This is a genomic window from Demequina sediminicola, assembly GCF_000975055.1.
In the GTDB taxonomy this organism is placed as follows: Bacteria; Actinomycetota; Actinomycetes; order Actinomycetales; family Demequinaceae; genus Demequina; species Demequina sediminicola.
The window spans coordinates 168,525-225,790 of the sequence record NZ_BBRB01000003.1; the positions used below are offsets into that span (position 1 = coordinate 168,525).

A 57,266-nucleotide genomic window follows, 5' to 3' on the forward strand; every position below is an offset into this window, starting at 1 on the left:
TCGGTGTAGGTGTGAGTCGGGTTGGCCTCGTTGGAGACGGCCGAACCGTCTCCGAAGTTCCATTCGTAGGTGAACGGAAGTGCCGCGGGGTGACGGCTGCCCTCTGACGAGAACTGCACCATCATGGGCGCGTCTGCGCCGTGAGTCACATCGGCCGATGCCTTGGCGATTGGCGATGGGTTCGCCGCTACGTAGTCGATGCGGTACACGCCGGAGGTGGCGTTGTTTCCGCCGAAACCTGCACCCCAGTCGATGACATAGAGCGAGCCGTCGGGGCCCCATTCGGCGTCCATCACACGGTTGAAGCCAGAGTCCTCACCAATGAGTGAAGGCAGCATCGGTGCAACATTCAGGATTTCTGTACCCGGGTTGTCGCCGTCACGGTTGAGCTGGAATCCGTATGCGGAACCGGCGTTCCAGTCTCCGAAGAAGGCCTTGCCGTCCCAGTACTCGGGCCACTTGGTTTCGACGTCCAGGTCGGGGTCGAACTGGTAGACAGGTCCGCCCATGGGTGCACCGGTGTAGCCACCGTCACCGACGATGGGCCAGGGGTTGTCGGTGGCACGTCGTTCACCGTGGTATTCAGGTTCGATGATGGGCGGGAGGTTGGTCAGTCCCGTGTTGTTGGGGCTGTCATTGACGATGTTGTTGGGATCAAACTCTGCACCGGCACTACCGGCCCCGAAGTCGTAGTCGTGATAGCACTCGTCTCCGGCGCAGTACGGCCAGCCGTAGTTACCCGGCTCGTCCACAATGTTCCACTCGGTGGTGGCAGCCGGGCCACGTGAGGCGTTGTCGTTTCCGGCATCCGGGCCGTAGTCAGCGACCAAGATGGCGCCACTGATCGGGTCCAGGCCGATGCGGAATGGGTTGCGGAAACCCATCGCGTAGATCTCTGGGCGAGTGAGGTCGCCGGTGGCGGCATCCTCGTCGAACAGGTTGCCCTCAGGGATCGTGTAGGTGCCGTCGTCTTGTGGCGTGATGCGCAGCACCTTGCCGCGGAGATCGTTCGTGTTGCCAGAGGACTTTTGTGCGTCCCACGCGGAGCGACCTGGCTCCTCGTCGATGGGTGTGTACCCGTTGGAAGCGAAGGGGTTGGTGTTGTCTCCTGTTGCCAGCACAAGGTTGCCTTCGTTGTCGAAGATCATGTCACCACCGGCGTGGCAGCACTGTGTGCGTTGCGTCTCGACCTCGAGCACCACAATCTCAGAGCCGGGATCGAAGGTATGGGTGCTGGGGTTATAGGTGAAGCGTGAGATTTGGTTGTATCCCATTCCCGCTTCGGTACCTGCCCGAACGGTTTCGGGCGAGTAGTAGATGTAGGCCCAGTTGTTCGTGGCGAAGTCGGGGTCGAGGACCATGCCGAGTAGACCGTCCTCTTGCCCCAGTGAGACCTCAAGATCGAGGCCCGTGGTGGTTCCGGGCGTGTCAGCGTCGATCACCCGCACGCGACCGTCACGTTCGAGGTAGAACACGGTGCCGTCGTCTGCGACGTTGAGCGACATGGGATTTCCGGTGTCTGCGTCAAGCGTCGCGAGTTCATAGGCAACGCCGTCGGTGGCGTTGCACTGCGAGTGCACGGTTCCGGATGCGGTGCGAATACCTTCAAGGAGGTGCTCGAGGAAGTCTGCGTCGGCGTAGGACTCATTGGTGTGTCCGCCGCCGGTGTACCAGGAACGACCACCGTCGTAGAGCTGGCACCAAGCGATGGGGTGGTCTCCGCCCATCTGAACTCCGCCGTAGGTGGACTCGTCCAGAGAAGCCAGGACGTGGACGTCGCTGCGGGGGTTGTCCTTGAAGTTGTACCACTCGTCGTAGCGGGTCCATACCTCGTCGAGGTGCTCTGTCGAGGCGTGGGAGTGGTCCTCGACGATGACATCTGCTGTCTGCTGTGCGGGGTGGCTATCGAAGTAGGCACCCACAAGGTCGCCGTACCACTCCCATTCGTATTCGGTGTCGGAGGCTGCGTGGACGCCGGCGTATCCGCCGCCGCCCTGGATGTAGTCCTCGAAAGCCTCCTGCTGCGTCGCGTCGAGCACGTTGCCCGTCGTGGAGACCCACACCACGACGTCGTACTGCTCGAGGTTTTCTTCGGTGAAGGCGCCGGCGTCTTCAGTTGCGTCGACGTGGAAGTTATTCGCGTCTCCGAGATCCCTGATGGCCTGGACCGCGGTGGGGATCGAATTGTGCCGGAATCCGGCTGTCTTCGAGAATACGAGCGCCTTGAAATCGGCGGTTTCTGGCTCGACCTCGGCGGGGACCAAGGTGGCGGCGGCATTGGCTGGAAGAGCCGATGCTGTTGCTGTGGTGGCGGCTACGCCCACGAGCGGCACGGACAGCGCCACACTCGCCAGGGCGGCGACCCATCGTTGAGGCCGAAGATGTACGTCCTTGTACAAGGTTTTCCTCCTGGTATTCGCTTCATTGCGAAGTTATGTCGATACACACACGGAAGTCGCGAGTGTTCTCACCTAACGGGAGCAAAAGTAATCGACCATATGTTGGAAGTCAAACCAAATTACTGAAATGTTTGATCACAAATCGGACACAACACGGGTTCGCGCCCTCCACGTCGCCCGCGCCGTCGCCGATCGCGGTGCGCTCAGCTCCCACGTCGAGCAGCCCCACGCGGACTGCATGCGCGCACGACGACAACGCCCCCCATGCGGGGTCATCCCAAGGGAGAAAACCGTACCTAGCAGGACCTAGCCACGGAAAGACTGAGCACGCTTCTGCGTCGCCCACGCCACAATCTGTGTCCGTCGACGCAAGCCCATCTTGGCGAGAATCGACGTCACGTGGTTCTTGACAGTCTTCTCAGCGATGCCAAGATCGTCAGCGATCTCGCGGTTGGCCTTGCCCTCCCCCACGAGCTTCAGCACGCGACGCTCGGTAGGAGTCAGGCTCGACGTAATCTCGTCCTCGCCCACTGCGATGTGCTGGCCGTGCTCGCGTCCAGTGGCGCTATCAAGCACCGCCTTGACGACCTCTGCGGAACCAGCAGTCTTTGCCACAAAGGCATCCGCCCCAGCTTGGTGAGCAGCCGTCCGCGCCTCTTCGTCGTCATAACTGGTCAGCACCACAATGTGTGTGTCAGGGAGCGTGCCCCGCACGTGGGCAATGACGTCCAGGCCGGTGCCGTCGGGCAGGCGAAGGTCTGAGAGGATCACGTCCGGCCGCACCGCATCAGCGCGGCGGATGGCCTGGGCTACCGAAGCCGCCTCGGCCACCACTTCCACTCCGTCAGCGCGGTCCAAAATGTCACAGATGCCGCGCCTCACGACTTCATGGTCGTCCAGAACGAGCACTCTCACGTCTCCCATACCCTGCATCGTAGAGGCACTACCCATGCATGACCTAGCGGGCACGCCCTCAGCGCGACTTCACGCCAAGGCGCCCGCGCGTCAACGAGAGACACGTCTGGGTGCCCACCGGCGCTGACACCGGGCACACCAGTGGGTCGCGCGCCCGCCCACTGTCGCGCGACGCATGGTCGAGCCGCACCGCGAACACGCCAATCCCCCACGCCCGTAGGCCTCGAGACCGCGTTCAAAGTAGCCCGACTCGCCGTTGACATTCACATACAGCGCATCAAAGCTCGTGCCACCTGCCACGAGCGCATCAGACATCACTGTGCGTGCAGCATCGAGCAGTGCTCGGGACTGGGGCGCACTCAAGGCGCTGGCCGGTCGCTCAGGATGAATACGCGCATGCCACAACGCCTCGTCGGCGTAGATGTTGCCGATGCCGGATGCCACCGTCTGGTCGAGAAGCACCTGTTTGATCGCGCGCTGACCCCGCCGCCATCCGCGCAGGATCGTGGGATCGTCGCACGCCGGATCTAACGGATCTCGACCAATGTGGGCCACGCTCGAGGGAACCGCAGCGAGGTCGCTTCCCTGCCCACCCGGGGATGCATCGGCCGTCGGAACCAAGGGCTCGACGTTGAGGTATCCAAAGGTGCGTTGATCGAGGAAGTCGAGAACGTGAACACGCCCCTCGCGGCGCAGCGAGAGGCGTGCGCGGCAATGCGGATGCGGCGCTGGGACCTCGTCCGCCGCATGGACACGAAATTGTCCCGACATGCCCAAATGCGCGGACAACGACTCCACCGCGAGCTCCGGGTGTGGAGGGACGCTCGGGAACGCCACCGGCATCCACAAGAACTTGCCGCGCCTGACCGCCCCCATGATGGTTGCGCCAAGGAGTCGAGACTGAAACTCCTCCGGACCTCCGGGGAGTAGGCGCACGCAGGAGTCGCGGAAGACCTCAACATCGGCCACCGTGGCACCCACGACGAAAGGCTCAAGTCCCGCTCGGACCGTCTCGACTTCGGGGAGTTCAGGCATGGGCGTGCAGTAGGGGTAGCGGTCTACGCCTGTGCAACAACAGCGCGATACGCCTCGGCGGCAGCAGCTTGCTCGGCATGCTTCTTCGCGGATCCCACACCGGTACCCAAGGCCACACCATCGACGGTCACGGTCGCGGTGAACGTGCGGGCATGGTCCGGTCCCTCACCCTCGCAGGTGTAGACCGGAGCGGGCCTGCCATGCTCGGAGCAGGCCTCTTGCAGCGACGTCTTCCAATCGAGTGCCACGCCAGAGGTGGCGGCCGCCTTGAGGTGCCCGTCCACCAAGCGCAACACCATGTCGCGCGCTTCGTCAATTCCGTGGGTCAGATACACCGCGCCAATGAGCGCCTCGACGGCATCACACAGGATGGAGTCTTTGTCTGCGCCACCCGTGGTGCGCTCGCCCTTGCCCAACAAAATGCAGGGTCCAAGGTCGATTTCACGCGCTATTTCAGATAGCGCCTTCTGAGAAACCGTGGCGGCACGCATCTTCGCGAGGTCGCCTTCCGGCAAATCAGGGTGATCGCGGTAGAGGCGATCGGTGACCACGATGCCGAGCACGGAGTCACCTAGGAACTCGAGGCGCTCATTCGTGGGAAGCCCACCCGCCTCGTAGGCGAAAGAGCGATGAGTAAGCGCGAGGACAAGTAGTTCGGGGTCGATAGTGACACCGAGGCGCGCCACCAGGGCATCGGCTGCTGCCTGGCCCGGAATGGTCACCTTGTACTTGTCCTCGCGCTGAAAACTCTTTACAGCTCGTTAACGGTGCGCAGCGCCTCAGCGTACTGGCGACCGTTGTACGCACCGCATGACGGGCATGCGGTGTGAGCGAGCTTGTCCGCCTTGCAAGACGGGCACGTCGCGAGGTTCGCAGCGGTGGTCTTCCACTGTGAGCGGCGGGCACGCGTGTTGCTGCGCGACATCTTGCGCTTGGGAACTGCCACGGCTAACTCTCTTTCTGTTCAGTCAAACTCTGCAATGTCGACCACCGGGGGTCGATCACCTCGTGGGCGTGGTCTGGGTCATCCACGAGCCGTGCACCACATTGGTCGCACAAGCCCGGGCAATCCGGACGGCACAGCGGAGTGAACGGTAGTTGTGTCACTACCGCATCCCGCACCACGTCCTCAAGATCAAGGTTTTCACCATCAAACTCAAAGACGTCCTCGGGTTCCTCGTCGTCCTCGCCGACCTCGATCTTACCGACTGTGAACAATCCCTGGACCACGGCATCGACATCCTGCCGCACCTCGTCCAAACAACGTCCACACTCGCCGATCGCTTCGGCTTGCACGGTTCCGGATACCCAGATGCCTTCCGCTACAGACTCGAGGCTCGCGGTGAGCTCCAACTCTGCACCTTCAGGCACACTGATGACACTTGTACCCAGGGCCTGCGGCACGGGAAACGACTCCTGAACCTCGCGGTGCGAGCCCGGACTCCGCGCAATGTCCCGTACGTGGAACATCAGCGGAGAGGTGTTGGGTCGGTGCGACATGTTCTGCGCCTCCCATCGTTTCCAGTCCCGCAGGACCTGGTCCACACATCATCAGCAGGACCGACGCACTACTTTACGCGAAAAGGGGCCGCATACTCAACTTCAGCGGGACAGCGCCGATGCGATCGCCGCAGATACTCCCTGTGGAACGTACGCTGAGACATCCCCACCATGGCGCGCCACGTCGCGTACCAGGGACGATGCGACGTGACTGAGGGCGTTGTCTCCCACAATAAAGACGGTCTCAATCTCAGACAGTGACCTGTTCATCAGGGCCATCGGCCGCTCGGCGTCGAAGTCAGCGCCGCCGCGCAGTCCCTTCACGATGGTGTCCGCGCCTTCAGCAGCGCAGAAATCCACCAGCAGTCCGTCCGTTTGCGTCACCCGGACATTGGCCAGATCCGCAGTCGCGTGAGCCGCCAGGTCGACCCGGACGCCTGCATCGAGCAGGGGCGTCTTGGTGGAGTTATGGGCGACCGCGATGATCAGTTCGTCAAAAAGGCGCGAGGCACGGCGCGCAATGTCGACATGACCCACCGTGATGGGATCAAAGGTGCCGGGGAGTACCGCGATGGTCATAGCCCTGACGCTACCTGGCAGGTGCGGGTGCGTGCGACTCGCAACGTCAAGCGCTCAACTACGTTCGGCGTACATCAGCCGTGTCTCGCCGTAATCCTTAGAAGTCAGGACCTCCAACGCCGCTGGCCACTGCGGCGCGCGAGCGCGCGTGGAACCTTCCAACACCACCATCGCCTGCGGCGCGAGCAGCGCCGGCAGCACCTCCAGGAATGCGTCCACGTCATCCGGGTTCAAGTCGTAAGGCGGATCGATCACGACCAGCGTGTAGCCCGGTGCGGTCGCGGCCGAGCGGGCCACAAACGGGGCAACCTTTTCCCGCACCACGCGGGCCTGCCCCTGCACGCCCAGCTCGCGCACATTCGCCTGGAGAACTCGGACAGCTGGGGCGCCAGACTCCACGAGAGTGACGTCACTGGCGCCACGGCTCAACGCCTCAAAACCCAGCGCGCCGGAACCAGCGAACAAGTCCAGCACCTTCGCCCCCGTCAGCACACCAGCATGATCGAGCCGCGAGAACAACGCTTCCCGTACGCGGTCCGTCGTGGGACGTGTGCCCTTGGCTGGCACCTGAAGACGCCGGCCGCCCAACTGTCCCGCAATGATTCGTGTCACGGCTCCAGAGTAACGACATGCTTCAGGCAAAAAGAAAACGGCCCCACGAGGGAGCCGTCTCATCTTGTGGAGTCCTGATCCAACAAGTTTCTCCTTGTTAGCGGCAGAGCCCATTTCCCAGAGCGATAGGTTGTGATGACTTTTATACACGCAGTGTCAGAGGGTGTCAATACCCTCAAGTTTGGCGGATTCACGCCGATAACACGAACATACATTAGGGGGAGCATTACATGACTGGCACTGACGCCACAGCACACTCGCACACGCCGTACCGCCTCGGGCTCGATGTAGGGACAGGATCTTTGGGTTGGGCCGTCGTTGAACTCGATACCGACGGCAATCCTGTCCGCATCGTGCGCACCGGCTCGCGGATCTATGGGAGCGGGCGCAAACCCAAGGACTTTTCATCGTTAGCGGCCGACCGGCGTGCCGCACGTCAGATGCGCAAGCAACGCGACCGCTATCTTCAACGCCGCACGCGCCTCATGCATGAACTGGTGGCCGCCGGTCTGATGCCCGAGGCCGAGGTGGAGCGGCAGAAGCTCAAGGATCTCAACCCCTACCTGCTACGCGCTCGTGGGGTTAAAGAGGAACTGACCGCCCACGAACTTGGCAGGGCTCTCTTTCATCTCCAGCAGCGCCGTGGCTTCAAGTCAAATCGCAAGACAGACCGCAAGGACGACGACCGCAGCGCGATGAAGAGCGCCATCGCATCGCTCCAATCCGACTTGGGCGACGACACCCTTGGCACGTACATGTGGAAGCGGATCCAGAACGGCGAATCTGTGCGGTCCCGTCCGCGAAAGGTCGGGTCAAAGAACGAGTACGACTTTTACGTGAACCGCGCGATGGTCGAGGATGAGTTCAATCAGTTGTGGGACTACCAAAGCCAGTCCCACGGCGACCTCCTCACGGACGAAGCCCGCATCCGCGTTCATGACGCCATCTTTAGCCAACGTCCGCTCAAGCCGGTGGACCCGGGGCGCTGCACGTTCGAAACAGATCAGCGACGCGCACCGAAGGCACTCCCGAGCTCTCAACTGTTCCGCATCTACCAAGAACTTAACGCGATCAGAGTGATCGATCCGTTCTCATCAGACCAAGCAGATCGACCCCTGACGCGTCAGGAGCGCGATGCCGGCGCATCGTTCCTCCTGGGCAGGGTGAAGGCCACCTTCCCTCAACTCAAGAAGGCGATGTTTGGGCCCACAAAGCTCCAACTCTCACTTGAGTACGGAGAACGCAAGAACATCCTGGGTGACGTCGTAGGAAGCGAGTTGCGCAAAGCGCAGCACATCGGCCCAGACTGGGAGACGTATGACCTCGCCACCCAGGACCTCATCGTGACGATCCTGCTCGAGGCAGACACTGACGATGAAGTGATCGAGCGGCTTCAGGCTGAGTCGTCGCTATCGCTCGATCAGGTCCACGGCGCGCTTGAGGCACCACTCCCGGACGACTACCTACGGCTGAGCCATCGTGCGATTGGCAAGATCCTGCCTCATCTCAAGGATGAATGGAATGAAGAGGGCAATGCACCGGTGATGTATGACGCGGCCGTCCGTGCCGCGGGATACCAATCGCACTCAGAGTTCCACAGCGGTGTTCTTGAAGACACGCTCCCCTATTACGGGAAGGTGCTGAAGCGATACACGCAAGAGGTCTCCGGGAGCAGCCAAGCTGCTACGAACCCTGACGAATGGGAGTTCGGCAAGATCGCCAATCCGACCGTGCACATCGGCCTCAATCAGATCCGCACCGTCGTGAACTCACTGATTGACCGCTACGGCCTGCCCACACAGATTCATGTCGAGGTAGCCCGCGACTTGGGCCAGTCGGCTGAGGGAAGGCGTGAAGCAGCGTCCAACCGTGCCAAGAATGAACGAGCAAACGAAGCGCTCAACGCCCGCCTGACCGAACTGGGACAACGCACCAACTTTGCCAATCGGGAGCGGCTGCGCCTCTACGATGAGATCTCAGTCCTCAATCACAGGTGTGTCCTGACAGGCATCCCCATCGAGATGTCGCGACTGTTCACCAATGACTATCAGGTTGACCACATCCTGCCGTTCTCCCGGACCCTGGACGACTCGCGCGGAAACAAGATTCTGGTTCACCACACGGCCAATCAGTTCAAGGGCGCCCGGAGCCCCTTCGAGGCATACTCGGAGACGGCAGACTGGGATCACATCCTTCAACGCGCAAGCGATGCCTTTGGCGCTACGAGCCCCAAGTTCAAGCGCTTTTCTGCCGACGCCATGGACAGGTACTCGAACGGCGAGCAAGACTTCATCGCCCGCCAACTCAACGACACCAGCTACCTGGCACGAGTGACACGCGAGTATCTAGGGAGCATCGTGGATCCCGACCGGATCCTAGCCACACCGGGCAGACTTACTTCGCTCTTGCGCCACCACTGGGGGCTCAATGGCCTGCTATCCGATGCCGCGGAGAAGAACCGCTCAGATCACCGGCACCACGCCATCGATGCCCTTGTCGTTGCACTCAGTGAGCGAGTAACTCTAAAGGCCGTCACCGACGCCAACCGTCGTGCCGGTGACCAAGGCATCGAACGCTTGCTAGTCGACCTCCCCCAGCCGTGGGAGGGCTTTGCGGATCATGCCCGTGAGTCTGTTGATCGCATTGTGGTGTCTCACAAGCCAGATCACAATGAGAAAGGCCAGCTCCACGAAGAGACCGCCTATGGAGTCCTGGAAGGGCCCGACAAAAAGGGCAGGTTCCTCACCCGCAAGCGCATCACGGACCCTGCCAAAGGTGTGGTAGGCAGTTGGGAGCAACCCAAGTGGCGTGACGTCATTCCGCTGTACAGGCGCGGCGAGGGGCCAGACTCGACCCTTCCCTACAAGGCTTACATTGGCGGCTCCAACTACTGCATCGAGATCGTCCGAACTGCCAAGGGGAAATGGGCTGGGGAGGTAGTCTCCACGCACACCGCCAACACGGCCGAGTATCGCGCTTTCATGGCAGAGCCGGGCGCGTATCGCGCCCAGAGTTACGCCGGTGGTGACCTCGTCATGCGGCTCATCGCCAATGACACCATCGCAATCGAAGTCGGCGATGCGGGTCGCCAGATCATGAGGCTGTGCCAGTTGGAGACGGTCGGAGCTATGTACTTCGCAAATGTGCGTGAAGGCAACGTCGCAGCACGTTCACGGGCTCGAGACAACGACTTTTCGTTGCTCAAGAAGGCGGCAAGCACACTTCAGCCACTCAAGGCTCGGAGAGTCTTTGTTGATCCCATTGGCAGGGTTTTTGACCCTGATTTCAAGGAGTAGGCGATGATCGGGCGAGTAGTCGAGGTCGTCGAGGCTGACCGTCGCATAACGGTCGAATACGGGAATCTCATCATCTGCTCGTCCACCTTGAGGATTGGGCAAGTCGCCTTGGATGACATCCAATCGGTTGTCCTCAATCCCCACGGCGCCACGATCTCGGCGGGTGCGATTGCCGCGCTCGCCGAGCGTGGTGTGCCCGTAGTAGTGGTAGGTAGGAACTTTGCACCAATCGCAACAGTCTTGCCTATGTTTGGCCACCACGAGATCTCACGTCGCATCGAGATTCAGTCCGCTATCTCTCAACCAGCGAGGAAGCAGGCATGGAGGCAAATCGTCAGAGCCAAGATCGGAATGCAAGCCCTTGCCCTCGAGGCCTACGGCATCGACTCGGCGCCAGTGAGAAACCTAGTTGCACGGGTGAGGTCAGGAGATCCGGAGAACCTCGAGGCCCAAGCTGCCAGGCTGTACTGGCGGCGGCTCTTCGGTCCGGACTTTCGACGGGATCACGACCTACCTGGCGTGAACGCCTTGCTGAACTATGGCTACGCAATCATCCGATCTGCGACGGCACGATCGATCGTTGCGGTCGGGCTGCATCCGAGTCTGGGCGTTCATCATCGGAACACAGGCAACCCGATGTGTTTGGTTGATGATCTGATGGAGCCGTTCCGTCCCCTAGTAGATGTACGGGTCCGTGCAATCGTCGAAGAGGACCCTGATGCGTGCGTGGAGCCATCAACCAAGAAGATGCTCGTGGCGATCCTCAGCACTGACGTTTCGCTGGCGACAGGGTCCTCCCCTGTCTCCCTTGTGATCCACAAGGCTGCACATTCGTTGGTGCAGTACCACCTTGGCGAGTCCAAGCGACTCGCGTTCCCGGACCGTGCTTGTGAAGAGACTATGCAAGCGCTCTCTGAGGCATACCAATGAGCGAGCTATCGGGGTACAGACTCATGTGGCTAGTTGCACTGTTTGATCTACCGGTCAGGACCAAGGCTGAGCGTCGTGAAGCGACTCTCTACAGGAAGCGCCTACTCGAGCAAGGATTCTCGATGGCACAGCTCTCGGTATACATGAAGTTCTGTCGCGACAAGGAGCAGTCGGAGATCATCATCAGGAAACTCTCTCAAGATGTTCCTGAGGGCGGGCGGGTCGACATACTCATGATCACTGACAGGCAGTACGCTGGGATCGTCACAGTACGTGACAACGAGCGAGTCAGACGGAAGAACCCGTCGCAACTCTCGTTGTTCTGACACCTGGAGGACGGTTTTGAGCGCTGAGATGGCGGCGAACCTCCCGTTCTACCAGGAGTTTCACCGCCATCTAGCCTATCGCTCTGGGAAATGAGCTCTGGCCGCAACTTCATGCACGAAGTCCTCCGCCGCATGTCCAGCCTATCGCTCTGGGAAATGAGCTCTGGCCGCAACAGGGACTCCATCGCATCCAAAGACCTAGAGAGCCTATCGCTCTGGGAAATGAGCTCTGGCCGCAACTGGGAGCCGAGACCCCCTGGGGTATGGCTAAGCCTATCGCTCTGGGAAATGAGCTCTGGCCGCAACGCAATGGTGGTCGTGTCCTTGAAAGCCAAGAGCCTATCGCTCTGGGAAATGAGCTCTGGCCGCAACGCTTCGCGCTCCAGCCGTTCGGCTTCGTCAGCCTATCGCTCTGGGAAATGAGCTCTGGCCGCAACCCGCATTGCACGCGGGGCGTGAACGTCTCGAGCCTATCGCTCTGGGAAATGAGCTCTGGCCGCAACTCCAACGCACTGCGCCGCATCGTCGTGTCAAGCCTATCGCTCTGGGAAATGAGCTCTGGCCGCAACCGAGAATCCCTGGTAGCGCTTCTGGTGAAGAGCCTATCGCTCTGGGAAATGAGCTCTGGCCGCAACATCCGTAACCTCGTACAGACCGCGAGCGAGAGCCTATCGCTCTGGGAAATGAGCTCTGGCCGCAACTAGCCGGTGCCGTTGGGTTCAATCGTGAAAAGCCTATCGCTCTGGGAAATGAGCTCTGGCCGCAACCTCAAGGACCACTACGAAAGCCCCGTGTAGAGCCTATCGCTCTGGGAAATGAGCTCTGGCCGCAACGCTATCGTGGTCGGCATCAAGTGGCTGCGTAGCCTATCGCTCTGGGAAATGAGCTCTGGCCGCAACATCAACGAGTCCGGCTACAACGCAATGGTCAGCCTATCGCTCTGGGAAATGAGCTCTGGCCGCAACGTGTTGGCTCGAGGCGTGCGCGGGCCTGGAGCCTATCGCTCTGGGAAATGAGCTCTGGCCGCAACGTTCTCGAGGGACGCTGGGGGTGGCGTGGAGCCTATCGCTCTGGGAAATGAGCTCTGGCCGCAACCGGTCCTTTCACTTCCTTGTGGACCTGGTAAGCCTATCGCTCTGGGAAATGAGCTCTGGCCGCAACCACCACCGTGACCTAGCGCGAGGTGGAGCAAGCCTATCGCTCTGGGAAATGAGCTCTGGCCGCAACTGCAGATAGCCACGCGAAGATCACGGTCATAGCCTATCGCTCTGGGAAATGAGCTCTGGCCGCAACCTATGCGGGCGTTGCCGATTGGAAGCCAAAAGCCTATCGCTCTGGGAAATGAGCTCTGGCCGCAACAGCGCCCACTAGGTGCCATTGCCGGTTCTCAGCCTATCGCTCTGGGAAATGAGCTCTGGCCGCAACCGATCCATCTCCGCTCGCACGTCGGCGCTAAGCCTATCGCTCTGGGAAATGAGCTCTGGCCGCAACGCCGGTCCGCATGCGCAGTCGTCGCCTTCGAGCCTATCGCTCTGGGAAATGAGCTCTGGCCGCAACAAGGTGAGTAGCAAGAAGCGCCCGATTGGAAGCCTATCGCTCTGGGAAATGAGCTCTGGCCGCAACACGGTGACGGTTGCCGTGTTGAAGTCGTCGAGCCTATCGCTCTGGGAAATGAGCTCTGGCCGCAACGACCGACTCGCAGCACTCGAAGTTAGCGCCAGCCTATCGCTCTGGGAAATGAGCTCTGGCCGCAACCGTCCCGCCATCGACCTTGCCGCCGCAGTAAGCCTATCGCTCTGGGAAATGAGCTCTGGCCGCAACTGGAGCCACGCGCGCCCACAATGGAGTGGGAGCCTATCGCTCTGGGAAATGAGCTCTGGCCGCAACCGCGGCGGCATCAGTCACGGGGATGACGTCAGCCTATCGCTTTGGGAAATGAGCTCTGGCCGCAACAAGGCCGCGAAGGTTGAGGCGTTGCTGGGTAGCCTATCGCTCTGGGAAATGAGCTCTGGCCGCAACCGCGGCGGCATCAGTCACGGGGATGACGTCAGCCTATCGCTCTGGGAAATGAGCTCTGGCCGCAACTTGATTCCAGACACGGGCATGCTTCCGTGAAGCCTATCGCTCTGGGAAATGAGCTCTGGCCGCAACTGCGACGAGCGTGTTGAGTAGCGCGTCCACAGCCTATCGCTCTGGGAAATGAGCTCTGGCCGCAACTTAGAGTCTGACGTGCTCGATGATCTGGTGAGCCTAGCGCTCTGGGAAATGAGCCCTAGCTACATCCATCAGCTCAGTCATGCCGGAGGCGTCATCAGTGAGACGGTTTGGAAAGCCGGGAAGGCGGAGTGCCGCAAACCCTGAGATGATTCTGGCCACTCCCCCAGCCGATGGCCCGCTGAGGGGTGTGAGTCAGTCGGTGCGGTGCGGATCTCCGTGTGTCATTCGCCACACGGGCTCTACCAGGCATACCTGACAACCGTAGGGTGGCCTTGCAGCCTGAGAATCCGAGGGGAACACCGTTGAGTGAGAGCGACACAACCGAGTGGTGGCGACAGCCCCGCGTCATCATCCCTGGCGCTGCAGGAGCCGCGCTGCTGCTTGTCGCCGGCGGGTGGTTTCTTGGCCGGGTCATGAACTCGGAGAGCGACGGAGAGACACGTGCCGTTGATGCGTCTCCAAGTGCCGCCGTGAGCTCAGAGCCAACGTCATCGCCGACGCTCGTGCCGGCCTGTAGCGCGAAGGTTGACGTGACGGCGGAATGGGACGGTGGCTACCAAGCTGACATCACTGTGAAGGCCGAGGGGATTGATATTCCGGACTGGGAAGTCGCGTTCGACCTTGGGGACTCGTCCGTCACCGGAGCGTGGAACAGCACGCTGAAGGTGGGAACCACCGGTACAGCCACGGCCGCCAATGTGAGCTATAACGGCACCCTCACCGCTGATGAGACGACCGTGTTCGGGTTCACAGCAGACGGCGAGCCGACCATCGGCGATGCCACATGCGCGTCATCGGTCCAAGCAGAGGCTGAACCGAACGATAGCGCCGACGCGGCAGCGGACCCAGCCGATGTCTCCGCCCCCGTCAATGCCGCCAGTGGCGACGATTGGCTGAGCGTCGACGGCAACTCCCTCGTCGACGCGCAGGGCAACCACGTCTGGCTGACCGGGGCGAACTGGTTTGGTTTCAATACCTCCGAGCGGGTGTTGCATGGCCTGTGGTCAGTGAACCTTGAGGACACGATGGCTGCCTATGCCCAGCACGGCCTGAACGTCATCCGCATTCCTATCTCGACAGAGGTGTTGATGGAATGGCGGGCGGGGAACGCTGAGACCACCACCAACGTCAACACGTCCGCCAACCCTGAACTCGAGGGCTTCACCACCCTTGAGGTCTTCGACGAGTTTCTTGCAATCTCGAAGAAGTACGGCGTGAAGGTCATCCTCGACGTGCACTCCGCTGAGGCAGACAACGCCGGGCACATTGCACCTCTATGGCACACCGCTTCCGTCTCTGAAGACGACTTCTTTGTCGCGTGGGAGTGGGTTGCCGAGCGCTATCGCAACGATGACACGATCATCGCCTTCGACCTTCAGAACGAGCCGCACGGTAAGCCGCCAGAGGCCGACCGTGCGACGTGGGGCGACGGCGGAGCCAACGACTGGCGGGCCGTGGCGACTGAGGCTGCTGAACGCATCCACGCGATCCACCCGGACATTCTGCTGCTGGTCGAGGGCATCGAAGCCACTCCGTCGAGCGGATCATCGTGGTCGAGCAATGATCCTGGCGACTATGACATCACTTGGTGGGGCGGGAATCTCCGTCTCGCCGGCGAGCAGCCTGTCACAGGCGCACCCGGCAAGATCATGTACTCGCCCCATGACTACGGACCGCTGGTGTACGAACAGCCGTGGTTCCAGGGATCCTTTAGCGCTGCGAGCCTCGAAAAGGACGTGTGGGACCCCACCTGGCTGTACTTGCACGATGAGGAAATCTCTCCGCTCCTCATCGGTGAGTGGGGTGGACGCATGGGTGATGACGACCGCCAGGACCGCTGGCTAGTCGCTCTTCGGGACCTCATTGAAGACCGCGAACTCCACCACACCTTCTGGTCACTGAACCCCAACTCTGGAGATACCGGCGGGCTGTTGCTTGATGACTGGACCACGTGGGACGCCGACAAGATGGACCTTCTTGAGCCGGTGCTGTGGCGCGATGCCTCGGGGGCAGGTGTCAGCCTCGATCACCAGATCCCACTGGGGTCCTCGGGAGTTTCTCTGGGCGAGTACTACTCGTAACCGAAGCCTTCGAGCGCTGATCTAGCCGCGTTCCAGGAACGCTTCACGCTCGGGGTCCAGCCATTCGCTGACGGCCGATGCCAGGGCTGGGTGTGCGCTCAGTTCGGGATCCGCGTCTATCACCGCACCGGCGGCAACGCGCGCCGCATCAATGACATCGGCGTCGCGCACTGCACGCAGCAGACGCAACGACGAGCGCCCACCCGACTGCGCCGCGCCAAGCACATCGCCTTCACGGCGCAGTTCGAGGTCCTTCTCGGCCAGAACAAAGCCGTCCGCGGTATCCGCGAGCGCCTGCAATCGCTCCTGTGCAACAGTGCCGTCCTCGGCGCGCGTCACCAGTAAGCACAACGAAGCAAGATCTGAGCGTCCCACTCGGCCACGCAACTGGTGGAGTTGCGAGATACCGAAGCGTTCGGCATCTAGCACGACCATCATGGTCGCCTCGGGAACGTCGACGCCGACCTCAATCACCGTGGTCGAGACGAGGACAGGTGTATCCCCTCGCGCAAAAGCCGACATCGCGGCTTCCTTGTCGTCTGCGGCAAGTCGTCCGTGCATGGTCCCGATGCTGATGCCTTCGAGTTCTGGTCGTTGTCTCAGCATCTCCACGGTGCCGGTGACAGAAGCCAACGGGACATCAGGCTCGTTCGCGACCACCGCATCGGCGATGTCCAAGGTGATCTCGCCGTCCACGGAAGTCTCGACCTCCGCGTCATCGGAGACCACAGCGTCATCGGAGACCACAGCGGCATCGTCATCGATGCGCGGGCACACCACGTAGACCCTGCGACCAGCCTCGACCTCTTCCCGCACTCGCTGCCACGTGCGCGCCATCCACGGGGCATTGTCTGCAGGCACAAGATGCGTGGTGATCTCGGCACGTCCCGCAGGGCGCTGAGCAAGGACTGAGGTTTCCAGATCACCGAACACGGTCATCGCCACCGTGCGAGGAATCGGAGTAGCCGTCATAACGAGGGTGTGTGGAGGCTTCTCCCCGCGTTCTCTCAAAGCGTCCCGCTGCTCGACGCCAAACCGGTGCTGTTCGTCCACCACGACGAGCCCGAGATCCGCGTACTGCACACCCTCCGACAGCAGCGCATGCGTGCCCACGATGATTCCAGCGGCACCTGAGGCGGCCTCGCCAAGTGCTTGACGGCGCGCCTTGGTCCCCAACGAGCCGGTCAACAACGTGATGCGTGTCGCACCATCCGCTCCGCCGAGCATGCCTCCGTCTGCCAGTGAGCCCATCAGGTGACGCAATGACCTCACGTGCTGCGCGGCGAGGACCTCGGTGGGCGCCAACAAAGCCGCCTGTCCCCCGGCATCAATCACCTGGGCCATGGCCCGCAACGCCACCACCGTTTTTCCTGCGCCCACATCACCTTGTAGCAACCGGAGCATCGGCCGGTCGCGTTCAAGGTCAGCCGCGATTTCTTTGCCCACCGCTACCTGTGCGTCCGTAAGTGGAAACGGAAGCTGCGCATCGAGGGCGGCTGCCAATCCATCAGAGCGCGCAGCACGTGGGGTGGCTCGCAACTCGGCGTGGGATGCGCGACGCCGGGCAAGCGCAGTTTGAAGCACGAAGGCTTCCTCAAACCTCAGACGGTCACGACCACGCTTCCAGTCATCGTCCGTGTCTGGCACATGAACCAACTGCAGCGCCTCGCGCAGGCCAGGAAGGTTGCGCTCGGCGAGCAAAGCATCCGGGATCGGGTCGGCGACGTCCGTGGCCGTCAAGGGGTCAAGCACTGTCCGCACAGACCGGCCGATGCGCCACGTCGGCACCGCCGCCGATGCCGGATAGATCGGGATCGGACGTGAGGCTTCAAGCACGGCCTCATCTTCGCTCGCCGCATCGACGCCCACGATCAAGTAGTCCGGATGGGTGAGCTGACGTCGTCCCCGATACTCGCCCACCGTGCCAGTGAACAGGCCAGTCCGCCCAGCACGGAGCTTGTCCTCATGCATCCGCAGCACACCAGCACGCTTAGCGAAGAACGTCAGTTGCAACGTCGCCGAGCCATCCGTGACGATGGCCTCCAGCATCGCCCCGCCGCGCGATCGCATTGTGCGCACCTGAGACGACCGCACCTGAGCCATCACGGTGACGTGCTCGCCTACACGCAGAGCGCCGATGTCCGTCATCTCGCCGGGAGCGCCATAGCGGCGAGGGTAATGCCGGACGAGATCGCCGACACTCTCCAAGCCGAGCTTGCGTAGCCCACCCGCAGTCCGCGCACCCAGCACAGCCTTGAGCGGCTCCGCTAGCCGAGGCGAGTTCATGCAGCGCCTTCGGGGCCGCTCTCCACACCGATCAGCACCCCTGGGAAGTGATGCCCGCCGCGATACACATGCACATCCGCAAAGGGAGCCACCCCCGCCACTGACGTGCGAGCCGAGTCCGTCACCGCCTCCGCGACACCGTCCGCCAAGATCAGCGACACCACTTCTGTCTGGGAGGACACCAGAGAATCGATGTCCTCATCCAGCGCGTCACCCGTGCTGGAACCCACCACAGTTCGCTCGATCGCGGCAGCCATTTCTTCCTCAAGGTCCTGGCCAGGGGTCACAAGAGCGGCTGCCGCCACTGCAGACACGACATGAGCCTCATGCTGCGCATCGAGCACCGTGATGAACGGCTTCTTGCGGCGCTTCTGCGCCAGCTCAGCGGCTTCAGCACGGAGTCGCGGGTCGCCCGCAACGATGATCGCTGCAGCACCCGACGCATCCTTCACCGCGCGCTTCAACGCTCGCCGACTGATGGACTCCGGATCCGGCACCACCAGCACCACAGCACCCGCGTCAGCCAGCGGCTCCGCCAACCCTGGGCATGCCGTCAGCGCCACCACTCCCGTCGATGCGCGGTCAGCGTCATGTCCCATCGTGATGTTGCGCACAATGATCTGACGAGCATGCGCCTCGATGCCCCGCACCACTGCATCATGCGGCACATCCGTGTGCACGTGTGCCTGCCACAACTCGTGTGCACCGGTAACGGCTACCGAGTCTCCGATAGTCTCAAGTTCGCCCGTCAAAGCATCGCGGATGTCATGCTCGTCACGAGCAACAAACATGACCTCATAGGCGCCACCGTGATGCTCGCGCAGGTCATCAGCCGACACGGTGAGGCCCTGATCGCGAACCTCCCACCGCACCTCGTCCACTCCAGCCAACGCATCCGGGCCCGCAATCGTCTCGGCGAGCATCTCCAACTGGAGCACCAGGCCGGCCGCACCGGCATCGACAACCCCGGCTTCATGCGCACTCGGCAACTGCTCATGGGTGCGCATGAGCGCCTCTCGCGCCGCCTCCACAGCCGCCACGACCGTCCTGTCGCGCGACGCACCCCCCGCAGCCTCGGCACGGGCATAGTTCGCAGCGCTACGTGCCACGGTCAGGATGGTGCCCTCAACAGGGCTGCCGACCGCTCCATACGCCGAGTCTGCGGCTGCCTCCAAAGCGTCCGCAATGTGCGACGAAGAGGCCTTGGCCATCCCTCCGCGTGCATCAATCTTCGACAAAAAAGTGGTGAGGTACTGACTCAAAATGACACCCGAGTTGCCCCGTGCACCCAAGAGCGCCCCTCGAGTGAAAGCGGCAACGACTTCGCGGTGAGTAGCCGTTGCGGGGAGCTTCGCTACAGCACGATTACCCTCGCGTACCGTCAGGTACAGATTGGTGCCCGTATCGGCATCTGCCACGGGAAATACATTGATCGAGTCGAGCCGATCTCGCGCGCCCTTCATCGCCGCCGCACCGGTGGTCAGCCAGTGTCGCAAGTCGGTAGATTCGGCCATCGCTCCCCAAGAGTTAGTCGCGTCCCCTGCGTGACGCACATGAATCTATGGTGTCATGGTGCTCTGACGAAGTGCGCTCTCCCACACGGGGTTTGCTGTGGGTGGGTCAAGTCAGATACTCTAGTGCGGTTGCCCGAACACCCGGGCTCGTAAATGTGGCGCTCCGCACAAGACGTGGACGCGCAAGACACCAAGGAGAACTATCGTGGCTGCCAACTGCGACGTCTGCGGCAAGGGACCTTCGTTTGGTCACTCCATCTCGCACTCGCACCGCCGCACCAAGCGTCGTTGGAACCCCAACATCCAGCGCGTTCGTGCAGTGGTTGCCGGAACCCCCAAGCGGGTCAACGTCTGCACCTCGTGCCTCAAGGCCGGTAAGGTGCAGCGCGCCGTCTAAGACGCACTGAACGAGAACAGCGGGCGATCCCTCACGGGACGCCCGCTTTTTCGTTGCCCCGACGCGAGTAGCAACCGCTATGACGAGAAATGGTCCCATCCTGCATCGGCTGGCGCACGACCGTCAATCAGCAGCTCGCCATCTCCAGCCTCCACAGCACCGATGACGGTCCAGCCCGCAGGGACCGCAGACTCACGGGTGAAGCACGCAAGCATGTGGTGATCTTCACCGCCGCCGATCGCCCAGGACAAGGCATCCGCACCAAGCACCTGGGCGGTGAATGCGGCCGCCTCGTGCACCGGAATCAAGGCAGAATCCACCGAGAACCGCGCCTCAGAAGCGTGTGCCATCCGAACGCCATCGCGCCCCAGCCCGTCGGACAGATCCATCATGGCCGTCGCGCCATGCAGGGCCGCCTCCAAGCCAGCCCCAATGCGCGGCTGCGGCCGCAAGAACAAGCTGATCGCATCCGGCGCATCGTTGCGGCCAGCGTCAAGCAATGCAAGCCCAGCCCGAGCCGCACCCAGCGCACCCGACACCGCGATGACATCCCCGGGAACGGCATCGGCTCGGGTCACCGGTTCAGTGCCATGAGTCTCCCCCAAGGCCGTCACCGCCACCACGATCTCCGACCCACCGGACAAGTCACCCCCCACAACACCCACGCCGTGCGGTTCACACGCTTCCCGAAGCCCGTCAGCGAGACCCATGACCCACTCGACATCCAAATCTTCCGGCATAGACAGGCATACCTCGAGCGCGGTGGGCACAGCGCCCATCGCATCAATGTCGGCAAGGTTCTGCATCGCAGCCCGCCAACCCACATCCTTGCCGGTGGACCATTGACGCTTGAAATGACGGTTCTCGACCAGCATGTCCGAGGAGACCACCAAGAACCCGTCGACGGCCAGAACCGCAGAGTCATCTCCCGGGCCCAAGATGGTGGCATCGGTGTGGGGTAGCCGAGGTGCGAACAGCGCAATCAGCTCGTCTTCAGATAGGTCGCTCACACGAGTCATGGGAAGAGACTAACGACCATTACGCTTGAGCGTATGCGCCGCCCCCTTTTGTCCACAGCACTGTGCACAATCGCCGCGCTGGGACTGTCTGGATGCACCCACGCGCTCGTCGTTGACCCCGCTACCTACGCCTCGGACCCCACGTGCGCCGAAGTCATGCTCGCAATTCCGGAGATCGTCGGCGGGCTTGAACAACGTGGCACCACCTCCCAAGCGACCCAGGCGTGGGGCGACGAATACCCGATCGTGGCGCGCTGCGGCGTCGAGCCACCCGGGCCCACCACAGAGCCGTGTCTGTCGATTGCAACAGCATCCGCTGACGTCGATTGGCTCGTGAGCGAAGACCCCGAGCAGTGGACAGCAGTGACATTTGGCCGCTCCCCCGCACTCGAACTCACCGTTCCCAAGGTCAGAGCCGACGACGCGGTCTCAGAAGTCCTCGCAGCGATCTCCACCGCGGCAGCTCGGGCGCCCGTCAACAACCTCGAATGCAGTTGACGGACCCCACCTCAGTCGCTGCGAGCTAGTGGCGGCACGGATCCCGGCGAGCACGGCACCACTCCGCCCGAGCACAGCAACTCTCGACCCGAGCACGACACCGCGAGAACTGACGAGACCTAGCGCAGACCCAAAGGACGGTTCAGGGCTGTTTCCAGAAGGGTCTCGACCAGTTCTTCAAACTCAACTCCCCCAGCAGCCCACATGCGCGGGTACTGACTGGTGGGCGTGAAGCCTGGCATCGTGTTGATCTCGTTCACAGTGACGGTGCCGTCAGAGGCAAGGAACACATCGACACGGGCAAGCCCCTCGGCCCCCACAGCTCGGAACGCACGCAGCGAGATCCAACCAATCAGTGCGGTGGTCTCAGCATCGAGATCGTCTGCCATGCGCAGTTCGACCGATGCCGCATCAAGGTACTTCGCCTCAAAGTCATAGAACTCGTGGTCACCGTGCGTGACGATTTCACTGGGCTGGGAAGCCACGACGGTGTCGGTACGCTCGAGCACCGCCGTTTCAATCTCGCGACCCACCATGGCCTGCTCAATCAGAACCTTGGGGTCATGCTTGATGGCTTCCGCGATCGCTGCGGGAAGGTCAGCAAGATCCGCGACCTTAGAAATGCCCATGGAGGAGCCAGCACGAGCGGGCTTCACAAACACTGGCAGTCCCAGCGCACGCACGTCATCCATGCGCGCTTCAAGGCTGTCGCCACGCATCAGCGTGACGTCTGCGGCAACGGGCAACCCCGCATCGCGGAATGCGGCCTTCATGAACTGCTTGTCCATCCCCGCAGCGGACGCCAGCACACCCGATCCCACGTAGCGGACATCGACGAGTTCAAGTGCCCCCTGGACAGTGCCATCCTCACCCCACGGGCCATGCAGCACAGGGAACACCACGTCAACGTGAGCCAGATCGTTGACCTGCCCTGCTTCAGTGATGACCCGCCACTGCGACTCGCCTGCATGGCGAGGCGGAAGCACCGTCTCACCGGCGTCAGAAACCACCGGCATCTTGCCGTCGCGGATCTGCCACGCTTCAGGATCATCGCTCACATGGACCCAGCGACCCGCACCGGTGATGCCCACGGCCACAACGTTCCACTTGTCGCGATCAATCGCCCCAAGAACACCGCCTGCGGTGACGCACGAGACACCGTGCTCCGATGAGCGCCCTCCAAAGAGCACGACGACGGTGCGCAACACTTACACCACCTCGGCTTTGCGGGGGCGTGACAGCAGGCTTGCGATCACTTCCGCAATGGGCTCCCCGTCGTGCAGCATGCGCACCACAGCGTCACAGATCGGCACGTCAACGCCGTGCTTGCGCGCCAGATCCTGGATCGACAGTGAAGTCTTGACGCCCTCAGACGTACCGCCTGTACGTTCAAGTGCCTGGTCCAGTGTGAGGCCACGGCCGATGTGCGCGCCAAGCGTATGGTTGCGCGACAACGGCGAGGCACAGGTAGCGATCAAGTCACCCATGCCGGCGAGCCCGGAGAACGTGTCGGGGTTAGCACCGAGTGCAGTGCCCAAGCGGGTGATTTCTGCCAGGCCGCGCGTGATGACGGTGGCCGTGGTGTTGTGACCGAAGCCAAGGCCATCGGTGGCTCCCACGCCCACAGCAATGACATTCTTGAATGCGCCACACAGCTCCACGCCCACGACATCGGTGTTCGTGTAGGGACGGAAATACGAGGACGCTGTCGCGTTCGCTACCAGCTCTGTGGCACGCGTGTCCACACCCGCGACAACCGTCGCGCACGGCTGCTTGGCCGCGATCTCGCGAGCCAGGTTGGGACCCGACACCACGGTCATACGTTCGGCAGGGATGTCCCACAACTCGGCCAACACATCGCTCATGCGTTCGTGTGACCCGACCTCGATGCCCTTCATCAGCGACACCACCACGGCAGCGGCCGGAATCAAGTGCTTCCACTGCGCAACGATTCCGCGCAACTTCTGCGCCGGCAACGCCACGACAACGATCTGTGCACCCTCAAGTGCCGCCTCAACATCGGTCGTGGCGCGAATGCCCTCCGGCAAGTCAAACCCAGGGAGGAACCGCTCATTGCGGTGCTCAGAGTTGATCTGCTGCGCCACGTCGGCATCGCGACCCCACAACGTGACATCGGTGCCAGCGTCGGTCATGACCGCGGCGAACGTTGTTCCCCACGCGCCAGCACCAAGAACGGTGGCCTTCATCATGAATCTTCCTTACTTGTCCGTGTGCGGGGGTCGAACGGGGTGGCAGGAGGCTCTTCTCCCCTGATGTCCGCGACCATCGAGATCAGCGTATCCATGATGCGGTCGGTGGCGCCGCGGAGCGTCTCGATATCGATAGGGCGATTGCGGAACTCATCAAGATTGATGGGAGGACCGGCACGCACCACAATCTTCTTGCGCGGCCACGGGTGCAACTTCTTCCCGTGAGGGGCCAACAGTTCATGCGCTCCCCACTGCGCGACGGGCACCACGGGCACATGGTGTTCGAGTGCCATCCGTGCGGCGCCGGTGCGGCCCTTCATTGGCCACAGGTCGGGATCCTTGGTGAGGGTGCCCTCCGGAAAGATCGCGATCGAGTCGCCTCGCTGAAGGAGTTTGACGGCAGCGTCCACGGCGTCCTGAGCCTGCGCGGAGCCACGATGCACGGGCACCTGGTCGAGTTTGGTCAGCATCTTTCCTGCGACAGGGAGATCGAACAGTGACGCTTTCGCGAGGAAGTGCGGTGCATGGCCGTTGTCATACAGAAAGTGCGCAAACGTGAACGGATCTACGTATGTCGCGTGATTCGACACCGCGATAAAACCTTGATCCTGCGGCAGGTGCTCGCTTCCGGCCCAGTCACGCTTGGTGACGGCCAACATCAAAGGCTTGACGAGCGCCGCCGTGGCGCGCATGCCCGTGGGGATACGGGGCGCCACGTCAGTCGATCACCGCACCCAGGTCAGTCAACTTGGCGCGGAAATTCTCGTATCCGCGGTCAATGATGCCGATGTTGGTCACCGTTGACGTGCCCTCGGCCGCGAGCGCCGCGATGAGGTAGGAGAATCCTCCGCGCAGGTCAGGAACCTCGATCTCAGCAGCCTTCAGGGGCGTGGGACCAGAGATGACTGCGGAGTGTTTGAAGTTCAGCTGACCAAAGCGGCACTGCTTGTCTCCTAGGCATTCGCGGAACAGCTGGACTTGGGCGCCCATCTGATTCAGCGCGGCGGTGAAGCCGAGCCGGTTCTCGTAGACCGTCTCGTGGACGATGCTCAGGCCAGTTGCCTGCGTGAGCGCCACCACAAGCGGCTGCTGCCAGTCGGTCATGAACCCGGGGTGGACGTCCGTCTGGAGCGCAATGGGCTTCAGTGGGCCACCCGGGTGGAAGAAGCGGATGCCGTCGGGCTTGACCTCAAATCCGCCGCCAACCTTGCGGAACGTGTTGAGGAATGACCCCATGTGGCGTTGCTGGGCGCCGCGCGCGAAGATGTCGCCACCTGTGGCGAGCGCTGCAGAGGCCCAGGACCCCACTTCGATGCGGTCAGCCAGCGAGACGTGGTCGTAGCCCACCAGCGATGAGACACCCTCGATGGTGATAGAGCGGTCCGTATCCACGGAGATGATTGCGCCCATCTTTTGGAGGGTGTCGATCAAGTCCTTGATCTCCGGCTCCACTGCGGCATTGTGCAGCGTGGTGATGCCGTCTGCCATGACGGCAGTGAGCAACAACTGTTCGGTCGCACCGACGGACGGATAGCTCAGCTCGTGCTTGATGCCACGTAGTCCGTTGGGAGCACTCAGGTGCAGACCATCGGGCCCCTCCTCGACGACGGCACCAAACTTCTTGAGAATCTCAAGGTGGAAGTCGATGGGGCGGTCCCCGATGCGACATCCACCAAGGTCAGGAATCACGGCCGTACCGAGGCGGTGCAGCAGTGGGCCGCACAGCAGGATGGGGATACGCGACGAGCCTGCGTGCTTCGCGATGTCCACAGCATCCGCAGGAGTGAGGTCCGACGTGTCCATGACGACGACCCCTGAGTCGACGTCGTAGTTCACCTTCACACCGTGAAGAGAGAGCAGTGACGCGACGATGTCGACGTCGAGGATTTTGGGTACGTTGCGGAGCGTTGAGGTGGTGGACCCCAGGAGTGCCGCCACCATGGCTTTGGAAACAAAGTTCTTGGCTCCACGCACGTGGACTTCGCCCTGAAGAGCACGCCCACCTGTCACACGAATCGAATCGGTCATGCACCTATCGTGCCTCATGTGCGCGAGGTCATGGAGCATCAGCCACCTCTTTCCACAGCGGTCACAGCGGAGAATCACGCATGTGAGCCGCCCTATTCTCCTCAAGGCGAACGGGCAGCACCGCCCATCAATGCAAGGATCGCTCTATGGTTCCTTCCGCTCCCACTGTGATCTGCGCAGGTTTGTCAACGCTTGACGTGGTGCACCTCGTCGACGCAGTGCCGAGCGCCAATCAGAAGGCCGTCGCCCGAGAGTCCTTCATCGCGGCGGGCGGTCCGGCCACGAATGCTGCTGTTGCCGCGGCCCGCTGTGGCTCAGCGACTGCCCTCATCACCGCAGCACCAGAGGGTCCACTCACCGATATGGTGCGCACGGACCTGGCTGCTCACCACGTTGATCTCCGAGTGGAAGACGAATCGAGAGCCCTGCCGGTGGCAGCAATCATGGTGACGCGCGCGACGGGCGAACGTGCGGTGGTCTCGCCCACGGCATCGGCCGTCGACGTGCCTGTCACTCCCCCGGCCTTTGACCCGGAGTCTCACTTACATGGGGCGCGAGCCGTGCTGATCGATGGCTATCACCGTCACCTCTCCTTGCCACTCGCGTGGGCGGCCCGCGACGCGGGAATTCCCGTCATCCTTGACGCTGGCTCGTACAAGGCCCACACTCCGGAACTTCTGGACTCGGTGGACATCGCAGTGGTCTCGCACGACTTCACGTTCCCGGGGTCGTCAGGAGACGACCCCGACACGATTGAGCGATTGCTCGACGCGGGTGCGTCTGCCGCGGTGGTCACGCGCGGCGGAGGGCCGATGCTCGCAGCCGTCAAGGATGCCGGTGACGGCGGGACGGCTCTCACGGAAGTTCCAGTCGCTGCCGTCGAGGTCGTCGACACTCTGGGGGCTGGCGATTTCCTTCACGGCGCGCTCGCACACCGCATTGCGCTGCTCGGTTGGGAACCGGCGCGCCTCGTTGTTGATCTGGCGTGGGCAAGCCGAGTGGTGGGCGTGTCCTTGAGGTCGTTCGGGACTCGCGCGTGGCTTGAGGAGGCCCTCCCGCCAGATGTGCCGGAGGGGCTCGATGCGCCCGCTGCACCCAACGCGCCCAAAGCACCCCCCGCCCGCTGAGACAGTTTGAACCAAAGGTTCCCGGGACACGCCGCGTACATCCCGGCCGATGCTGACTCCACCGGCGCGTCGCAGCTCCCACCGGTTCGTAGTGTGAGGGCGCGGAGCCTGGCGCTGGCGATGGAGGGCGCGGGGCTTGGCAGTGTGTGGATCGCCGGCGCGAGGCTGGGGCGAGACCTGCCGCTACTACGGTGTTGTGACGAAAATGTCGAACAGGTGCGGATGGCGCGCATGCACCAGCGCCGCGAACACGACCGCATCGAACAGCAGGTGTACGGCGATGACATACGACAGTGACGTCCATCGCGCGAACAGCCACCCTTGAACGAGCGCAAACGGGACCGTGAACAGGGGTGCCCATTCGCGGTAGCCGAGCTCCCACAGGAACGATACAAACACCAGCGTCTGCAAGATGTTTGCGGGCCACAGCGAGAAGTGCCGACGCAACAGCGCAAACACGACGCAGATGAAGAAAAGCTCATCCCAGATGCCCACCGCGTTCACGCCGACAAACAGTCGAGCAATGTCGGTGTCGCCTGACAGGTCAGGCCAGTTCAAGTAGGCACCCGAGCTCAGGAAGTAGAACGGCAGCAGGAGGTACCCCACAAGCACCACGACGCCCAAGTAAATCCACTGCGCGCGCGTCCAGGACCGTCCCGTGCGCACCGGGAACTTGACTCCACCATGGCCGAAGACCCACCGTGCCAACGCCCACGGCACCAGCACCGCCAGCGAGAGCGCCACAGTGAATCGAGCGATCCCTGCGTTCGAGAGGTCCGCTTCCAGAGAAATCATCGAAATGATGATTTGACCCAGTGCAATGGCACTGAGGTCCTTCGCCAGTGAACGGTCAACGACGATCGCCAGGACTACGCCCAAAACCAGGGGAATGTACCCCTCGGGCCGCATGTGCACCGCAAACAGCAAAATCGCAGCGCCGCAGACCAAAGCCGCTGCCGCCAAGCGAGCCCAGTCCCGCCCGGCGCGGAGGTCCAAAGAGGGGGTGACCTGAGCATCGGCCGTCGGTGTCATGGCCCCAAGCATGTCACGACGACCTTGCACCTAAGTCCCAGCAGCGACCTTACGGGTGAGGCGCGGGTATGCCAAGCCGAGCGTGATCTGTCTCACAACGTTGAGTGCCAAGAAACTTGACCACACCACGCCGTTGGTCAGACCGCCGGCATAAAAGGCGGCAATGAGGAGCACGGGGACAAACACTCCGAGCACCGAGACTGCCATTGCGGCGAACATCATTCCCGCCTGGCCTGCGCCCAAGAACACTCCGTCCAGCCAGTAGGCACCCCACGAGAGCAACGGCAACAGGGCAATCCATGGCCAGTACTCAAGCGCGGTCGCTCTGACCTCCGGCAGGTCCGTCAGCAAGGTCAGGATTACTCCCCTGCCGAACCAATACACGAGTGTCATAGCGATGCCGATGGCTGCCATGGGAAGCGCCGTCGCGATCACGGCTGCATGAAATTGCGGAACGTCTCCAGCTCCCGCGGCATGAGATACGAGCGCCTCGGCAGCGTTGGCGTAGCCATCTAACGCGTATGACGCCAGATTCATCAACTGCAGCATGATGGCGTTGGCTGCCAGCACTTCAGGGCCAAAGTAGGAACCCACTGACGCAACAAAAGTCACCACTCCAGTGAGCAGCGCCGTACGACCCATGAGGGCGCCGTTGAAGCGAAGCAAGACTCCCCAGCCATGACGCAGAGTGTGGTCGCGCCAGTCGCGGAAGGTCGCACGCTGAGAAGCATTGAGGCTGCGCCACAGCAGTGTCACCGCGAGCGCCGCGCCGATGATCTCGGAGCCAAAAGTTCCCCACGCCGCACCCGTGGCGCCCAGACCCGCACCGCCCACCAGAATCAGGTCCAGGACGATGTTGGCCACGGCTTGGGTGGTGGCGATCACGAGCGGGATTCGGGTGTTCTTGGCGCCGATGAAATAGCCCGAGACCACCAATGTCATGAGCAACGCGGGCAAGCTCAGTCCACGGATCAAGGTGTAGGCGATTGCCGCGTCTCGCGCGTCGCCGGGCGGAGCGAGGATACTCAAGATCCCGGGAACCACAACCCACATGACGATCAGCCACAACGCAGCCAGCGCCAAAGCCAGCCCAAACGCACGCTGGACGTGACGCACGGCGCCTTGAGCGTCGTTCCGGCCGAGCGCCCGGCCTACGAGCGAGGTAGTGCCGGTACGCAGGAAAGCAAAGATCCAGAACAGCGTCGAGACCACGGCTGCACCGAGGCCCACCGCGCCGATGTCGGTGGCTGTCGCGAAGTGGCCAAGCGCGGCGGTGTCCACAAGTCCCGCGATGGGGACGGCAATGTTGGACGCAATGGCCGGTAAAGCAAGCGACGCCGCGGCCCGATGCGGTAGCGGTCGGGCGACACGGCGTCGCTTCATAGAGTCAATCCTTAGTTCACGGGGCGTGCAGCCTCAATGTGCTCCTTGGGCTCCGTCTTAGCAGGCAGCGTCTTGGGGCGCCATGCGTCACGGGTGCCTTCGAAGGCAGTGATGTCTTCTTCGTGCTTCAGCGTAAGGCCAATGTCATCCAGGCCCTCCATCAGACGCCAGCGCACATAGTCGTCGACCTCGAAGGAGACAGTGATGTCGCCACAGGTGACGGTGCGGTCCTCGAGGGACACCGTCAATTCCTTGCCAGGCTCGGCTTCGAGAGCCTTCCACAGCAGCTCGATGTCCGACTGCTCCACCACGGCTGCGAGGAGACCCTGCTTGCCCGAGTTGCCGCGGAAAATGTCAGCGAAGCGCGATGCGATAACGACCTTGAAGCCGTAGTCCTTGAGCGCCCACACTGCGTGCTCACGCGACGAGCCGGTGCCGAAGTCGGGACCAGTGACGAGAACGGTGCCGTTCTTGTACGCCTCCTGGTTGAGGATGAAGTTCTCATCACCGCGCCAGGCGGCAAAGAGCGCGTCCTCAAAGCCCGTGCGCGTCACGCGCTTGAGGTAGACAGCGGGGATGATCTGGTCAGTGTCGACGTTGGAGCGACGCAGCGGAACGCCGGCGCCGGTGTGAGTCGTGAACTTTTCCATGACGTATCTCCTTTACGCGGAGGCGCCGACGAGGACGTCAGCGTCTTCCAGGTCAGCGGGGCTGGACAGGGTTCCGCGTACTGCGGTGGCAGCTGCGACGAGAGGGCTGACCAGGTGCGTACGGCCACCCTTACCCTGACGTCCCTCAAAGTTGCGGTTCGAGGTGGAGGCGCTGCGCTCCTCGGGCTTGAGCTGGTCGGGGTTCATACCCAGGCACATTGAGCAACCCGCGTTGCGCCACTCAGCACCGAAGTCGATGAAGACCTTGTCCAGGCCTTCAGCCTCGGCCTGCAGGCGGACACGTGCCGACCCCGGCACCACCAGGAAGCGCGTGTTGGGCGCCTTGGTGCGACCCTGAATGATCTCTGCAGCGGCGCGCAGGTCCTCAATACGGCCGTTGGTGCACGAGCCCAGGAACACCGTGTCGATGTCGAGCGTGCGCAGCGGCTGACCGGGGGTGAGGCCCATGTACTTCAGCGCGTTCTCTGCAGCTTCGCGCTGGTCGGCGTCTGCGATGTCCTCGGGATTCGGAACGTTGGCGCTCAGGGGAAGACCCTGTCCGGGGTTGGTACCCCAGGTCACGAAGGGTTCCAGATCGGAGGCCTCGAGCGTTACCTCGGTGTCGAAGGTCGCGTCCTCGTCGGTGACCAGGCCCTTCCAGTTCTCGACAGCTGCGTCCCAGTCCGCACCCTCGGGGGCGTGGGGACGGCCCTTGACGTACTCGAAGGTGGTCTCGTCGGGCGCAATCAGACCGGCACGAGCGCCCGCCTCGATCGACATGTTGCACACGGTCATGCGCGCTTCCATCGACAGCGACTTGATGGCTTCGCCGCGGTACTCGAGGACGTAGCCCTGGCCGCCACCAGTACCGATCTTCGCGATGACCGCGAGGATGATGTCCTTGGCGGTGGTGCCCTCCGGCAGTTCGCCGTTGACGTTGATGGCCATGGTCTTGAATGGCTTGAGGGGCAGGGTCTGGGTGGCGAGCACGTGCTCGACCTCAGAGGTGCCGATGCCGAAGGCCAGGGCGCCGAACGCGCCGTGGGTGGAGGTGTGCGAGTCGCCGCAGACCACGGTCATGCCGGGCATCGTCAGTCCCAGTTGGGGGCCGACGACGTGCACGACGCCTTGGTCGGCGTCGCCCAGCGAGTGCAGACGGATGCCGAATTCCTTGGCGTTGTTGCGCAAGGTGTCGATCTGCGTGCGGCTGGTGAGGTCCGCGATTGGCTTGTCGATGTCGAGGGTGGGGGTGTTGTGGTCCTCGGTCGCGATCGTGAGGTCGGGGCGACGCACCTGACGTCCTGCGAGACGGAGGCCTTCAAAGGCCTGGGGGCTGGTGACCTCGTGGCACATGTGCAGGTCGATGTAGATGAGGTCGGGCGCGCCGTCCTCACCTTGACGGACCAGGTGGCTGGCCCACAACTTCTCCGCGAGCGTGGTTCCCATGTCTACCTCTCGATTCTGCGAGTTCTGCATCTCACCATCTGAGACGCTAGTATCAACTTATGGACAATCATAGCGGCGTTGGCGTCGTTGACAAGACCGCAGCGATTCTTGCGGCGCTCGAAAAGGGCCCCGCCACACTTGCGGAACTCGTCTCGACTACCCACCTGGCCCGGCCCACTGTGCACCGCCTTGCCCTTGCACTCGAGCACCACCACCTCGTGGGGCGCGATGGCTCCGGGGCGTTCGTGCTGGGACGACGCTTCTCGCAGCTAGCGGCTTCCGTTGGCGAGGACCGCCTCGTGTCGGCTGCACTCCCAGTGCTCACCACGTTGCGTGACCGCACCGGCGAGTCCAGCCAGCTCTACCGCCCCCACGGGGACCAGCGCATTTGCATTGCGGCGGTCGATCGCCCCGTGGGCCTGCGTGACTCCATTCCCGTGGGCACCACGATGACCATGCACGCCGGATCCGCCGCGCAGGTTTTGCTTGCCTGGGCAGAACCTGAGCGCATGCACGCCGCCCTGGAGGGCTCTGCGTTTACCGCGCACGACCTGGAGCGGGTCCGCGGGCGCGGCTTCGCCGAATCGGCGGGAGAGCGCGAGGCTGGCGTGTCCTCGGTTTCCGCGCCCGTGTGGGGAACCGCCGGAACAGTCATTGCGGCCGTCTCGATCTCAGGACCCATCGAGCGCCTCAGCTCACATCCCGCTGGGGAGCACGCCGATGCGGTGGTCGACGCTGCCCGTCAACTCAGCGATGTCCTGCGAAGGACGGAGTCCTAGCGACTAGCTGGCGCGAGTCCCGACAGCGCGCGAAGGTGCTCCGCCTCTACGCGCACAGTGTTCATCACGGACGCGCCCGTGGCGTCGACCGTCGGCTCAACCACGAGGGCCAAGAGGTGGCCGGCATCCACCGGTGCCACGACGAGCGTCCCAAGCTCGCCGCGCAGCACGGAAACCTCCGCGGCACCAAGACCGAATCCGTTCGTGGCCGTCGCTGCGAGTCCCAGCGTCGCGGCAGTCAGGGCCGCAGCACCGTCGCGGGCAGCGAACTGCACATCGTCGTAGAGCGCCAGACCATCGGTGCGAGCAATGATGACGCGCTGTGTGCCGGGAATGCACTTCTTCAAGCGAGCAGCCGACATCATTCCGTGCTTTTCCAAGATCATGCGCGCCCCCCGTTGGAGTGACCCATGCGGCGATGCCCGTGGCTCCCTGGACTCTCCGCGTTTGTGCGCGCGTCGGCAAGTTCCAAAGTGTGCGCCAGCACTGCCTTGGATTCCTCACTGTCGCGCGGGTCGCAGTGCACAAGTGCCGAGCTGTCCACGCCAATGAAGCGGGCCAGATCTGGCGCCGAGATGGCGGTGCGGCTCCACCTGTTGGCCGCGACAACGAAGGGAACCTGGGGCGCAAAGTACGCGAACCGCTTCATGATCCCCTTGAGTTGCGCCTGCGACTGCAACCGACTGACGTCCACCATCAGGATGTAGGCGACCATTCCCAGCCCCAGAATCGGCCACATGAAGCTGAAACGCTCTTGCCCAGGAGTGCCAAACAGTGTGACTGCTCGCTGTCCCCCGCGAGTCGGCACCTGGGCCGTGCCGTGGTCGAGTGCGACGGTGGTCTGCTCTTTGACCCTCGAGGTTTTGTCGGAGACGACTTGCTCAGCTCCCAGGGCATTTGCACACACTGTCGACACAAAGGTGGTCTTGCCGGCCCCAAATGGCCCGGAGACGACGATCTTGTGGACCGGCACCGCGCTCACGGGCACGGCGTGCGGCGTTCCGTTGAGTTGCGGGGTCGATTGCACCTGGTGCGCAGCATCCTGCATTTGCCTCCGCTGCTCTGCCTCGCCGTGTGGCCGAAATCGCACCGGGTTGACCATCTACTTCCCTCCCAGGAAATCGCAGGCATAGTCCATGCCTAGACCGTGGTGTGTGGTGCACGCTGCAGCGCGTGCGTTCATCGCCACCGTTCCCCCGGTGAGTAGCGACGTCTCACGTGGACTGGGCCCGCGAGAACGCTGGTGAGCCTACGGTATTGAGCCCTATACCTGCCACGATGGTTATACGCCCTGTGGACAACTCAGACAAATACGACACACGGCGGCGCACACTGCACAGTCGAGACCGCTGAGCACCGTGAGGGCACATAGGCGGACCACATGTAAGCCCGGAGCATCGCAAAACCGCACTCTGATAGGCCTTTGGGTAGCCCTCGAGCAAAACTGAGCACTGGTATCCCGCCAGGTAATTCAGGAATCGAAACGCTATTAGTCAAAAGCCCTTCCCGCATCGAATCGTTTCGTGTTACTTTCGCCACACGCCTCCTCCGGCAACGGTGCCGAGGGGGTGAGCAGCAGTTCCCCACCGAAGGCTCAAAGGAGAGCAACACGTGAAACGCGCATCCCTCACCAGACTCGCTGGCGCCGCAGCCGGCGGACTATTCATTACCACCCTCACTCTCACCCCGGCCCAAGCTGACCTGGCTGAACACGACTTCTCGACCCCTGGAGACGTCGGCAGTTTCTGGCAGTGGGGCACCTCCGACGGCATTTCCACCAATGAAGACGGCCAACTGTGCGGTACCTCGACCGGCGACGGCATCGGCTCTGGCGGCATTGGCGCCAGCTTCCCCCTGAGCGCCGGCGACAATGTCGCATCGCTCGACCTCATCACCACCGGCGAGGTCCAGGTGAAAGTTGTGTCGGGGGTCAATGACTCCGTCGAACACGCACTAGAGATCATTGATGCTGACGCCACTAGCGAAGTGACGATCCCCTTCACTGTGGCGGAAGACGCCGATCCGGCGAAACTCATCATTGATGTGAGCAACAACGCCGACGGCTCAGCCCGCACCGTATGCATCGACAACGCGTCCGTCTCCGCGCAGGTCAACCAGATCAGCAACGGCGGATTCGACAATGGACTCGAGGGCTGGGGCCACTACGGCTTTGTTGAAGGAAGCGCCCGTGTCGAGGATGGCGTGTTCTGCGCCACCGTGCCGGCGGGAACCGCCAATCCCTGGGATGCCGCCCTTTATCAGGACCTTTCGTTCGCCGCTGGCGACTACACCTTCAGTTTTGACACCTCCGGAGCGGGCCCCATTCGCGGTCACGTGCAACAAGAGGGCGGCTCGTACACGCCCTACGGAGTGATCGAGGCAGCGGGGACAGACGAACTCACCTCGCATTCCGTCGACGTCTCCGTCACTGATGACCCCGTTGACCCACGGATGGCCTTCCAGGTGGGCGGGAATCCCGAGAGTTGGGAGTTTTGTGCCGACAACGTCGCCTACACCGGGGGTGTAGAGCGCGAGCCGTACGTGCCAGAGACGGGACCGCGGGTTCGCGTCAACCAGGTGGGCTACCTCACCGCCGGCCCTAAGAACGCGACGCTCGTGACAGGCTCCGAGACGCCCATACCGTGGTCGCTCACATCGGACGGCACTGAAGTGGCCTCCGGGTCCACCACGGTGCTGGGAACCGATGACTCCGCCGGGCTGCACGTCCACGACATTGACTTCTCTGCGGTCACCACTCCTGGCGACTACACCCTCGCCGCGGACGGTGAGACGTCCTACGAGTTCACCATCGGCACCGAGGCCTATGAGGACCTCCGCACGGACGCCTTGAACTACTTCTATCTGGCTCGTTCAGGAATCGACATTGACGGCGAGATTGTGGGTGAGGAGTACGCCCGCGAGGCGGGACACGTGTCCGAGGCTGGCGGTGACGCCACCAATCAGGGAGACCTCAATGTCCCGTGCCAAAACGCCTCTGATGCCGCCAAGGTTTACACCGATGAGTACGGCTGGAACTCGTGTGACTACACGTTAGACGTGGTGGGCGGCTGGTACGACGCCGGTGATCACGGCAAGTACGTCGTGAACGGAGGCATCGCGACCGCACAGCTCTTGGGAACCTACGAACGTTCCAAGACAGCGGCATCGGCCGATCTTGGAGCCCTGGCCGACGGCACGCTCAATGTGCCCGAGTCCTCCAACGGCATTCCTGATGTGCTGGACGAAGCCCGCTGGGAACTCGAGTTCATGATGGACATGCGCGTGCCTGAAGGTGCACAGTTCGCCGGGCTCGTCCACCACAAGATTCACGATGACGGCTGGACTGGACTCCCGTTGGCACCGGCCGACGACCCTCAGGTACGCGAACTGCACCGACCCTCGACGGCGGCAACGCTGAACCTTGCGGCCACCGCGGCCCAAGGAGCACGACTGTTCGCACCATACGATGCGGAATTTGCCGCGGAACTCCTCACTGCCGCCCGCGAGACTTTTGTCGCGGCACAGGGAACCCCCGACCTCTATGCACCGGCATCCGACGGCGCCGATGGCGGCGGACCCTACGATGACGACGAGGTCGCAGATGAGTTCTACTGGGCCGCAGCCGAACTGTTCCTCACGACCGGAGAGCAGCAATACGAGGACTTCCTCCTCTCCTCACCCGTCAACACGGAGGACTCTTTCCCCACGGCAGGCTTCAGTTGGGACCAGTTGGACGGCATCGCGAAACTTAACCTCGCCACGGTGCCCAACGGCTTCTCCGACCGCGATGCCATCCTCGCTCAAGTACTCGGAGGCGCCGATGCTTTGGTCGCCACCCAGTCTGGACAGGAGTTTGGAGTGGCACTCCCCGATGATGGCTTCGTGTGGGGTTCCAACAGCCAAGTGCTCAATAACCAGGTGGTCCTGGGCACAGCATTCGACCTGACAGCGGACGAACGTTACGCCGACGCGCTCGTCGAGTCGATGGACTATCTACTGGGACGCAACGCCCTGAACTGGTCGTACATCACGGACTACGGCACCGTGACAAGCCAAAACCAGCACAGCCGATGGTTCACACACCAACTGGACGAGTCGCTGCCCAACCCACCCGCCGGTTCCGTAGCAGGTGGCCCCAACGCGGATGTGGGTACGTGGGATCCAGTGATCACGTCGACCTACCCTGACAAGGACTGTGCCGCGCAGCTGTGCTACATCGACCACATCGAGTCATGGTCGACGAATGAGATCACAGTGAACTGGAACTCCGCGCTGTCGTGGGTCGCCTCGTGGCTGGCGGACTACGACCAAGGCGCCCCCGTCACGCAGCAGTGCGAAGCGCACTACATCGTGCATGGGTCATGGGCAACCGGGTTCAATACTCAGGTGTGGGTCAAGAACGTCTCCGACGAGACCATCAAGAACTGGGAATTGACCTGGGCGTTCCCGTCCGATGCGACGGTGTCACACCAAGCGTGGAGCGCGCGCTGGTCACAGGACGGAGCCTGGGTGAGCGCAAAGTCGATGCCGTGGAATGCTCAGTTGAGGCCAGGCGCACGTGTCACGCTGGGCTTCATCGGTGAGCCGGGATCTCTGGCAAACGCGGCACCCGAACAGTTCTGGATCAACGGCCAACCCTGCACCATGGCTGGCTAGTCACATCAACACAACAGTGAGGCCCGGCTGGACACGTTCCGGCCGGGCCTGACTCGTTGCATGATGTGCCTACGATGGGCGCCATGGCCACGTCTCCCCGACCCATCGTGATCTTCGACGGCGACTGCGGCCTGTGCAACGGGTTTGTGGCATGGCTCATCCGCCACGACCCTCACGAACAGTTCACGATCACCGGAAGCGCTGGGGACGTGGGGCGCGCTGCGCTGGCCGCGATGGGACTGCCGCAAGACATCGCCGCCTCTACCCTCGTCATCGCAACAGCACAAGGTCCGTTGACTCAATCCGATGCCGTCCTGGGGGTAGCGCGGCGGCTCGGCTGGCCATGGAAGGTGCTCGGAGCGGGCGCGATCGTGCCTCGGACGTGGCGCAACGGCCTCTACAACTCTGTTGCTGCGCGGCGCTCCCGGCGCCCCGCCGAAGACTCGGCCTGCGGCACCCCGCCCCCAGACTTGGTCCGCAGTTGGCGCAGACGCCTTGCCACTTTCGACAACGTGAAACAGCTGACTGGCGGGGAAAGCGACACGACCGATGCCACGGCACCCAGCTAAGCGATCTGGGCGCTAGTTCTCCCGTGGCACGGCGGAGGCTATGCGGCCTACAGCGGCCTGGACCTCGCGGTAGAGCGATGCCTGATCACGGGAGCGGCGCGTCACGACTACCAGAAGGACTCGATCGTTCACTGTCTGAGCGATGATCTCGGTATCGACGCCGTGGATGACCGCACCCTGGAGGCCGTCAACGCCTAGACCCTGGGCGGTGAGTTCGACCACTCCCATCAAGGCCGCCACGGATGCGGCACCACGCTCGCGGTCGCCCAGCGTCGAGTCATCGACGTAAGGCAAGCCGTCGGCACCCGCGACAATAACGCGAGTCACGCCATCGCATGCGCGGATAGGCTCGACGGCCCGGCTCAGAAATGTGCGGTCCATCAGACGCCTTGGGTCGCCATTCCCGAGAATGATCGCAGCCACTCGGCCTCGGCGCGCACGACGCGAGCGATCTGGTCGTCGGAGTAGCCCGAGTCGGCGTCAACGACCACCGCAAGGAGATGCCCTGAATCGATCGGCGCCATTGCGAGCGCGCCGCTCTCGCCGTGAATGACCGCCAGTCGGGCCGCACCCATCCCAAAACTGGCAGTCGCGGTGGCGGCGAGCCCCACGGTCGCGGCCGTTACTGCGGCCGCGCCATCCCGTGCAGCCAGCGGCACGTCGTCATAGAGAGCAATGCCATCGGTCCGCGCCACAATGACACGCTCGACACCAGGGAGAGCCTGCTTCACGCGAGCCGCCACGAGCATCCCGTGCTTCGCCACAATCATTCGGATCCTTCCACCGTTCCGGAAAGGCGTCTCAACACCTTGATGACATCGCCGCGTTCGCGGGGGTCGCACGACTCGATGGTGGCCTCTGGCACTCCGAGGAACTGAGCGAGTTGCGCTGCTGGCAGCTCGTCGCGATTCCAACGATTTGCGGCCACCACGAAGGGCACACCCGGTGCGAACTGAGCGAAGCTTCGTACGATGCTCTTCAGTTGGGCCTGTGCCTGGAGCCGACTTGCATCGACAAGGAGGACATATCCGGCCATGCCGCGCGCAAGTACCGGCCACATAAACCGGAACCTTTCCTGCCCAGGTGTACCGAAGAGTGTCACGATCGCATCGCCATCGCGACCGCTGACACGCACGGTTCCGTGATCGAGCGCAACCGTCGTTTGCTCCTTGAGCCGCGAAGTCTCGTCGGAGACGGACCGCTCCACACCGAGGGCATCGGGACACGCAGTACGTACAAAGGTGGTCTTGCCTGCACCGAACGGTCCAGACACCACGATCTTGACAATGTCAGTCATAGATTCACCGCGTATCGGAGCACCTGTCCACTTTCGCGGGAGGGCGCTCCGATCACGTGGCGTTAGATTGCGAGGGCCTGCTCGATGCCCTGCAGCTGGCGACGTGCCATGGCGAGGTTCGAGCGGTCACGCTCGAGTGCGACGTAGATGAAGAGCCCGTGTCCGTTGGGCGCGGTCACCAAGCGAATGAGGTGAATCTGCGAGCCGAGCGTGATCAAGATGTCCTCGATCTTGTCTTCTAGACCCAGCGAATCCATCACGCGCATCTTGGCGCGTACTACCTCGGTGTTGCCCGCCGCGGCGAGTTCCAAGTCAATTCCGGTACCTGCGGTGGCAAGCGTCATGCCGCTGTCGTAGTCGACAAGCGCAGCGCCGATAGCACCGTCAATTGCCAAGACTGCATTCATTGATTCAACCGGATTAGCCATGATTCCCCTCCCGAGGGCATGGGGCGTGTGGCCCCACAAAGTAGAAGACCCCACTACTCGGGCGTCTTCACCTTGTAGCGGGGAGCCAACGCGATTCGTTGGCGACGTGTCTCACCACCGTATGCGCGGTGGACTTGGACATCCTAGGCCTGGTGTTGCACTCCCGTCCACTCAAAGGTTGAACCCGGAGACACCCTTGACCCGGGCTTTGCCAGGCAGTTTGTTCGCTGCAACCAAAAACGCGCTCTCAGATAGGCGATTTGTCCGGGTTTGCCCACCCCTGCGCTTAGCCACACACCACAGCGAGAGACAGTGGCGCAAACATCACATGAACGTACCCCCCACAACGAAAAAACTCCCCACCGCAATGGTGAGGAGTAAGTCCGTAGCCCCGACGGGATTCGAACCCGCGCTACCGCCTTGAGAGGGCGGCGTGCTAGGCCGCTACACAACGGGGCCCTAGCTGCCAGAGCCACCTTCAGTGGGGGCTGGCGCGAGATAGAACTCTACACCATTCACGGAGCAAATGAACAATCACAGCCGAAGACGGCTCCAATCCTCCTCTAGGCCGATGCGCTCCCTCGTGCCGGTACGGCACAGTGAACTCATGATCGCTGCGCGCACCGCTCACACACTCGACGCCATCGCCCACAAGGCCGTCGCACGGAGCGACACATCAGATGTGCGCTTTGCCGTACGCGCCCCCGGGCTCGAGTGGAGCTACCTTGCCGACGGGGCCCCGCACCCGTACTTCGTGGCCTCCATCACCAAGCTCGCCACGACCGCCGTGGTGTTCCAGCATCTCTCTGAGGGGCTCTACGATCTCGACACTCCGGCATCGGCCCTCCTCCCTGAGACGGCAAGCGACCGTGTCGCGGGCCTGTCCGGGTCTGGCGCGGTGGCGTCCGTCGAAGACCTCCTCGCCCACACGTCGGGAATCCCCGACTACTTTGAGACCGCACCCCGTGGACACCAGACGATGCTTGCCCAGATTCGGGCACAGGATGTCGCATGGAGTCCGCACGAGGCGATCGACATGATCCGCGGACGTGCGGCGACGGCAACTCCTGGTGACCGCAGGCGCGCACGGTACTCAGACACCAACTTTCAACTGCTGCAACTCATCATCGAGAGCCATGACGGCAACTACGCGCAGGCAGTGCACAACCGCATATGCAAGCCACTAGGCCTCAGCCAGACCTACATCTTTAGCCCTCACGATGTGCCGCACTTTCACGGCATCGCCGCGATCAAGGATGGCAGCGATGAGTTTGCTCGACCACAAGCGATGGCGTCCTTTCAAGCCGATGGTGGAATGGTCTCCACGACGGCCGAACAGATCCGCTTCCTTCAGGCATACATGGACGGCGAGCTCTTCCCCCAGCAACTGCTGCTCCGAGCAACCCAGGAGTGGCGACGCCTGTTCTTCCCACTGGAGTACTCGCTGGGGACCATGCGGTTCCGGCTGCCACGAGCGATGGCGCCGTTCAGCCCCATGCCACCGTTCATCGGACACTCGGGAGCTAGCGGCGCCGTGTTGTTCCACGACCCCTCACGGGACCTCACCATTGCCGGCTCCGTCAACCAACTAAGGAAGCGCTCGCTAGCCTTCCAGGTCTTGGGGCAGATGGAACGCGCCCTGCGGTAGCACACCACTGATCATTCGCTCGCATCGCCATCGAGCCCCTGATCGCCAAAGCACCGGTGACCCGGGCCGTAGATGCTGAGAATCTCGGCTGTTCGTCCACCGTCCGCGCCAAACCAGTGCGGCGCGGAGGTATCAAACTCCACCGCCTCGCCACATGCGACCACCCACGACTCCTCGCCCACCACGACGCGCAATGTGCCGCTCAGCACGTAGATCCACGACGAGCCCGGGTGGCGGCGCAGTTGCGGCGGGACGTCTGTGGGAGGAATCACAATCTTGAGGACGTTGACCCCGCTATCGCGATGATGGAGAGGCACTTCGATACGTCCATGCCGCCGGCGGGGACGCAACCGCACTCGTGGATCGCCCACTTGTGGCATCCCCACAAGATCGTCGAGTGGCACGCGATACACCTGCGCCAGGCGCACCAGAATCTCGAGCGAGGGACGGCGCTCCCCACCTTCGATGCGCGACAACGTGCTGAGGGAGACATCCGTCAGTTCGGACAGTTGCTGCAACGTCATTCCGCGCCCCTGGCGTAGGCGCCTGAGCCGGAAGGGCACAGCGTCGATGACGCTGTCGGTGGAGGGAATCGGCACGCTCATGCCTGACATCACACCTCGGCTTTGCCATTTTGGCAACTTTCATTGCCCTAGAGGCCGCGGGGTCTGGACTATCGATCCATGGATACCTCCACCCCGCCCCGACCCACGCCCCCAACACTCGAGCAAGCACACGCTCGCGTCATTCGCATCGCACTTGTGTTCGCCATCCTGGCAGGGACGCTCGGCGTCGCAGTTGCCAACATTGCCCTGCCGGCCATAGCGCTCGACTTCACTCTTCCTGCTAGCGGAGCCCAATGGGTGGTGACCGCCTACCTGGTCGCCATGACAGCGGCAACCATTGTCGTCGGGCGCCTAGGCGACATCTGGGGAGACACGCGCGTCCTCAGTGGCGGGCTCACCCTCCTGGCCCTGGGTGCTGTGGCAGCAGCACTTGCCCCGAGCTTCGCGATTCTCTTGACAGCACGCGCCGTCCAAGGAGTGGGCGCCGCCGTCGCGCTCGTTCTTTCGATCGCGATCGCGAAGCGCGTTGCCCCGGACGGCAAGACGGGCGCGTACCTCGGAGCGCTGGGCGCCACGAGCGCACTCGCGCAGGTGATGGGCCCCTCTGTCGGAGGTCTCCTCGTCGACATCGGAAACTGGCGGTCCACCATGTGGCTCCTCGCGGGCTTGACCGCCGTCGCGGTATCGCTCACCGCGCGCATCCCCTCACAGTCCGCCTCAACGGGGGCCAAGCGCACCCCCACCCGCCTCAATGCCGCATCGGCGATTGCCCTGGTGACGGCCACCGCATCGGCTGTGCTCGCCCTATCCTTCATAGCCACGTGGCACTGGACCATCGTTCTCGCGCTAACACTGGCGGCTGCAGCAGCGGCCACCTTTGCGTGGCGTAGCGATTCCCGCGCCGCGACGCATGGTCGCCTCCCAGTACTCCCTCGCACGCTACTCACGCACGTGAAGTTCCGCACCACGCTCACCATGAACGCGTTAGTCAGTGGCGCCATGATGACAATGCTGATCATTCCCCCGTACTTCCTCATGGGCGAGGGGCTCACCGCCACGCAAGCCGGACTGGTCATGGCGGCAGGCCCAGCGCTGGGTGCCCTCACCGGCATCTATGCCGGACGCCTCGTCGACTCGTGGGGAGCAGCACCCATGCGGAGCCTTGGAACGGCCATGGTGGCAACTGGGTGCGCTGGAATCGCCATCTTGACACCCCTGTGGGGCTGGTGGGGACTCCTGATTCCGATGGCCGCCCTCACCCCCGGGTTTCAGGCTTTCATGGCGGCCAACACGGCTTTGGCGATGGTCGCCGCTGGGGACGACCGCGGAAGTGGCGCAGGCACTCTGACACTCGCCCGCAATCTTGGCCAAGCACTGGCGACTGCGGTGACCACGGGCCTCATGGCGACTGTCATGGCAGTGGCGCCTGTCCAGAGCGGCTCGGCCGTGGTGGTGGCGGTCTGCTTTGGAGCAGCGGCGGCGCTGGCGGGGGTCGCTCTCCTGTCACCTCTTGCGCATCGCGGTATTAGTTATGTAAACTTGAGCGTAGGCGACTCAAGGTGAGTCGCGGCAGACGATCAACCAGGAGGTTCACATGACTGCCACCCCGCAGACTCCTGACACCCAGGAGCAACAATCCGCACTCGAACAGTTCGGACAAGACTTCACGGCACTCGCCGAGGCCGGCAATCTTGACCCCGTCATCGGTCGTGACGAAGAGATCCGTCGCGTCATGCAAGTCCTCACACGCCGCACCAAGAACAACGCGGTCCTCATTGGCGAACCCGGCGTAGGCAAGACCGCCATCGCTGAAGGCCTGGCTCAGCGCATCGTCGCAGGCGACGTCCCCTCTTCCCTGCAAGACCGGCGCGTGATCGAAATCTCGATGAGCTCAGTGGTGGCCGGGGCATCGTTCCGCGGCCAGTTCGAGGAGCGCTTGAAGGCAATCTTGGCCGAGGTTGAAGAAGCCGATGGTCGCATCATCCTGTTTGTCGACGAACTCCACACCATCGTGGGCGCCGGCAAGGGGGAAGGCTCCATGGATGCCGGCAACATCCTCAAGCCCATGCTGGCACGCGGAAAACTGCGCATGATCGGCGCCACGACGCTGAACGAGTACCGCGAACACATCGAGACGGACAGCGCCCTTGAGCGCCGCTTCCAGCCTGTCTACATTGGCGAACCGTCCATCGAGGACTCCGTGGCGATCTTGCGCGGACTCCAAGACAAGTACGAAGTTCACCACGGCGTGAAGATCACCGATGAGGCGATCGTCGCATCGGCACGGCTCTCAGACCGCTACATCTCAGACCGCTTCCTGCCAGACAAGGCCGTTGACCTCATCGACGAGGCAACCAGCGCGCTGAAGATGCAGCTGGACTCCATGCCCATCGAACTCGACCGCTCACGCCGGCGCATCATGCAACTAGAGATTGAGCGCACCCAAGTCGCCAAGGACAAGGCAGCACGCTCGCGTCGCGATGAGATCGACGCGGAGATTGCGCGACTGCGCGAGGAGTCAGAGGCGCTCAACATGCGCTGGGCCCGCGAGAAAGACCTCATCGTGCGCGTCTCCGGCGCCACGGAACGCCTGGAGTCCCTGCGAAGTGAACTGGAACGCGCAGAGCGCATGGGCGAACTGGAACGTGCCGGCCGCATCCGCTACGGCGACATTCCCGCAGCGGAGAAGGATATGGCCGATGCTCGGGCAGAGCTCGATGCCATCGCGCCGTCCGAGCGCATGTTGCGTGAAGAGGTCACCGGCGAGGACATCGCAGGCGTGGTGGCACGTTGGACGGGCGTACCGGTCGAGAAGCTCCTGACCGAAGAGTCTGCGAAGTTGGGGCACCTCGAGGACCGGCTTCACGAACGGGTCGTCGGCCAGGACCGCGCCATCACCTCGGTCTCCGATGCTATCCGCCGTGCCCGCGCGGGAATCGCCGACGAGAACCGTCCGATTGGATCGTTCCTCTTCCTCGGTCCCACCGGTGTGGGCAAAACGGAACTGGCGCGTGCGCTCGCAGAGCAACTGTTTGACCATGAGCGAGCCATGGTGCGACTCGACATGTCTGAGTACATGGAAAGCCATGCCGTCGCGCGACTGATCGGCTCCCCTCCCGGCTACGTCGGCTACGAAGCCGGCGGGCAGTTGACGGAAGCAGTGCGCCGCCGCCCGTACAGCATCGTCCTGTTTGACGAAGTGGAGAAGGCCCACCCGGACGTGTGGAACGTGCTCCTGCAGGTGCTCGATGACGGACGCCTGACCGATGGACGCGGCCGCACCGTGGACTTCACCAACACCATTTTGATCATGACCTCCAACCTGGGGGCGGATGTGGTGCTGGCGTGGGACGGCAACGACCGCAGTGCTCTCGAAGGCGACCTCCATGCGGTGCTGCGGACGGCGTTCCGCCCCGAGTTCCTGAACCGGCTAGACGATGTTGTCATCTTTGACCGCATCGACGAGTCCGCGATGGAAGGCATCGTCGATAGTGAGTTGACTCACACGATTGCTCGGCTTGCAGCCAACAAGAGCATCGACGTGACCATCACGCCCGAGTTGCGCGCCTCCTTGGCGCGGGATGGTTTTGATCCTGCGTTCGGAGCACGTCCGCTCAAGCGACTGATCCAGACGCGCGTGCTCAATGCGCTCGCGCGAGAGATCGTCGATGGAGGAGTCAACGAAGGCGACGCTGTCACGCTGGACTGGGACGGCGAAGTCAAGCTGATGGTCGACTAAACCCCGGGCCGTCGCGCCCGCTCAACCACGCGCCTAGTTGAGTGGGCGCGACCGGCCTGCCGCCACTGCAGCACTCCCCACGACCAGTGCGAGAACTGCGCCGACCAGCGCCGCCATTGCCATGGTTTCGCCCGGCACGGCGTAGGGCAAGCATCCGCCATCGGCGTCCGGGTGGCACATGGCTTCGACGGCAACGAAGGCGTCGACAGACCCGAAAAGGAGGGCCGAAACAACCACGGACGCGACGGCCACGCCCAACAGACCTACCGGACGCTCCCTCAGCCATCCCCTGGCAACCGCAACGAGGCCAGCCCCCACCAGCCCTACCGCGACAAGCGATACCAACCATGATTGCCATGCTCCACGCTCGATACCCGTGCATCCGACGAATCCAGCAGGCCCCTCAACGTCGCAGCTGAGAGCGACGGTGACAGTGAAGAGAAGGTTGGCTGCCCCTACCCACAAACCCACCCCAAGGAGCAACGCGATCGCGAAGTAGACGGCTAATCTCATGGCTCAACTCCACAACTGCAGGATGTATCCACGGCAAGCGCGAGCGGCAGCCCCAGCAAGAAGGACGACCTGGCCATTAGTCGTTGGCGAGCGTGATGTGAGAGCTGAGGTGATCGTAAACTTCATTCATGGGAGTGTAAAAGCCATCGCAATCAAAGATTCCACACGAGTGCCCAGTCATGATGCCGTGTGCCCGATGATTTCCAAAAACGCCCGCCCCTGAATCGCCGGCGTACGTACGAGTCTCGATCCGCGTCGATGTGCCGACTTGGTCCAAGAAGTCCATGTTTACCCCCGAAACTGTGTCACAGTGCGACCCGCTCGCCCTGCCAGTGAAACACACGCGCGAGCTGACCGTGCGTTCAACACTTAGCGGGATTGAATGCAGCGCTGCTTTCATCTGGGCATTGTCCCTAGCAACAGAATCGGAGGCGCTTCCGCTCTCCAGCCCCGCCACGAGGGCGTTACTCTTGATATCAATACCGAGGTAGGAAATACCTGCTTGACGATTACTGCGGGCACCGGCTCGAAGAGTCTCGCGGACTCGATCCTGCGCTTCCTCCAGCTCAGCGAGACTATAGCGAACTTCAGCGCTCTCAACGAGTCTCGCGAAGCCACAAGGGCCAAAAAGTTCGTCGACGCTACTCTCCTGAATGCCCGCGTCGCGCAAGAATCGCTCGGAGTAGTCAGCGAGTAGGTTGCTGTACGTTACACGGTCGAGCACCATCATCGAGTTGTCCTCACCGTTTTCCACCGTCGCCACCGTGATGGATTCCTGGGCCTCGTCAACCCACAAGCCGCCGAATTGCTCTGGATAGCGATCCGCCAGGCCAGTTTCAAGCAAGAATGCCAAGGAAATGAGATCGGACGTGGAATAGTTGCCAATTTCTCCCGAGTCCACTTCACAGGCCTTTCCATCGGGCTTTGCAGGTGAGCTGGGGTATGTATCACTCCCGCTAGGTTGAGTTGCCGTCGCAGTCGTCGAAGTTGCCGTAACCGCGACGAACAGCAAGGCGACACTGTCATACTGGACTGGGACGGCGAAGATCGACTCAAGGTTGAGTAACAGCGATGCTCCCACTTTCGCTTTGAACCAAAGGTGGCTGGGACGCGCCGGTGCTGCATGCTCCGGCAAGCGCAGCACCGGCGTGTCGGGGCTTATACCGGTTCGTAATGTCAGGTGCTGGCGAGCGCTTCGTCGATCTGCGCGACCACATCATCGGCCCCATAGCCCTGGGCCGATTCCAACGGAGTCTCACCGTCAACTTCTTGGTGATCCAAGTCGGCCCCAGCATCGATGAGCACGCGGGCTGCCTCAGCTTGGTTCTCACTGCCAGCAAAGAAGATTGGTGTGGCGCCGTAGCGTTCGTTAGCCAGATCCACGTCTGCCCCCGCGGCAATCAGCGCCTCCAGAACGTCCAACGAACCGTTGCGCGCGGCCATGTGCATGGGGGCTGCCTGGATCTGCGAGGTGTCGAAGAGAGCACTGTCGACACCCTCGTCGATGAGAAGCTGCGCCATTTCAGTGCCCGCACCATTCATGGCGGCAATGTGGAGCGTGTTTTGGCCTGCGTTATTGGTCGCGTTCGGATCTGCTCCCGCATCGATGAGGAGTTCCGTTGTCGCGACGTCATCGCGCGCCACGGCCAGCATGATCGGTGTGGCACCCAGCCCAAAGTCGACCGAAGCATCGGCTCCGTTGTCGAGATGCCGCTGGATCTCGTCGAGATTTCCGGCCTCGACCGCTTGACGGAATCCCATCGCCGGGGAAGCATCGGCCGTGAGCGAGGGACTGCTGTCACTCTCCCCCGGTACGGAGGCCGTTGATGAACAGCCTCCAAGAACGATGGCGGCGCAGATGGCAAGGGCAAAGACGTGACGACGACCGGGCATGGGGACTCCTCCGACGTAGGGGCATGATGCGTGAACAAACTCGATGGCGTAACTAAGTTACACAACAAAGTTGCGGCGGCGCAATAGGTCCACGCCACAGGGAAGTTGCCGACCCCCCGCCGGCACTTCGAACCACAGACACGGGCAACACGCCGCAGGAGGCACTCAGGTCGGCTGCCGTCATCGGCGCGCCCACCCCATCTGTGGTTCAAAGTGTCAGGGAGGGCCGATGCTGGCTCACCTGGGAAACAAAAAAGACCCGCCGTAGCGGGTCTTCCTGTATGGCTGGGGTACCAGGACTCGAACCTAGACTAAATGAACCAGAATCACTCGTGCTGCCAATTACACCATACCCCAGTGGGCCGGGGTCTTTCCCAGCCGACGCACTACTGTAGCGCGGCATTCCCCAGGAACAAAATCGGCCTAGAGCTACCCCATCAATGCCGTGAGATCGGCCAAGGATTCGATGCGCAGGGTGCCCTCCGCCGCCTCGTGATGGCCCGCTCGCCGGGTCCCGGGACGGTCGAGCCACACTCCCGTCAGCCCGGCATCACGTGCACCTCCAGCGTCGATGTCGGGCTCATCGCCTACATATGCCGTCACCCCTGGCTCGACCGCGAGCAACCGGCATCCCTCAAGAAACACGCGCGGATCGGGCTTTCCCACACCGAAGGTGTCGACGCCCACGAGCATCGGAACTCGCTGCAGTCCCACTGACGAGAGTTTCAGCACCTGATAGGCACTGTCAGCATTGGAAACTGCACCGTAGGGCACTCCCCGCGCGTCCAACTCGTCGAGCAATTCAGCCGCGTCATCGAACGCCAACCATCCCGCACGAAAATGGCGCTCGAAACCCTCGTCCCAGACGTCATAGGCGGCATCGTCCATCGATGGCCCGCCGAAGGCCGCATGGAGGTCGTTCGCGCGCCGCATGCGTTGCTCACGATGGGTCAACTCACCGCGAGTGTGCGCTCGGTACCAGCCACCGCGATCGTCACGCCAGTGTGCCAACACAAGCTCGGGATCGGCGCCCGCATCGAGATACTCGGCGGCCACCTCCATTAATGCGTGCCGGAAGGCTCCCCTGGTGTCGACCAGGGTGTCGTCTATGTCGAGGAGGACTGCATTGATCACGCCACCCATCGTAGGTGCGCCCACGCCGGGCTTGACCTCGATCACATCAATCACTAGCCTCCGTGAGTATGAAAACGATTATCATTCCGACAACAACGTTGGCTGCACTGACTCTTGGCCTGGCCGGATGCGCCAGCGCAGATTCTGACGCCGACTCCCCCGCTGGCACCTCGAACTCCGCCTCACCCACCGCCGAAGAGCACAGCGCAACCGCACCCACTGAAGTTGAGGAAGCCGTATCACGCCTCACAGTGGCGCACGAGGGAGGCGTCACGGTCCTCGAACTCACCGAGGGAACGCTCGAGCCCATCGCAGAACTCAGCGTGGATGGCACCTTCCGCGCCAACGCTGGAGCCGACGGACGCTATGTGTACCTGGCGGACAGCGAAGCAGGCACGGTGTCTATCCTCGACGCCGGCGCATACGGCGAACCCCACGGTGAGCACTACCACTACTACGTGGCCGAACCCACGTTCCTCGACGAGCAACTCTCCGGCGCCAACCCCGTGCACGTCGTGGGCCACGACGGACAGGTCGCCGTGTTCTACGACGACTCGGGCGCGATCGACATCCTCGACGAAGCGTCGCTCGCCACGGGCACCGCATCGGTCAGCCAGCAAGCAACCGAGCATCCCCACCACGGAGTTGCCGTGGCACTTGAGGGCGGCGCCATCTGGACGGAGGCCGCTGAAGGCGAGTCCCTCCCGGCCTCCGTGCGCCAAGCAGACGCCGCAGGCGAAACTGTCGTGCTCCACGAAGACATCTGCCCTGGACTCCACGGTGAGACAAGCATCGGCGATGTCGTGTACTTCGGTTGCAACGAGTCAGTCGCCGTCATCGACACCGCTGACCACACCAGCACCTCGATCCCCTACCCCGCCGATGCAGGCGAGGGTCGCATCGGCTCGTTCTACGGCACGGAATCCGTGCTCGCAGCACCGTGGGACGACGACACCATCGTTCTCCTCGACACCACCACCGAGGGCTTCACCTTCGTCGATGTCGACGGCACCATCAGCACTGTGAGCCGCGGTGCACATGACGAGGTTTTGGTCCTCACCACCGACGGAACCCTGACCGTCATCGATGAAGACGGCGACACGCTCGCGCAGGTCGTCAGCATCGGCGAGTTTGAGCTACCGGAAGGCCACGGCGGCGTGCGTCCCTCCATCGCGATCGTCGGCACCACGGTCGTGATCTCGGATCCCAACGCCTCCACCCTCGAACTGATCGATGGCGAGTCCTGGGAGTCCGCCGGCACGGTCACGCTCGATGCAGCGCCGACGATGCTGGTTGCGACGGGCGGAGTGGCTGATGCCGGTCACGACGACCACGATCACGAGACGGAAGACCACGCGGACGACGCCCACAGTGATGACGACCACGCTGACGAGGACCACGGTCACGAAGATCACGCTGACGAGGAGCACGACGGCCACGATCACTAGGACGTCAGCCGCACCTCGGCCCCTTCAGTAGGGCGGCCATCACGCCACTGACAGCACAATGCCCGCACCTCCCATCAGGGGGTGCGGGCATTGCTGTAGATCCGCCGGGGCTACGCGAGATTCGAGCCGTTGATGCGCGTCTCAGACGCTCACGTCCCGGCTGACCTCCATGGTCACCCACTCCTCGCCGTCCTCGGCGTAGCGACCAGTCTCGACAAACCCCAGCCGTGCGTAAGAACGCATGGCGCGCGGATTGCGAGCCAGCACGTCAAGCGTGAGGCGTTCCAACCCCATCGGCCCGAGGGCATGCGCCACGACCAATGCGCCGGCATGAGTACCTAATCCACGTCCATACCAAGCCGGACCTCGAAGAGCGATCCGGTAGTTTGCCGCCGCCGGCGCACCGGCATCGGACCTTACCGGCTCGTTGAGCACAACCTCCCCAGCGGGCTCGCCCGTGGCGTTCTCGACGATGACGAGGTCAAGACGCTCGGGCGCAGATGCGCGAGACGCCACCCAGGCATCGATCTGCTCGCGCGTGAACGTCGCTGTCGTGGCGGTGAGGTCTTGGCCCTCCGGATCGTGGAGCATTTCCCACACCCAGTCGGCATCAGTGCGCGCCTGCGCGCCGTCCGCTCCGTAGGGACGCAGCGTGACAACGGAACCGGCAAGGGTGGGCTTAGCCCACACGCCTAGCCCCATGTCCTTCACGAACTACAGGGACTCGCGGAACCGGCGCAAACGCACGAGCGCGTGCTCCTTGCCCAAGATCTCCATCGACTCGAACAGTGGCGGAGAAACCTGACGGCCCGTGATCCCTACACGCAAGGGTCCAAACGCGAACCGCGGCTTGATCCCCATCTCCTGGACGAGGACGGCCTTGAGAGCCTCCTGCTGCGATTCAGGGCTGAAGTCTTCGAGTCCCTCAAGGACGGCAATGGCGGCGTCGAGGATCTCCCCAGCATTCTCAGGGAGTTTGGCGAGCGCCTTCTCGTCGAAGGCAATCGAGTTGTCGTCCTCAAAGAAGAAGCCCAGCATTCCGGGCGCCTCGCCCAGCAACTGCATGCGGGTCTGCACCAGCGGCGCTGCTTCTGCAAGGATCTGCTCCTCGTTGGGCTGCAGTTCGCGGGTGTCAGCTGACGACAGCGCACCTGCGGCATGCAGATAGGGAACCATGCGTGCCACAAACTCACCCACGGGCAGGAGCCGCAGGTGATCAGCGTTGATGGCCTCGGCCTTCTTCAGGTCGAAGCGCGCAGGGTTGGGGTTGACGTCGCGGATATCGAACGCCTCAACAAGCTCCTCAGGTGAGAACACATCGCGGTCCGGGCCGATGCTCCAGCCCAGCAGAGCCAGGTAGTTCAGGAGGCCTTCGCGGATGAATCCGCGGTCGCGGTGCAGGAAGAGGTTGGACTCTGGTGCACGCTTGGAGAGTTTCTTGTTGCCTTCGCCTGTGACCATCGGCATATGACCGAACTCGGGGACGCGATCGGCGATGCCGAGCTCCACCATCGCGCGGTACAGAGCGATCTGGCGGGGTGTCGACGACAGCAAGTCCTCGCCGCGCAAGACGTGCGTGATCTTCATCAGCGCGTCGTCGACCGGGTTCACGAGTGTGTAAAGCGGGACACCGTTTCCACGGACGATCACGAAGTCAGGGATCGAACCCGCCGGGAACGTCACCTCGCCACGGATGAGGTCGGTGAAGGTGATGTCCTCGTCAGGCATGCGCACACGAATGACGGGCTGACGGCCCTCGGCACGGAAAGCGGCCTTCTGCTCCTCGGTCAGATCACGATCAAAACCGTCGTAACCCAGCTTGGGGTCGCGTCCCGCCGCCTTGTGCCGAGCCTCAACTTCCTCGGGGGTGGAGAACGACTCGTATGCGTAGCCACCTTCAAGGAGCTTCGCTGCGACATCCATGTGCAGGTCATGGCGCTGCGACTGGCGGTACGGAGCGTAGGGACCGCCGATCTCGGGGCCCTCGTCGTAGTCGATTCCCATCCAGTCCAGCGCATCCAACAGCTGCGCGTACGACTCTTCCGAGTCGCGCTCAGCATCAGTGTCCTCGATGCGGAACACGAGTTTGCCGCCAGCGTGACGCGCATACGCCCAGTTGAACAGGGCGGTGCGAATCAGCCCGACGTGCGGTGTACCAGTCGGCGAGGGGCAAAAACGGACGCGCACTTCTGGCGCGGTGGTGCTGTCTACAGTCACAGTAGGTTCTCCGGTGAAGGGTCGGTTCTCAAAGAGTGGGGATGGCGTTAGCGGCGGATCACGGGGTTGCGGAGTGTGCCGAGACCCTCGATTTCGACATCGACGATGTCGCCGTGGTTGAGCTTGGTCACGCCGGACGGGGTGCCCGTCAAAACTAGATCGCCAGGCAGCAACGTGGTCACCTCGGAAGCCATGGCGATGGCCTCGGCAACCCCTCGGATCATGTCCTTGGTGTTGCCGTTCTGCGTGAGCTTGCCGTTGATGTGCGAGCTGATGTCGGCATCGTCCGTATTGAGGTCCGTCTCAATCCACGGGCCAATCGGCAGCGACGTGTCGAACGCCTTCGCACGGAACCACTGGTCTTCTTGGCGCTGAAGGTCGCGCGCGGTCACGTCGTTGGCGCAGGTGTAGCCGTAGATGTACTGCTCGGCGTTCTCCGGCGTGACGTCCTTGCACATCCGGCCGATGACCACGGCAAGTTCCGCTTCCAACTGGACGTCGTCACTGTACGAGGGCAACACAATCGGGTCGTCCGGACCAATAATCGCGGTGTTGGGCTTCAGGAACAGAATCGGCACGTCAGATGCAGGTCCGCGGGCAGGGATTTCCTTGGCGTGAGCCTCGTAGTTCTTTCCCAGACACACCGCCTTGGACCGAGGGATCACGGGGGCGAGTAGCCGAACGTCGTCAGAGAGCTTGATCCGCTCGCCTGTGACGTTCCCCGGCGTATACATCGGGTCGCCACTGAGGACGATCAATTCTTCTTCCCCCGCAGGTCCATCGACGATGGCGTACTGGGGCTCTTCTCCTGTGGTGAATCGGGCGATGCGCATGCTTCCAGCGTAGTCGCTCGACTCGCGCAGTGCGGCGACCTCCACGGCGAGCGAACACCAGTCTCGCAATCCCCGTGCAGCGGGACTAGTGTGCCAATCATGGCTTCAAGCGACCCCTCAACGCAGCAGCCCGACCTGCCCGCGACCCTGCGCGAACTGATCGACGACGCCGACACCACGTTGGGCGCGCTCCTTCACCAAGCGGACGCGCTCCCCGACCACGCGATCTCCTCAGACTTTGCAGGCGAGACCGTTGCCGAGATTTTGGCGCACTTGCATGGCTGGCATGAGCTTTTTCTCGGTTGGGTCGAGGCCGATGCGAAGGGCAAGGTTCCCGACTTCCCTGCCGCAGGTTATGACTGGGACACGCTCGGCGAACTCAACTCCGCATTGATTGCAGCTCGAGCGGACTATTCGTACGCGGAGCTCCGAGACCTGCTCACGGAAAGCCATGCGGCCGTATGCGCAGCGCTCAAGGAACGTGACGACGCAGCCCTCTTCGACGTCAACTCCTATGCCTGGTTGGGGCACGCGTCGTTGGGGTACGTCGCCTACGAATGCCTCGGCAATCACTACCGCTGGGGCATCGCCATGCTGGGCGAATGCGCGGCTCCGTGACCGCAGACTTTTCCTCACCGAGCATAGGTCGCGCGGGAGGTGACGCCGATGCCGGTGCCCCTCGAGCATCGGCCGGGCGCATTGGAGGTCTTGACCTCGCGCGAGGTTGTGCGGTGCTCGGCATGGTGGCCGCGCACGTGGGCAATGACGGGACGTTCTCTGGCCCCGACGGCGCATGGGAGTGGCTATGGGTGAGCCACGGCTTCCCGTCCGCCCTGTTTGCCGTGCTGGCCGGTGTCTCGATGTCGCTCATGGTGACGGCGCGCGGCCGGATTCCATGGGCGGACGTCAGCCGCGAGCGCCTGCGCGCAACACGTATTCGTATCGCTGTCAGGGCCGGGATCTTGGTGGTTCTTGGGTACGCACTGACTGCGCTCGACACACCAGTGGTGGTGATTCTGGCCAATCTGGGAGTGATGTTTGTCCTCGCACTGCCACTGCTCCGGGCACCGATGTGGGTGCTGGGGACGCTTGGCGGCGTGTGCATCGCCTTGGGCGGTTGGGTGGCACGCGAACTCGCGCTGGCGCTACCTGAGGTGCCCGTGGTGGGCCTGTTGTGGTCCGAGCACTACCCAGCCATTGCGTGGATGGGGTACATCTGCGCTGGGCTCATCGTTGGACGCCTCAGTATGTGGTCGCTCAGGACCGTGTGGATTCTGCTGGCCACCGGCGTGGGTGCGCTGATCGTGGCGTACCGGCTACAAGCCTTAGGCGTCTGGGAGGGCCTGGACCCGAGCGGCCCATGGCTCACCACGGAGCACCACAGTTACTCCCCGATCGAGATGCTGGGCAACGTGGGTGTCGCGTTCGGTGTCATTGCGGCCTGCTTGGTGCTGGTGTACCCAGGCCACGGCGTCCTGGGAAAGGTCGCCCGCACTGTCCTGTGGCCGGTGACCGCGGTGGGAGCCATGGCACTCAGTGCGTATGTTGCTCACTTGTTGGTGATCGCGCTTGTTGGCTCGGAGATGGTGTGGGCGCCCAGCAATACCGCCCTCGTCGCCTTGTGGCTGGGCCTCCTGGTCGGATGCGGCCTGTGGCGCTGGTTCCTTGGGGCCGGCCCCCTCGAACGTGTCCTCACGCGACTCTCAAGCGATGCCGCGGAGCGGTGGGCCTAGCGCGCGCGATCTGCCATGAGCGGCCTTGCCGAGGCGGCCCCGTACGGGTGGCCCTGACGTCACAATCACCCGTACGGCCGATGCCGATCAGGCACTGATCTGCCACGGTTGTGCCCATGCCTCCTGGTCACACCGCCACCACTCATGTCATCACAGCTCGCGCGGATGCGTTCATGGCTGTGCCTGTCATCCGTGACGCGATGGTCGTCGCCGATTTCAAAGTCACGTCTCGCGAGGGCGAGACTCCCGTGCAGCTCCGCCACGGGTCACTCCTGAAGCATTTCTTCACCACGACAGTGGTGGACCTCGTCAGTGGCGCAGGCTCCGGGGGCGACACAACCTATGACGCGGTGATCCACGCACAGATCCGCATTCTTGATGAACACAACGGACGCACCACCATTGCGCTGGAACATCTCCATGCGCCTGCAACAGGCGTCGACAGTGATGATCCCGTGTGGAAGAACGCGATCGGGGCCATCACCGGCGCTCTTGAGGCGCACGGCATCGAAGCCAGCATTGAGCCATAACGTGCGGTAGCGAACCAGCCTGCAGCGACGTACACGTGACTGCCATGGCACTACCGGGCGCAGCGCAAGGTCTTCTCCACTTGGGGTGTGGTGTTGTCTCGAAGGCTTGAGACAATAGCGGGGTGACTACCGCCGCCCGCCCCGCCACGTCTGCCTTGACGGTGGCGCCGCGAAGCGAGTGGGAAGCCCAGGAACGTGCACACTCAGAGCGCGCCGACGCACTCACTGCAGGACGCCGCGAGCGCGCTGCCCGCGGTGAGCGTCACGCCATCGACGACTTCCTCTCCGAGTATTACAGCGCCAAACCCGCCCAACTGCGCCGTTGGCACCCGGGTGTGGGCGTAGGACTCATTGACGCTGGCGAGCGGTCCGAATGGCGCTGGTACCGCACTGATGGCGACGTCTCCACGCTGGACCTCGAGCGCTTCCGTGAAGACCGCGGGGATGCCGTGACCTACATGCGGCGGCTCCTCGCAGCAATATCGGGACGCGCCCCCATGTTGGGCTGCTTCGGCATGCACGAGTGGGCGATGGTCTACCGCGCGGGCGATGATGCTCGTCGCCATGGGCTGCCCTTGCGACTTGGCGCTGAGGGCACGGATGCAGTGGTCGATGCCCACCCGCTCGTCTGTACACACATCGACGCATTCAGGTTCTTCACGCCCGAATCCACCCCTCTCAACGAGCATCAATTGACGAGGGAAGACCAGATCCATATGGATCAGCCGGGCTGCCTGCACGTGAACATGGACGTGTACAAGTGGGCCATCAAGCTCGGGCCAGCCGTTCCGGGGGATCTATTGCTGGACTGCTTTGAGTTGGCCCGCGACGTGCGCCAGGTCGACATGCAGGCCTCGCCCTACGATGTGTCGTCTTATGGCCTGGGTCCCATTCCGGTCGAGACGCCCGAGGGCAAACGCGACTATGCGCAGCGGCAGCGGGAGTTCTCAGCGCGCGGTGATGCACTCCGCGCCCGCCTCATCGCGGTATGTGACGGCGTACTCGCCGAATAACGGCGGCGCTGCACCGTCCCTGAATTGGCACGGCTCGAAGAGACACGCAGGTGCCGCCCCGCACGTGTACCGTCCCTGAATTGCACGTCAGGGACGGTACACGCGCATGGTTGATGCGCGTGAAGCGCTCCGACTAGGAGAGCTGCATTGTGGTCACGCAGGTCGCATCGTCATCTTCGGAAGTGCTGAGTTCCTGGGTCGCAGTCTTGCCATCGTGTTCGATGCTGACGGTGAACGAGCCGTCCCGTGGAAGCCATAGCCCGACGAACCCGTTGTCGTACGCCTGCATGGCGGTGTCGATCACGGCCTCGCCCGTCACAGTGTCAGTCACGAGGACGTCGAGTTCGGCGCCCTGCATCTCACCGGTGCAGGTGGTGAGCGAATGGAAGTAGCACTCGTGTGTGGCGTCCTCGTAGGGCGCGATGGAGACATAGAACTCGTCCTCCGGCATAGGAAGTGATGCTTCGCTTCCGTCGCCGGCGGTCAGCACTAGCTCGTTGGGCCGAATCGATGCCATCAGTTCCGTGGGGCGATCTTCCTTGTCGAGCGCGTCCAGCGTGTCGATGGCCTCCCGAGCGTCCATGTCGGATAGCCCCGCTGCGGCAAGAATTTCCGTGGCGGTGGCAGATTCTGCCTGTGCGGTAGCGGCCGTGGCCTCAGGCACGGAGGTGGGTGCGGATGCTGTCTCCGCGCTGCATGCGGTCAGGGCGAGAGCCAGGATCCCGGTAGCGGACACGAGTACGAGTGGGCGCGTGAAGGCGCCAGTAATGCGGGTCATTGTTGTTCCTTG

At 62.8% G+C, this 57,266-nt stretch carries 52 protein-coding genes, 2 tRNA genes and 1 CRISPR repeat array (1 of these 55 only partly in view); of the genes, 18 read left to right on the plus strand and 36 right to left on the minus strand.

Features of this window, described 5'->3' with window-relative positions; translation table 11 throughout:
* The 8 genes from AOP79_RS07900 to rsmD form a co-directional block, all read right to left on the minus strand.
* Nucleotides 1-2,399 carry the start of a ThuA domain-containing protein gene (locus AOP79_RS07900; protein WP_152648063.1) on the minus strand. The gene continues 3,931 nt to the left of window position 1, outside the view, so the window shows 2,399 of its 6,330 coding nt (coding positions 1-2,399); it begins with the start codon at nucleotides 2,397-2,399; the stop codon falls past the left edge of the window.
* Between the two features lie 306 nt (nucleotides 2,400-2,705).
* A complete protein-coding gene (locus AOP79_RS07905) occupies nucleotides 2,706-3,323 on the minus strand; it encodes a response regulator (protein ID WP_201774447.1) in 618 nt (205 codons plus the stop codon).
* An 81-nt stretch (nucleotides 3,324-3,404) separates the two neighbouring features.
* The gene (gene mutM, locus AOP79_RS07910; RefSeq protein WP_062072346.1) at nucleotides 3,405-4,349 is read right to left on the minus strand and encodes a bifunctional DNA-formamidopyrimidine glycosylase/DNA-(apurinic or apyrimidinic site) lyase; all 945 of its coding nucleotides are present in this window, start codon (nucleotides 4,347-4,349) and stop codon (nucleotides 3,405-3,407) included.
* A 23-nt stretch (nucleotides 4,350-4,372) separates the two neighbouring features.
* Complete coding sequence (gene rnc, locus AOP79_RS07915; protein WP_062072348.1) at nucleotides 4,373-5,071, minus strand: ribonuclease III; 699 nt, start codon at nucleotides 5,069-5,071, stop codon at nucleotides 4,373-4,375.
* 29 nt (nucleotides 5,072-5,100) lie between these two features.
* Complete coding sequence (gene rpmF / locus AOP79_RS07920) at nucleotides 5,101-5,295, minus strand: 50S ribosomal protein L32 (protein WP_062072350.1); 195 nt, start codon at nucleotides 5,293-5,295, stop codon at nucleotides 5,101-5,103.
* A gap of 2 nt (nucleotides 5,296-5,297) precedes the next feature.
* Nucleotides 5,298-5,849 (minus strand): YceD family protein, encoded by a 552-nt coding sequence (locus AOP79_RS07925; protein ID WP_062072352.1) that lies wholly within the window; start codon nucleotides 5,847-5,849, stop codon nucleotides 5,298-5,300.
* 102 nt (nucleotides 5,850-5,951) lie between these two features.
* Complete coding sequence (coaD, locus tag AOP79_RS07930) at nucleotides 5,952-6,428, minus strand: pantetheine-phosphate adenylyltransferase (protein WP_062072354.1); 477 nt, start codon at nucleotides 6,426-6,428, stop codon at nucleotides 5,952-5,954.
* Between the two features lie 54 nt (nucleotides 6,429-6,482).
* Entirely contained in the window at nucleotides 6,483-7,040 is a 558-nt protein-coding gene (gene rsmD, locus AOP79_RS07935; RefSeq protein ID WP_062072357.1) for a 16S rRNA (guanine(966)-N(2))-methyltransferase RsmD, read from the minus strand.
* Between the two features lie 230 nt (nucleotides 7,041-7,270).
* On the opposite strand from rsmD, the gene cas9 reads away from it, so the two are divergent.
* From cas9 to AOP79_RS07955, 4 genes are all read left to right on the plus strand, one after another.
* On the plus strand, nucleotides 7,271-10,336 hold the full coding sequence (gene cas9 / locus AOP79_RS07940; RefSeq protein ID WP_062072359.1) for a type II CRISPR RNA-guided endonuclease Cas9: 3,066 nt from the start codon (nucleotides 7,271-7,273) through the stop codon (nucleotides 10,334-10,336).
* A gap of 3 nt (nucleotides 10,337-10,339) precedes the next feature.
* On the plus strand, nucleotides 10,340-11,266 hold the full coding sequence (gene cas1 / locus AOP79_RS07945; protein ID WP_082093468.1) for a type II CRISPR-associated endonuclease Cas1: 927 nt from the start codon (nucleotides 10,340-10,342) through the stop codon (nucleotides 11,264-11,266).
* Entirely contained in the window at nucleotides 11,263-11,592 is a 330-nt protein-coding gene (gene cas2 / locus AOP79_RS07950; protein WP_062072361.1) for a CRISPR-associated endonuclease Cas2, read from the plus strand. The genes cas1 and cas2 overlap by 4 nt, the downstream gene beginning before the upstream one ends.
* Before the next feature lie 72 nt (nucleotides 11,593-11,664).
* Nucleotides 11,665-13,875: direct repeats of the CRISPR family, unit length 36 nt; unit sequence AGCCTATCGCTCTGGGAAATGAGCTCTGGCCGCAAC.
* Between the two features lie 236 nt (nucleotides 13,876-14,111).
* A complete protein-coding gene (locus AOP79_RS07955) occupies nucleotides 14,112-15,890 on the plus strand; it encodes a cellulase family glycosylhydrolase (protein ID WP_062072364.1) in 1,779 nt (592 codons plus the stop codon).
* A 21-nt stretch (nucleotides 15,891-15,911) separates the two neighbouring features.
* Here the strand turns inward: AOP79_RS07955 and AOP79_RS07960 are convergent, their stop codons facing one another.
* Both AOP79_RS07960 and AOP79_RS07965 read right to left on the minus strand, forming a co-directional pair.
* A complete protein-coding gene (locus tag AOP79_RS07960; protein WP_062072365.1) occupies nucleotides 15,912-18,176 on the minus strand; it encodes an ATP-dependent DNA helicase RecG in 2,265 nt (754 codons plus the stop codon).
* Nucleotides 18,173-19,690 carry a DAK2 domain-containing protein gene (locus tag AOP79_RS07965; RefSeq protein ID WP_062072367.1) on the minus strand — a complete coding sequence of 506 codons (1,518 nt, stop codon included), beginning with the start codon at nucleotides 19,688-19,690 and terminating at the stop codon, nucleotides 18,173-18,175. The genes AOP79_RS07960 and AOP79_RS07965 overlap by 4 nt, the downstream gene beginning before the upstream one ends.
* 205 nt (nucleotides 19,691-19,895) lie before the next feature.
* On the opposite strand from AOP79_RS07965, the gene rpmB reads away from it, so the two are divergent.
* Entirely contained in the window at nucleotides 19,896-20,087 is a 192-nt protein-coding gene (gene rpmB / locus AOP79_RS07970) for a 50S ribosomal protein L28 (RefSeq protein WP_061962473.1), read from the plus strand.
* Nucleotides 20,088-20,164: 77 nt separating this feature from the next.
* Here rpmB and AOP79_RS07975 read toward each other — a convergent pair whose 3' ends face one another.
* Entirely contained in the window at nucleotides 20,165-21,106 is a 942-nt protein-coding gene (locus AOP79_RS07975; RefSeq protein WP_062072369.1) for a thiamine-phosphate kinase, read from the minus strand.
* A 33-nt stretch (nucleotides 21,107-21,139) separates the two neighbouring features.
* Between AOP79_RS07975 and AOP79_RS07980 the strand changes: the two genes are divergently transcribed.
* Nucleotides 21,140-21,604 (plus strand): DUF3515 family protein, encoded by a 465-nt coding sequence (locus AOP79_RS07980; protein ID WP_062072371.1) that lies wholly within the window; start codon nucleotides 21,140-21,142, stop codon nucleotides 21,602-21,604.
* Nucleotides 21,605-21,723: 119 nt separating this feature from the next.
* On the opposite strand, the gene AOP79_RS07985 is transcribed toward AOP79_RS07980, so the two are convergent.
* The 4 genes from AOP79_RS07985 to murA are packed head-to-tail and all read right to left on the minus strand — an operon-like array spanning nucleotide 21,724 to nucleotide 25,842.
* Nucleotides 21,724-22,812 (minus strand): D-alanine--D-alanine ligase family protein, encoded by a 1,089-nt coding sequence (locus AOP79_RS07985; protein ID WP_062072373.1) that lies wholly within the window; start codon nucleotides 22,810-22,812, stop codon nucleotides 21,724-21,726.
* On the minus strand, nucleotides 22,813-23,811 hold the full coding sequence (locus AOP79_RS07990; RefSeq protein ID WP_062072589.1) for an NAD(P)H-dependent glycerol-3-phosphate dehydrogenase: 999 nt from the start codon (nucleotides 23,809-23,811) through the stop codon (nucleotides 22,813-22,815).
* Nucleotides 23,811-24,530 (minus strand): lysophospholipid acyltransferase family protein, encoded by a 720-nt coding sequence (locus AOP79_RS07995; RefSeq protein WP_236683330.1) that lies wholly within the window; start codon nucleotides 24,528-24,530, stop codon nucleotides 23,811-23,813. The genes AOP79_RS07990 and AOP79_RS07995 overlap by 1 nt, the downstream gene beginning before the upstream one ends.
* Nucleotide 24,531: 1 nt before the next feature.
* Nucleotides 24,532-25,842: a UDP-N-acetylglucosamine 1-carboxyvinyltransferase gene (gene murA, locus AOP79_RS08000; RefSeq protein WP_062072377.1), complete on the minus strand. Its 1,311-nt coding sequence runs from the start codon at nucleotides 25,840-25,842 to the stop codon at nucleotides 24,532-24,534.
* 146 nt (nucleotides 25,843-25,988) lie between these two features.
* Between murA and AOP79_RS08005 the strand changes: the two genes are divergently transcribed.
* Nucleotides 25,989-26,969 carry a PfkB family carbohydrate kinase gene (locus AOP79_RS08005; RefSeq protein ID WP_062072380.1) on the plus strand — a complete coding sequence of 327 codons (981 nt, stop codon included), beginning with the start codon at nucleotides 25,989-25,991 and terminating at the stop codon, nucleotides 26,967-26,969.
* A 186-nt stretch (nucleotides 26,970-27,155) separates the two neighbouring features.
* Here AOP79_RS08005 and AOP79_RS08010 read toward each other — a convergent pair whose 3' ends face one another.
* Genes AOP79_RS08010 through leuC form a run of 4 tightly spaced genes read right to left on the minus strand, consistent with a single transcriptional unit; the run spans nucleotide 27,156 to nucleotide 31,480 of the window.
* Complete coding sequence (locus AOP79_RS08010; RefSeq protein WP_152648064.1) at nucleotides 27,156-28,001, minus strand: CPBP family intramembrane glutamic endopeptidase; 846 nt, start codon at nucleotides 27,999-28,001, stop codon at nucleotides 27,156-27,158.
* 30 nt (nucleotides 28,002-28,031) lie between these two features.
* Nucleotides 28,032-29,384, minus strand: coding sequence for an MATE family efflux transporter (locus tag AOP79_RS08015; RefSeq protein WP_062072382.1), 1,353 nt, complete (start codon nucleotides 29,382-29,384; stop codon nucleotides 28,032-28,034).
* 11 nt (nucleotides 29,385-29,395) lie between these two features.
* On the minus strand, nucleotides 29,396-30,034 hold the full coding sequence (leuD, locus tag AOP79_RS08020; protein ID WP_062072384.1) for a 3-isopropylmalate dehydratase small subunit: 639 nt from the start codon (nucleotides 30,032-30,034) through the stop codon (nucleotides 29,396-29,398).
* 12 nt (nucleotides 30,035-30,046) lie between these two features.
* Entirely contained in the window at nucleotides 30,047-31,480 is a 1,434-nt protein-coding gene (leuC, locus tag AOP79_RS08025) for a 3-isopropylmalate dehydratase large subunit (protein ID WP_062072593.1), read from the minus strand.
* A 59-nt stretch (nucleotides 31,481-31,539) separates the two neighbouring features.
* Between leuC and AOP79_RS08030 the strand changes: the two genes are divergently transcribed.
* Entirely contained in the window at nucleotides 31,540-32,259 is a 720-nt protein-coding gene (locus AOP79_RS08030; RefSeq protein WP_062072386.1) for an IclR family transcriptional regulator, read from the plus strand.
* Here AOP79_RS08030 and AOP79_RS08035 read toward each other — a convergent pair.
* Nucleotides 32,256-32,645: a roadblock/LC7 domain-containing protein gene (locus AOP79_RS08035; RefSeq protein WP_062072387.1), complete on the minus strand. Its 390-nt coding sequence runs from the start codon at nucleotides 32,643-32,645 to the stop codon at nucleotides 32,256-32,258. The genes AOP79_RS08030 and AOP79_RS08035 overlap by 4 nt on opposite strands.
* Nucleotides 32,642-33,307, minus strand: coding sequence for a GTP-binding protein (locus AOP79_RS08040; protein WP_062072388.1), 666 nt, complete (start codon nucleotides 33,305-33,307; stop codon nucleotides 32,642-32,644). The genes AOP79_RS08035 and AOP79_RS08040 overlap by 4 nt, the downstream gene beginning before the upstream one ends.
* 563 nt (nucleotides 33,308-33,870) lie before the next feature.
* On the opposite strand from AOP79_RS08040, the gene AOP79_RS08045 reads away from it, so the two are divergent.
* Nucleotides 33,871-36,915: a glycoside hydrolase family 9 protein gene (locus AOP79_RS08045; protein WP_062072389.1), complete on the plus strand. Its 3,045-nt coding sequence runs from the start codon at nucleotides 33,871-33,873 to the stop codon at nucleotides 36,913-36,915.
* Between the two features lie 83 nt (nucleotides 36,916-36,998).
* Complete coding sequence (locus AOP79_RS08050; RefSeq protein WP_161794244.1) at nucleotides 36,999-37,484, plus strand: thiol-disulfide oxidoreductase DCC family protein; 486 nt, start codon at nucleotides 36,999-37,001, stop codon at nucleotides 37,482-37,484.
* Nucleotides 37,485-37,496: 12 nt separating this feature from the next.
* Here AOP79_RS08050 and AOP79_RS08055 read toward each other — a convergent pair whose 3' ends face one another.
* The 5 genes from AOP79_RS08055 to AOP79_RS08075 all read right to left on the minus strand — a co-directional run bounded on the left by AOP79_RS08055 (nucleotide 37,497) and on the right by AOP79_RS08075 (nucleotide 39,668).
* Nucleotides 37,497-37,865: a roadblock/LC7 domain-containing protein gene (locus AOP79_RS08055; RefSeq protein WP_062072392.1), complete on the minus strand. Its 369-nt coding sequence runs from the start codon at nucleotides 37,863-37,865 to the stop codon at nucleotides 37,497-37,499.
* On the minus strand, nucleotides 37,865-38,254 hold the full coding sequence (locus AOP79_RS08060) for a roadblock/LC7 domain-containing protein (protein ID WP_062072394.1): 390 nt from the start codon (nucleotides 38,252-38,254) through the stop codon (nucleotides 37,865-37,867). Before AOP79_RS08060 ends, AOP79_RS08055 begins: the two co-directional genes overlap by 1 nt.
* Nucleotides 38,251-38,781, minus strand: coding sequence for a GTP-binding protein (locus AOP79_RS08065; RefSeq protein ID WP_062072397.1), 531 nt, complete (start codon nucleotides 38,779-38,781; stop codon nucleotides 38,251-38,253). The genes AOP79_RS08060 and AOP79_RS08065 overlap by 4 nt, the downstream gene beginning before the upstream one ends.
* Before the next feature lie 62 nt (nucleotides 38,782-38,843).
* Nucleotides 38,844-39,209, minus strand: coding sequence for a hypothetical protein (locus tag AOP79_RS08070; RefSeq protein WP_062072400.1), 366 nt, complete (start codon nucleotides 39,207-39,209; stop codon nucleotides 38,844-38,846).
* Between the two features lie 386 nt (nucleotides 39,210-39,595).
* Nucleotides 39,596-39,668 (minus strand) — tRNA-Glu (locus AOP79_RS08075).
* A gap of 148 nt (nucleotides 39,669-39,816) precedes the next feature.
* On the opposite strand from AOP79_RS08075, the gene AOP79_RS08080 reads away from it, so the two are divergent.
* A complete protein-coding gene (locus AOP79_RS08080; RefSeq protein WP_161794245.1) occupies nucleotides 39,817-40,857 on the plus strand; it encodes a serine hydrolase domain-containing protein in 1,041 nt (346 codons plus the stop codon).
* Between the two features lie 11 nt (nucleotides 40,858-40,868).
* Here the strand turns inward: AOP79_RS08080 and AOP79_RS08085 are convergent, their stop codons facing one another.
* Nucleotides 40,869-41,462 carry a helix-turn-helix domain-containing protein gene (locus AOP79_RS08085; protein WP_201774448.1) on the minus strand — a complete coding sequence of 198 codons (594 nt, stop codon included), beginning with the start codon at nucleotides 41,460-41,462 and terminating at the stop codon, nucleotides 40,869-40,871.
* 78 nt (nucleotides 41,463-41,540) lie between these two features.
* On the opposite strand from AOP79_RS08085, the gene AOP79_RS08090 reads away from it, so the two are divergent.
* Together AOP79_RS08090 and AOP79_RS08095 are read left to right on the plus strand one after the other, a co-directional pair.
* Nucleotides 41,541-42,986: an MFS transporter gene (locus AOP79_RS08090; protein WP_062072407.1), complete on the plus strand. Its 1,446-nt coding sequence runs from the start codon at nucleotides 41,541-41,543 to the stop codon at nucleotides 42,984-42,986.
* A gap of 31 nt (nucleotides 42,987-43,017) precedes the next feature.
* The gene (locus tag AOP79_RS08095; protein WP_062072409.1) at nucleotides 43,018-45,162 is read left to right on the plus strand and encodes an ATP-dependent Clp protease ATP-binding subunit; all 2,145 of its coding nucleotides are present in this window, start codon (nucleotides 43,018-43,020) and stop codon (nucleotides 45,160-45,162) included.
* A gap of 33 nt (nucleotides 45,163-45,195) precedes the next feature.
* Here AOP79_RS08095 and AOP79_RS08100 read toward each other — a convergent pair whose 3' ends face one another.
* The 5 genes from AOP79_RS08100 to AOP79_RS08120 all read right to left on the minus strand — a co-directional run bounded on the left by AOP79_RS08100 (nucleotide 45,196) and on the right by AOP79_RS08120 (nucleotide 48,756).
* Nucleotides 45,196-45,675 (minus strand): hypothetical protein, encoded by a 480-nt coding sequence (locus tag AOP79_RS08100; RefSeq protein WP_062072411.1) that lies wholly within the window; start codon nucleotides 45,673-45,675, stop codon nucleotides 45,196-45,198.
* 76 nt (nucleotides 45,676-45,751) lie between these two features.
* Entirely contained in the window at nucleotides 45,752-46,756 is a 1,005-nt protein-coding gene (locus tag AOP79_RS08105; protein WP_152648065.1) for a chymotrypsin family serine protease, read from the minus strand.
* A 95-nt stretch (nucleotides 46,757-46,851) separates the two neighbouring features.
* The gene (locus AOP79_RS08110; RefSeq protein ID WP_062072415.1) at nucleotides 46,852-47,568 is read right to left on the minus strand and encodes an ankyrin repeat domain-containing protein; all 717 of its coding nucleotides are present in this window, start codon (nucleotides 47,566-47,568) and stop codon (nucleotides 46,852-46,854) included.
* Between the two features lie 282 nt (nucleotides 47,569-47,850).
* A tRNA-Gln gene (locus AOP79_RS08115) sits at nucleotides 47,851-47,925 on the minus strand.
* Nucleotides 47,926-47,997: 72 nt separating this feature from the next.
* Nucleotides 47,998-48,756 (minus strand): HAD family hydrolase, encoded by a 759-nt coding sequence (locus AOP79_RS08120; protein ID WP_236683331.1) that lies wholly within the window; start codon nucleotides 48,754-48,756, stop codon nucleotides 47,998-48,000.
* Between the two features lie 14 nt (nucleotides 48,757-48,770).
* On the opposite strand from AOP79_RS08120, the gene AOP79_RS08125 reads away from it, so the two are divergent.
* Nucleotides 48,771-50,150 carry a hypothetical protein gene (locus AOP79_RS08125; RefSeq protein ID WP_152648066.1) on the plus strand — a complete coding sequence of 460 codons (1,380 nt, stop codon included), beginning with the start codon at nucleotides 48,771-48,773 and terminating at the stop codon, nucleotides 50,148-50,150.
* 141 nt (nucleotides 50,151-50,291) lie between these two features.
* Here AOP79_RS08125 and AOP79_RS08130 read toward each other — a convergent pair whose 3' ends face one another.
* From AOP79_RS08130 to AOP79_RS08140, 3 genes are read right to left on the minus strand one after another with little or no spacing between them, the layout of a single operon-like run.
* Nucleotides 50,292-50,852: a GNAT family N-acetyltransferase gene (locus AOP79_RS08130; protein ID WP_062072419.1), complete on the minus strand. Its 561-nt coding sequence runs from the start codon at nucleotides 50,850-50,852 to the stop codon at nucleotides 50,292-50,294.
* A gap of 12 nt (nucleotides 50,853-50,864) precedes the next feature.
* Nucleotides 50,865-52,367 (minus strand): glutamate--tRNA ligase, encoded by a 1,503-nt coding sequence (gene gltX / locus AOP79_RS08135; protein ID WP_062072421.1) that lies wholly within the window; start codon nucleotides 52,365-52,367, stop codon nucleotides 50,865-50,867.
* A gap of 47 nt (nucleotides 52,368-52,414) precedes the next feature.
* On the minus strand, nucleotides 52,415-53,200 hold the full coding sequence (locus AOP79_RS08140) for a fumarylacetoacetate hydrolase family protein (protein WP_062072597.1): 786 nt from the start codon (nucleotides 53,198-53,200) through the stop codon (nucleotides 52,415-52,417).
* Nucleotides 53,201-53,299: 99 nt separating this feature from the next.
* On the opposite strand from AOP79_RS08140, the gene AOP79_RS08145 reads away from it, so the two are divergent.
* The 4 genes from AOP79_RS08145 to AOP79_RS08160 all read left to right on the plus strand — a co-directional run bounded on the left by AOP79_RS08145 (nucleotide 53,300) and on the right by AOP79_RS08160 (nucleotide 56,476).
* The gene (locus AOP79_RS08145; protein ID WP_062072423.1) at nucleotides 53,300-53,818 is read left to right on the plus strand and encodes a ClbS/DfsB family four-helix bundle protein; all 519 of its coding nucleotides are present in this window, start codon (nucleotides 53,300-53,302) and stop codon (nucleotides 53,816-53,818) included.
* Nucleotides 53,815-54,933, plus strand: coding sequence for a heparan-alpha-glucosaminide N-acetyltransferase domain-containing protein (locus AOP79_RS08150; protein WP_161794246.1), 1,119 nt, complete (start codon nucleotides 53,815-53,817; stop codon nucleotides 54,931-54,933). Before AOP79_RS08145 ends, AOP79_RS08150 begins: the two co-directional genes overlap by 4 nt.
* 173 nt (nucleotides 54,934-55,106) lie before the next feature.
* Nucleotides 55,107-55,463, plus strand: a complete 357-nt coding sequence (locus AOP79_RS08155; protein ID WP_152648067.1) for a hypothetical protein — start codon at nucleotides 55,107-55,109, stop codon at nucleotides 55,461-55,463.
* A gap of 122 nt (nucleotides 55,464-55,585) precedes the next feature.
* A complete protein-coding gene (locus tag AOP79_RS08160) occupies nucleotides 55,586-56,476 on the plus strand; it encodes a hypothetical protein (protein ID WP_062072429.1) in 891 nt (296 codons plus the stop codon).
* 133 nt (nucleotides 56,477-56,609) lie between these two features.
* Here AOP79_RS08160 and AOP79_RS08165 read toward each other — a convergent pair whose 3' ends face one another.
* Nucleotides 56,610-57,254, minus strand: coding sequence for a CueP family metal-binding protein (locus tag AOP79_RS08165; protein WP_152648068.1), 645 nt, complete (start codon nucleotides 57,252-57,254; stop codon nucleotides 56,610-56,612).
* Between the last annotated feature and the right edge of the window lie 12 nt (nucleotides 57,255-57,266).

Bases quoted from the DNA above. Each gene is read 5' to 3' on its own strand.
- AOP79_RS07905 (WP_201774447.1), bottom strand. From the start codon at position 3,323: ATGGGAGACGTGAGAGTGCTCGTTCTGGACGACCATGAAGTCGTGAGG.
- mutM (WP_062072346.1), bottom strand. From the start codon at position 4,349: ATGCCTGAACTCCCCGAAGTCGAGACGGTCCGAGCGGGACTTGAGCCT.
- AOP79_RS07925 (WP_062072352.1), bottom strand. From the start codon at position 5,849: ATGTCGCACCGACCCAACACCTCTCCGCTGATGTTCCACGTACGGGAC.
- coaD (WP_062072354.1), bottom strand. From the start codon at position 6,428: ATGACCATCGCGGTACTCCCCGGCACCTTTGATCCCATCACGGTGGGT.
- cas9 (WP_062072359.1), top strand. From the start codon at position 7,271: ATGACTGGCACTGACGCCACAGCACACTCGCACACGCCGTACCGCCTC.
- cas1 (WP_082093468.1), top strand. From the start codon at position 10,340: ATGATCGGGCGAGTAGTCGAGGTCGTCGAGGCTGACCGTCGCATAACG.
- cas2 (WP_062072361.1), top strand. From the start codon at position 11,263: ATGAGCGAGCTATCGGGGTACAGACTCATGTGGCTAGTTGCACTGTTT.
- AOP79_RS07960 (WP_062072365.1), bottom strand. From the start codon at position 18,176: ATGAACTCGCCTCGGCTAGCGGAGCCGCTCAAGGCTGTGCTGGGTGCG.
- AOP79_RS07965 (WP_062072367.1), bottom strand. From the start codon at position 19,690: ATGGCCGAATCTACCGACTTGCGACACTGGCTGACCACCGGTGCGGCG.
- AOP79_RS07975 (WP_062072369.1), bottom strand. From the start codon at position 21,106: ATGACTCGTGTGAGCGACCTATCTGAAGACGAGCTGATTGCGCTGTTC.
- AOP79_RS07980 (WP_062072371.1), top strand. From the start codon at position 21,140: ATGCGCCGCCCCCTTTTGTCCACAGCACTGTGCACAATCGCCGCGCTG.
- AOP79_RS07990 (WP_062072589.1), bottom strand. From the start codon at position 23,811: ATGAAGGCCACCGTTCTTGGTGCTGGCGCGTGGGGAACAACGTTCGCC.
- murA (WP_062072377.1), bottom strand. From the start codon at position 25,842: ATGACCGATTCGATTCGTGTGACAGGTGGGCGTGCTCTTCAGGGCGAA.
- AOP79_RS08005 (WP_062072380.1), top strand. From the start codon at position 25,989: ATGGTTCCTTCCGCTCCCACTGTGATCTGCGCAGGTTTGTCAACGCTT.
- AOP79_RS08010 (WP_152648064.1), bottom strand. From the start codon at position 28,001: ATGACACCGACGGCCGATGCTCAGGTCACCCCCTCTTTGGACCTCCGC.
- AOP79_RS08015 (WP_062072382.1), bottom strand. From the start codon at position 29,384: ATGAAGCGACGCCGTGTCGCCCGACCGCTACCGCATCGGGCCGCGGCG.
- leuD (WP_062072384.1), bottom strand. From the start codon at position 30,034: ATGGAAAAGTTCACGACTCACACCGGCGCCGGCGTTCCGCTGCGTCGC.
- leuC (WP_062072593.1), bottom strand. From the start codon at position 31,480: ATGGGAACCACGCTCGCGGAGAAGTTGTGGGCCAGCCACCTGGTCCGT.
- AOP79_RS08030 (WP_062072386.1), top strand. From the start codon at position 31,540: ATGGACAATCATAGCGGCGTTGGCGTCGTTGACAAGACCGCAGCGATT.
- AOP79_RS08035 (WP_062072387.1), bottom strand. From the start codon at position 32,645: ATGATCTTGGAAAAGCACGGAATGATGTCGGCTGCTCGCTTGAAGAAG.
- AOP79_RS08040 (WP_062072388.1), bottom strand. From the start codon at position 33,307: ATGCAGGATGCTGCGCACCAGGTGCAATCGACCCCGCAACTCAACGGA.
- AOP79_RS08050 (WP_161794244.1), top strand. From the start codon at position 36,999: ATGGCCACGTCTCCCCGACCCATCGTGATCTTCGACGGCGACTGCGGC.
- AOP79_RS08055 (WP_062072392.1), bottom strand. From the start codon at position 37,865: ATGGACCGCACATTTCTGAGCCGGGCCGTCGAGCCTATCCGCGCATGC.
- AOP79_RS08060 (WP_062072394.1), bottom strand. From the start codon at position 38,254: ATGATTGTGGCGAAGCACGGGATGCTCGTGGCGGCTCGCGTGAAGCAG.
- AOP79_RS08065 (WP_062072397.1), bottom strand. From the start codon at position 38,781: ATGACTGACATTGTCAAGATCGTGGTGTCTGGACCGTTCGGTGCAGGC.
- AOP79_RS08070 (WP_062072400.1), bottom strand. From the start codon at position 39,209: ATGGCTAATCCGGTTGAATCAATGAATGCAGTCTTGGCAATTGACGGT.
- AOP79_RS08080 (WP_161794245.1), top strand. From the start codon at position 39,817: ATGATCGCTGCGCGCACCGCTCACACACTCGACGCCATCGCCCACAAG.
- AOP79_RS08085 (WP_201774448.1), bottom strand. From the start codon at position 41,462: ATGAGCGTGCCGATTCCCTCCACCGACAGCGTCATCGACGCTGTGCCC.
- AOP79_RS08090 (WP_062072407.1), top strand. From the start codon at position 41,541: ATGGATACCTCCACCCCGCCCCGACCCACGCCCCCAACACTCGAGCAA.
- AOP79_RS08095 (WP_062072409.1), top strand. From the start codon at position 43,018: ATGACTGCCACCCCGCAGACTCCTGACACCCAGGAGCAACAATCCGCA.
- AOP79_RS08100 (WP_062072411.1), bottom strand. From the start codon at position 45,675: ATGAGATTAGCCGTCTACTTCGCGATCGCGTTGCTCCTTGGGGTGGGT.
- AOP79_RS08110 (WP_062072415.1), bottom strand. From the start codon at position 47,568: ATGCCCGGTCGTCGTCACGTCTTTGCCCTTGCCATCTGCGCCGCCATC.
- AOP79_RS08125 (WP_152648066.1), top strand. From the start codon at position 48,771: ATGAAAACGATTATCATTCCGACAACAACGTTGGCTGCACTGACTCTT.
- AOP79_RS08130 (WP_062072419.1), bottom strand. From the start codon at position 50,852: ATGGGGCTAGGCGTGTGGGCTAAGCCCACCCTTGCCGGTTCCGTTGTC.
- AOP79_RS08140 (WP_062072597.1), bottom strand. From the start codon at position 53,200: ATGCGCATCGCCCGATTCACCACAGGAGAAGAGCCCCAGTACGCCATC.
- AOP79_RS08145 (WP_062072423.1), top strand. From the start codon at position 53,300: ATGGCTTCAAGCGACCCCTCAACGCAGCAGCCCGACCTGCCCGCGACC.
- AOP79_RS08155 (WP_152648067.1), top strand. From the start codon at position 55,107: ATGGCTGTGCCTGTCATCCGTGACGCGATGGTCGTCGCCGATTTCAAA.
- AOP79_RS08165 (WP_152648068.1), bottom strand. From the start codon at position 57,254: ATGACCCGCATTACTGGCGCCTTCACGCGCCCACTCGTACTCGTGTCC.